This is a genomic window from Nostoc sp. (assembly GCF_036917975.1).
GTDB lineage: Bacteria > Cyanobacteriota > Cyanobacteriia > Cyanobacteriales > Nostocaceae > Nostoc.
The window spans coordinates 1-57,671 of sequence record NZ_JBALEJ010000027.1; the positions used below are offsets into that span (position 1 = coordinate 1).

Annotated in this window: 45 protein-coding genes and 3 pseudogenes; 18 read left to right on the plus strand and 30 right to left on the minus strand. The window is 41.5% G+C overall.

The window, feature by feature from the left end:
• The coding region (locus V7K76_RS12845; RefSeq protein ID WP_335029801.1) for a tetratricopeptide repeat protein at positions 1 to 641 on the minus strand (641 nt) is incomplete at its 3' end.
• Between the two features lie 150 nt (positions 642 to 791).
• Between V7K76_RS12845 and V7K76_RS12850 the strand changes: the two genes are divergently transcribed.
• Complete coding sequence (locus tag V7K76_RS12850) at positions 792 to 1,037, plus strand: hypothetical protein (protein ID WP_335029802.1); 246 nt, start codon at positions 792 to 794, stop codon at positions 1,035 to 1,037.
• A gap of 440 nt (positions 1,038 to 1,477) precedes the next feature.
• On the opposite strand, the gene V7K76_RS12855 is transcribed toward V7K76_RS12850, so the two are convergent.
• The 10 genes from V7K76_RS12855 to V7K76_RS12900 all read right to left on the minus strand — a co-directional run bounded on the left by V7K76_RS12855 (position 1,478) and on the right by V7K76_RS12900 (position 15,872).
• Entirely contained in the window at positions 1,478 to 3,676 is a 2,199-nt protein-coding gene (locus tag V7K76_RS12855; protein ID WP_335029804.1) for a CHASE2 domain-containing serine/threonine-protein kinase, read from the minus strand.
• A gap of 191 nt (positions 3,677 to 3,867) precedes the next feature.
• A complete protein-coding gene (locus V7K76_RS12860; RefSeq protein WP_334777668.1) occupies positions 3,868 to 4,152 on the minus strand; it encodes a hypothetical protein in 285 nt (94 codons plus the stop codon).
• 299 nt (positions 4,153 to 4,451) lie between these two features.
• Positions 4,452 to 5,639 (minus strand): aliphatic sulfonate ABC transporter substrate-binding protein, encoded by a 1,188-nt coding sequence (locus tag V7K76_RS12865; protein ID WP_334953334.1) that lies wholly within the window; start codon positions 5,637 to 5,639, stop codon positions 4,452 to 4,454.
• A 453-nt stretch (positions 5,640 to 6,092) separates the two neighbouring features.
• On the minus strand, positions 6,093 to 6,956 hold the full coding sequence (locus V7K76_RS12870) for a TauD/TfdA dioxygenase family protein (RefSeq protein ID WP_334953331.1): 864 nt from the start codon (positions 6,954 to 6,956) through the stop codon (positions 6,093 to 6,095).
• A gap of 37 nt (positions 6,957 to 6,993) precedes the next feature.
• Complete coding sequence (locus tag V7K76_RS12875; protein WP_334776289.1) at positions 6,994 to 8,097, minus strand: aliphatic sulfonate ABC transporter substrate-binding protein; 1,104 nt, start codon at positions 8,095 to 8,097, stop codon at positions 6,994 to 6,996.
• Between the two features lie 593 nt (positions 8,098 to 8,690).
• Positions 8,691 to 9,719: an aliphatic sulfonate ABC transporter substrate-binding protein gene (locus tag V7K76_RS12880; protein WP_334776288.1), complete on the minus strand. Its 1,029-nt coding sequence runs from the start codon at positions 9,717 to 9,719 to the stop codon at positions 8,691 to 8,693.
• Between the two features lie 557 nt (positions 9,720 to 10,276).
• The gene (locus tag V7K76_RS12885; protein ID WP_334776287.1) at positions 10,277 to 11,098 is read right to left on the minus strand and encodes a class I SAM-dependent methyltransferase; all 822 of its coding nucleotides are present in this window, start codon (positions 11,096 to 11,098) and stop codon (positions 10,277 to 10,279) included.
• 280 nt (positions 11,099 to 11,378) lie between these two features.
• A complete protein-coding gene (locus tag V7K76_RS12890; protein ID WP_334953328.1) occupies positions 11,379 to 12,560 on the minus strand; it encodes an acyl-CoA dehydrogenase family protein in 1,182 nt (393 codons plus the stop codon).
• A gap of 221 nt (positions 12,561 to 12,781) precedes the next feature.
• Positions 12,782 to 14,263: an amidohydrolase family protein gene (locus V7K76_RS12895; protein ID WP_334776285.1), complete on the minus strand. Its 1,482-nt coding sequence runs from the start codon at positions 14,261 to 14,263 to the stop codon at positions 12,782 to 12,784.
• 118 nt (positions 14,264 to 14,381) lie between these two features.
• On the minus strand, positions 14,382 to 15,872 hold the full coding sequence (locus V7K76_RS12900; protein ID WP_334776284.1) for an amidohydrolase family protein: 1,491 nt from the start codon (positions 15,870 to 15,872) through the stop codon (positions 14,382 to 14,384).
• 74 nt (positions 15,873 to 15,946) lie between these two features.
• On the opposite strand from V7K76_RS12900, the gene V7K76_RS12905 reads away from it, so the two are divergent.
• The gene (locus V7K76_RS12905) at positions 15,947 to 16,306 is read left to right on the plus strand and encodes a hypothetical protein (RefSeq protein WP_334776283.1); all 360 of its coding nucleotides are present in this window, start codon (positions 15,947 to 15,949) and stop codon (positions 16,304 to 16,306) included.
• Here V7K76_RS12905 and V7K76_RS12910 read toward each other — a convergent pair.
• From V7K76_RS12910 to V7K76_RS12920, 3 genes are all read right to left on the minus strand, one after another.
• Complete coding sequence (locus V7K76_RS12910) at positions 16,293 to 17,351, minus strand: ABC transporter substrate-binding protein (protein ID WP_334776282.1); 1,059 nt, start codon at positions 17,349 to 17,351, stop codon at positions 16,293 to 16,295. The two genes, V7K76_RS12905 and V7K76_RS12910, sit on opposite strands and share 14 nt — an antisense overlap.
• A gap of 234 nt (positions 17,352 to 17,585) precedes the next feature.
• The gene (locus V7K76_RS12915; RefSeq protein WP_334698234.1) at positions 17,586 to 17,915 is read right to left on the minus strand and encodes a 4Fe-4S binding protein; all 330 of its coding nucleotides are present in this window, start codon (positions 17,913 to 17,915) and stop codon (positions 17,586 to 17,588) included.
• Complete coding sequence (locus V7K76_RS12920) at positions 17,912 to 19,555, minus strand: FAD-binding protein (protein ID WP_334776281.1); 1,644 nt, start codon at positions 19,553 to 19,555, stop codon at positions 17,912 to 17,914. Before V7K76_RS12920 ends, V7K76_RS12915 begins: the two co-directional genes overlap by 4 nt.
• Positions 19,556 to 20,512: 957 nt before the next feature.
• On the opposite strand from V7K76_RS12920, the gene V7K76_RS12925 reads away from it, so the two are divergent.
• On the plus strand, positions 20,513 to 22,282 hold the full coding sequence (locus V7K76_RS12925) for an iron uptake porin (RefSeq protein ID WP_334776280.1): 1,770 nt from the start codon (positions 20,513 to 20,515) through the stop codon (positions 22,280 to 22,282).
• 696 nt (positions 22,283 to 22,978) lie between these two features.
• Here the strand turns inward: V7K76_RS12925 and V7K76_RS12930 are convergent.
• Positions 22,979 to 23,794: pseudogene (locus V7K76_RS12930) on the minus strand (carbohydrate porin); the annotation flags it as partial.
• A 197-nt stretch (positions 23,795 to 23,991) separates the two neighbouring features.
• A pseudogene (locus V7K76_RS12935) lies at positions 23,992 to 25,098 on the minus strand (iron uptake porin); the annotation flags it as partial.
• 1,367 nt (positions 25,099 to 26,465) lie between these two features.
• On the opposite strand from V7K76_RS12935, the gene V7K76_RS12940 reads away from it, so the two are divergent.
• Entirely contained in the window at positions 26,466 to 28,265 is a 1,800-nt protein-coding gene (locus tag V7K76_RS12940; RefSeq protein ID WP_334776278.1) for an iron uptake porin, read from the plus strand.
• A gap of 101 nt (positions 28,266 to 28,366) precedes the next feature.
• Here V7K76_RS12940 and V7K76_RS12945 read toward each other — a convergent pair whose 3' ends face one another.
• The 3 genes from V7K76_RS12945 to V7K76_RS12955 form a co-directional block, all read right to left on the minus strand.
• Positions 28,367 to 29,401, minus strand: a complete 1,035-nt coding sequence (locus V7K76_RS12945; protein ID WP_334776277.1) for a glycosyltransferase family 2 protein — start codon at positions 29,399 to 29,401, stop codon at positions 28,367 to 28,369.
• A gap of 3 nt (positions 29,402 to 29,404) precedes the next feature.
• The gene (locus tag V7K76_RS12950) at positions 29,405 to 30,115 is read right to left on the minus strand and encodes a TVP38/TMEM64 family protein (protein WP_334776276.1); all 711 of its coding nucleotides are present in this window, start codon (positions 30,113 to 30,115) and stop codon (positions 29,405 to 29,407) included.
• Positions 30,116 to 30,345: 230 nt separating this feature from the next.
• Entirely contained in the window at positions 30,346 to 31,917 is a 1,572-nt protein-coding gene (locus V7K76_RS12955; protein ID WP_334776275.1) for a hypothetical protein, read from the minus strand.
• Between the two features lie 430 nt (positions 31,918 to 32,347).
• On the opposite strand from V7K76_RS12955, the gene ssuD reads away from it, so the two are divergent.
• The 6 genes from ssuD (at position 32,348) to V7K76_RS12985 (ending at position 38,162) form a co-directional block, all read left to right on the plus strand.
• Positions 32,348 to 33,496, plus strand: a complete 1,149-nt coding sequence (gene ssuD / locus V7K76_RS12960) for an FMNH2-dependent alkanesulfonate monooxygenase (RefSeq protein WP_334776274.1) — start codon at positions 32,348 to 32,350, stop codon at positions 33,494 to 33,496.
• Positions 33,497 to 33,626: 130 nt separating this feature from the next.
• Positions 33,627 to 34,460, plus strand: a complete 834-nt coding sequence (locus tag V7K76_RS12965; RefSeq protein ID WP_334776273.1) for an ABC transporter permease subunit — start codon at positions 33,627 to 33,629, stop codon at positions 34,458 to 34,460.
• Between the two features lie 47 nt (positions 34,461 to 34,507).
• Positions 34,508 to 35,278 (plus strand): ATP-binding cassette domain-containing protein, encoded by a 771-nt coding sequence (locus V7K76_RS12970; protein WP_334776272.1) that lies wholly within the window; start codon positions 34,508 to 34,510, stop codon positions 35,276 to 35,278.
• A 256-nt stretch (positions 35,279 to 35,534) separates the two neighbouring features.
• Complete coding sequence (locus V7K76_RS12975) at positions 35,535 to 36,032, plus strand: GNAT family N-acetyltransferase (RefSeq protein WP_335029807.1); 498 nt, start codon at positions 35,535 to 35,537, stop codon at positions 36,030 to 36,032.
• Between the two features lie 122 nt (positions 36,033 to 36,154).
• Positions 36,155 to 37,102 carry a D-2-hydroxyacid dehydrogenase gene (locus V7K76_RS12980; RefSeq protein ID WP_334776271.1) on the plus strand — a complete coding sequence of 316 codons (948 nt, stop codon included), beginning with the start codon at positions 36,155 to 36,157 and terminating at the stop codon, positions 37,100 to 37,102.
• A gap of 109 nt (positions 37,103 to 37,211) precedes the next feature.
• Positions 37,212 to 38,162 (plus strand): D-2-hydroxyacid dehydrogenase, encoded by a 951-nt coding sequence (locus V7K76_RS12985; RefSeq protein ID WP_334776270.1) that lies wholly within the window; start codon positions 37,212 to 37,214, stop codon positions 38,160 to 38,162.
• Between the two features lie 113 nt (positions 38,163 to 38,275).
• Here the strand turns inward: V7K76_RS12985 and V7K76_RS12990 are convergent, their stop codons facing one another.
• Both V7K76_RS12990 and V7K76_RS12995 read right to left on the minus strand, forming a co-directional pair.
• On the minus strand, positions 38,276 to 39,475 hold the full coding sequence (locus V7K76_RS12990) for an acyl-CoA dehydrogenase family protein (protein ID WP_334776269.1): 1,200 nt from the start codon (positions 39,473 to 39,475) through the stop codon (positions 38,276 to 38,278).
• A gap of 180 nt (positions 39,476 to 39,655) precedes the next feature.
• A complete protein-coding gene (locus tag V7K76_RS12995; protein WP_334776268.1) occupies positions 39,656 to 39,862 on the minus strand; it encodes a hypothetical protein in 207 nt (68 codons plus the stop codon).
• A gap of 357 nt (positions 39,863 to 40,219) precedes the next feature.
• Here V7K76_RS12995 and V7K76_RS13000 point away from each other — a divergent pair, with 357 nt between their 5' ends.
• Positions 40,220 to 40,387, plus strand: coding sequence for a CopG family transcriptional regulator (locus V7K76_RS13000; protein ID WP_334776267.1), 168 nt, complete (start codon positions 40,220 to 40,222; stop codon positions 40,385 to 40,387).
• A 474-nt stretch (positions 40,388 to 40,861) separates the two neighbouring features.
• Here V7K76_RS13000 and V7K76_RS13005 read toward each other — a convergent pair whose 3' ends face one another.
• Together V7K76_RS13005 and V7K76_RS13010 are read right to left on the minus strand one after the other, a co-directional pair.
• Entirely contained in the window at positions 40,862 to 43,033 is a 2,172-nt protein-coding gene (locus tag V7K76_RS13005; protein WP_334776266.1) for a PAS domain-containing sensor histidine kinase, read from the minus strand.
• Positions 43,034 to 43,100: 67 nt separating this feature from the next.
• Positions 43,101 to 43,334 (minus strand): annotated as a pseudogene (locus tag V7K76_RS13010) (hypothetical protein); the annotation flags it as partial.
• Between the two features lie 463 nt (positions 43,335 to 43,797).
• Between V7K76_RS13010 and V7K76_RS13015 the strand changes: the two are divergent.
• Positions 43,798 to 44,043, plus strand: a complete 246-nt coding sequence (locus V7K76_RS13015) for a hypothetical protein (protein WP_335029806.1) — start codon at positions 43,798 to 43,800, stop codon at positions 44,041 to 44,043.
• 281 nt (positions 44,044 to 44,324) lie between these two features.
• Positions 44,325 to 45,677, plus strand: a complete 1,353-nt coding sequence (locus V7K76_RS13020; protein ID WP_334776263.1) for a pentapeptide repeat-containing protein — start codon at positions 44,325 to 44,327, stop codon at positions 45,675 to 45,677.
• Positions 45,678 to 45,752: 75 nt separating this feature from the next.
• Here the strand turns inward: V7K76_RS13020 and V7K76_RS13025 are convergent, their stop codons facing one another.
• The 3 genes from V7K76_RS13025 to V7K76_RS13035 are packed head-to-tail and all read right to left on the minus strand — an operon-like array spanning position 45,753 to position 47,779.
• On the minus strand, positions 45,753 to 45,941 hold the full coding sequence (locus V7K76_RS13025; protein WP_334776262.1) for a hypothetical protein: 189 nt from the start codon (positions 45,939 to 45,941) through the stop codon (positions 45,753 to 45,755).
• Positions 45,942 to 45,987: 46 nt separating this feature from the next.
• On the minus strand, positions 45,988 to 46,764 hold the full coding sequence (gene map / locus V7K76_RS13030) for a type I methionyl aminopeptidase (RefSeq protein WP_334776261.1): 777 nt from the start codon (positions 46,762 to 46,764) through the stop codon (positions 45,988 to 45,990).
• A gap of 10 nt (positions 46,765 to 46,774) precedes the next feature.
• Entirely contained in the window at positions 46,775 to 47,779 is a 1,005-nt protein-coding gene (locus V7K76_RS13035; RefSeq protein ID WP_334776260.1) for a Gfo/Idh/MocA family protein, read from the minus strand.
• Positions 47,780 to 48,527: 748 nt separating this feature from the next.
• Between V7K76_RS13035 and V7K76_RS13040 the strand changes: the two genes are divergently transcribed.
• Positions 48,528 to 48,827 (plus strand): ferredoxin, encoded by a 300-nt coding sequence (locus V7K76_RS13040; RefSeq protein ID WP_334776259.1) that lies wholly within the window; start codon positions 48,528 to 48,530, stop codon positions 48,825 to 48,827.
• 461 nt (positions 48,828 to 49,288) lie between these two features.
• On the opposite strand, the gene V7K76_RS13045 is transcribed toward V7K76_RS13040, so the two are convergent.
• Positions 49,289 to 50,878, minus strand: a complete 1,590-nt coding sequence (locus V7K76_RS13045) for a SpoIID/LytB domain-containing protein (protein WP_334776291.1) — start codon at positions 50,876 to 50,878, stop codon at positions 49,289 to 49,291.
• Positions 50,879 to 51,149: 271 nt separating this feature from the next.
• Here V7K76_RS13045 and V7K76_RS13050 point away from each other — a divergent pair, with 271 nt between their 5' ends.
• From V7K76_RS13050 to V7K76_RS13065, 4 genes are all read left to right on the plus strand, one after another.
• Positions 51,150 to 51,413: a ParB N-terminal domain-containing protein gene (locus V7K76_RS13050; RefSeq protein ID WP_104907642.1), complete on the plus strand. Its 264-nt coding sequence runs from the start codon at positions 51,150 to 51,152 to the stop codon at positions 51,411 to 51,413.
• Positions 51,414 to 51,545: 132 nt separating this feature from the next.
• Complete coding sequence (locus V7K76_RS13055; RefSeq protein ID WP_334776258.1) at positions 51,546 to 52,037, plus strand: Dps family protein; 492 nt, start codon at positions 51,546 to 51,548, stop codon at positions 52,035 to 52,037.
• A 355-nt stretch (positions 52,038 to 52,392) separates the two neighbouring features.
• Positions 52,393 to 53,037, plus strand: a complete 645-nt coding sequence (gene grpE / locus V7K76_RS13060; protein ID WP_334953307.1) for a nucleotide exchange factor GrpE — start codon at positions 52,393 to 52,395, stop codon at positions 53,035 to 53,037.
• A 989-nt stretch (positions 53,038 to 54,026) separates the two neighbouring features.
• Entirely contained in the window at positions 54,027 to 54,353 is a 327-nt protein-coding gene (locus V7K76_RS13065) for an STAS domain-containing protein (RefSeq protein WP_179065806.1), read from the plus strand.
• Here V7K76_RS13065 and V7K76_RS13070 read toward each other — a convergent pair whose 3' ends face one another.
• The 3 genes from V7K76_RS13070 to V7K76_RS13080 form a co-directional block, all read right to left on the minus strand.
• Positions 54,354 to 55,490: a PP2C family protein-serine/threonine phosphatase gene (locus tag V7K76_RS13070; protein WP_334776256.1), complete on the minus strand. Its 1,137-nt coding sequence runs from the start codon at positions 55,488 to 55,490 to the stop codon at positions 54,354 to 54,356.
• Positions 55,491 to 55,789: 299 nt separating this feature from the next.
• Complete coding sequence (locus tag V7K76_RS13075; RefSeq protein ID WP_334776255.1) at positions 55,790 to 56,557, minus strand: DUF1350 family protein; 768 nt, start codon at positions 56,555 to 56,557, stop codon at positions 55,790 to 55,792.
• 232 nt (positions 56,558 to 56,789) lie between these two features.
• Positions 56,790 to 57,509 (minus strand): hypothetical protein, encoded by a 720-nt coding sequence (locus V7K76_RS13080; RefSeq protein ID WP_334776254.1) that lies wholly within the window; start codon positions 57,507 to 57,509, stop codon positions 56,790 to 56,792.
• Positions 57,510 to 57,671: the final 162 nt, after the last annotated feature.

The following is a 57,671-nucleotide window of genomic DNA, read 5'->3' on the forward strand; positions in this document are numbered from 1 at the left end:
GCTGAGTCGTTGTCGGGTTTGATTTCGATGGCTCTGTCATAAGATGCGATCGCTTCTTCAAATCGCCCTAAATTATCCAGCGTACTACCCCGGTTGTGCCAAGCTAAGTGAAAGTCGGGTTTGATTTCGATGGCTCTGTCATAAGATGCGATCGCACCTATAAAATTTCCTACCATCAATTGTTCATTACCTTGGTTAAACCAGACTTCCGCTTCTCCCTCTTCTCTTTCCTCCGCGTCCTCTGCGCTTTGGCGGTTCGTTTCTCCTCCCTTCAACTGCCTTCCAAAATCATAAGCAACAACACTAACTTCCCCAATGCTCAACTCACCCAGCCGCACCATCCGCCTTGCTAACTCATCATTTGGTGTAGCTGAAGCTAACAATCTTTTGCCAAAGCTCCGTAACCACTCCACCAAATGAGCCTCATTGATGCGCTTTGCAGCTAAAAAACCTTTTACCCCTCCTATACTCAAGCCATCATTGACTTCTGCCAACAACTGGAGAAACAAGGATTCATACTCCGCATCTGTTAGCTGTTGTGGTGGTTCTACTTTCCTATGTTCCCTCAAGGGAGGAGTCTGCTTGTTGCCAAATAAGCGCTGAAAAGACTTCTTTAGCCACCGCCAAAGCCGCTTGAGCATTTGCCGCAACCATGTATTGCTTTTGTAGTGTATTTTAGCAATTTTACGGAAAGCAAAGAGGGGTGCAAAAGTATAGTTTTTTGAAGTGGGGGTTGGGAACTGGAAAAATAAGTTAAAAGTAGGGTGAGTTAATTTTTGTAAGCTGATGCAATGGCATTGTTAAGCAAAACAATTGCATTGTCAGTCAATGCAATGGCATTGTCAGACGAAACAATTGCATTGTTAGGCAAAACAATGGCATTGTCAGACGAAACAATTGCATTGTTAGGCAAAACAATCGTATTGTCAGACGAAACAATCGTATTGTCAGCCTATAGTGTAGATATAGCATTTCCCGACCTAGTAAGGTACACCCGTAGAGGCACGGCACTGCCCATTGGTATCAACTTAACGTGAAACCGCACGTCCGCCAGGGATTGTAAATCCCTGTCTCATAACTAAACTCCTCTGAAGAGGACTAAATAGCGCGAAAATTTTCAGTCTACTTCAGTAGACTTGAGCAATTAGTCAGGGAATTATATTCCCTGGCGGGAGAACAACACCCAATCAGTACGCTATTTATAGCTTAAGTTGACACCAATGGGCACTGCCGTGCCCCTACACCTCGCGGTATGATTTTTTACCTCATCTGAATGGAAACCGCTATAAACAAAAATATTTACTGTCATTGCGATTGCTTCGCTTCGCTCGCAATGACATTAGACATCTCCAGAAATTAAATATGCTTTACCCATAACCCTTGTAGAGACCTAGCACTGCTACGTCTCTACATTGTTTTTCGGAGATGTCTATTGTGTAATTAGTTATAGTTCAGCCGCGATTTCTAATCGCCAGGGCTACATCTGTTTCAAATCTTGTAAAACTTCGGTGGCTGATTGATAGCGATCGCTAAAATGATAGCAAACCATCTTATCTAAAATTGCCGCTAATCCTTCACTGACTTGCACCGTTTGCCGCCACATCACATTCCCCGTTTCTATATCTGGGTGGAGTTCTTGCGGTGGTATCCCAGTTATGGCTTGAATAGCAATCATTCCTAAAGCGTAAATGTCACTGCACAAGCGGGGATGACCGGCAAATTGTTCTGGAGGTGCATAACCCCGCGTCCCGATGGCTACTGTAGCTAATTCTGTTTGCTCACTAATCGATGGTTGCATCAATTTCACAGCACCAAAGTCAATCAATACCAGCCGATTATCTTCAGCGCATCTAATAATATTAGTCGGTTTGATATCACGATGAATCACTCGATGCTGATGAACAAATTCTAGAACTTCTAAAACTTCTTTGAGCATCTCCATCACAAATGATTCATTTTGCACATTCTGTACAGGTGGTAATTCTTCGCTTAGGGTATGTCCCTCGATATATTGTTGAATTAAATAGAATTCTTGGTCATCTTCAAAATAAGCAAGTAATTCGGGAATTTGATGATGTTTACCCAAAGATTCTAAAATTTCAGCTTCACTATTAAACAACCTGCGAGCAACCTGCAAAAATCTTGTATCTTGACGGGCTGGCATTAACTTTTTAACTACACAAATCGGATTACCCGGTCGTTGAGTATCCTGTGCTAAATAAGTCCGACCAAATCCACCAGCACCAAGAGTTTGAGAGATTTTGTAGCGTCCACTCAAAAGCAAATCACCTGATTTTATTTCTGGTGAATCAACTGGGGGAGGAAAGTCAAGATAGGAATCGGGAACTGCTGTTTTGTCTTCTAAGAGGACATTTAATTGGGCGATCGCTTCTTGTTGTTTTTCAACTTGCAGAATAATTACTTGAGTTTGTTGCTGATTTTGGTAGTTAGTATAAGCAATCACGCAGATACTACTAATTACGAAGGCAAGAGCAGAGGGAATTAACGGTATCCATCCGGCTTGCAAAAACAAAGCAACGCAGATTACTACTAAGCCAAATAGAGTTATCGTTCCCACTACAAGCAACAGTAGCGGATTTTGCCACCGCCATGCTAAAAAACTACCTAAAAGCGACCAACCCCATATCCAAACAAGTTCCGCCCAATTTGGCCAATACCAAATTAGCGATCGCCCATCCAACACTGTACTGATCAGTTGACTTGCTATCTGTGCATGAATAAACAGAGCAGGCATTCTGGCTGGTTGGTCTGGTAAAGCGCTGTAGGGTGTATAAAAACCACCTGGAGGCATATTAGCTGCTGTGCTGCCAATAATTACCAGACGGTCTTTAATTAAGCTGGGATTTACTCGACCACTAAGAACATCTCTAAGGGTTACTTGGTCGGCGAGGCTATTAGGGTGACGGTAATTTAATAATATTTGATAGCCATTTGCATCCAAATGTTGGTAGCCACCAGAATTAGCTTGTAAACGTGGAAACAGGGTTTTACCTAACTGAAAATCTCCTTTCTCAGTGAACTTGTATTTAATACCTTGTTTGTCCAGATAATTAATTGCAACTAGGGCACCAAATGCAAATGATGTTGTACATTTTTTGTCTGTAGAGTTGGCAAATAACAAACTGCGGCGCAGAGTTTGGTCATTTTCACTATCAGGAACTACATCGCTAAAACCAACATTATCTATAGGAAAGTTGGGTGGTGGTGGAATTTCATCTCTACCCAAGCTGCTGAACAAACAAGTGCTGATCATGCGATCTTGATTTTGCTCCTTAGCCACCAAATTATTGTTTTCTGGTTGGAAAAGATATAAACCAACAATTCGCGGTTGATAAGATTCTATTTTGTTTAATAGCTGATTGATTGTCCGACCTGATAGAGTCCATTTCTCTCGTTTGAGATCCTCATCAGTGATTTTTACTAGCAAGATCCGCCGATCGGGTGCTTCTGCTTTCCGCGATCGCAACATCTGGTCATAAACTCTCAACTCCCAAGGCTGTAACCATTTGAGTTGCCGAACTCCCCAGATCAAGGCAGTAATTCCTACACTGGTAACAAAAATAATTTGCAACCAGCTTTTGCTCTTGGAAGTTTCACGAGAATCCTGAACTTTGACAAGGGGGACACGGAGTTTTTCTAATAGTCCACTAATCACGGCATTGGGGCGGTACCCTGAATTGGATAAATGTTGCAGGCGCAGAAGTTAATTTTCGGAATCTAGGTTAAAAACTAGTTAACCTAAGCTTTCTATTAATGTAGCAATTTACTCGTTGGTTAGAGACTTTGGTGTATTCCTACTTTTAAAGCAAGCTTACGCGCAGTGTCAACTATAAAATAAAAGAAGCGCTAATCATCTGTTTGAGATGTTTGAGCATCTTCAACAGAACTAGCAATTGGAAAAGAAATCGGATTAGTAGATGAAGTTAATGAATCTAATTGAGGTTGTTCTAGTGATGCTTCAATGCTTGAATCAGCAAAATAGGAGCCTATTATTTTATCATAGTTAGAAGCAACAGCTAAAAAAGCGCCACCCAAAATATAGATAGGTAATGGCAGATTAAATTTTTGCAACCAGTCAAACAGTTCCGCCAAGGCAAACAGCACCAAAAAGCAGGCAAGCCAAACCCTCATATTCTCATTCCCTGGATTGAAACAACTCTATTACTAGCTTAAATAGCTTGCATGATAATTGATATAGTACAAAAATACTACGTCATAACCCTAGATAGATGCAGTCAAAATTACAGCATCTGCTATAGCAATCCTATCTGATTTGTGAAAATCGCAAGGCTAAGATCCCCGACTTCTTAGAGAAGTCGGGGATCTCATTCATTGTCACCAATGATTTAGGATTAACACCAAGCAAGTACTTTCACCCGGACTTGGCAAGCATCTTGCTAAACCAGTAAAACTAAGGTTATTACAATTATTTATTTCTTAGATTTTATAGAATCAGGTGTGAATGCTGCATATTCTTCTGGAGTGAGTACTCCATCTTTGACATTAACTTTTTTGGGTAGAAGTCCTTGTGCGTACCATAAATCAGCTATTTGTTGTTGTTTTTTAACAACTTCATCAGTGATTGGTAGTAGACCATATACTGCTTTACTATGAATTGTTTTGAGGGTAGGTACATCAATCCCAACGTCACCTGTCTCCAGTTCTGCTAACTTATCAATATTTTTCTGCGACCAGTCTTCAGCTTTGATAAACTCCTCTAGAAAAATTTTGATAATTTCAGGATGCTCTTTTGCAAATTTACGTGAGGTAGTATAAAATCCACCAAGATCCTGGAGTCCTTGTCCATCTATCAACACACGACCAAGATTTTTTTGGACATTTCTGGTAATGTAAGGTTCCCAAATTACCCAAACATCAATTCCTCCCTGACTAAAAGCCACATTTGCATCTGGAGGTGGGAGGAAAAGAGATTTTATATCACTGAGCTTTAGTCCCTCTTTTTGTAATGCTTTTAGTAAAACATAGTGGGCAATAGAGGCTTTTTGAAAGGAAATTTTTTTGCCCTTAAAATCAGCGACACTTTTAATCGGAGAGTTTTTTGGTACTAAAAAAGAAACTGCTTTACCATTAAATGGGGTCGTTGCAACATACACAAGAGGTATACCTGCGGCTTGAGCAAATATAGGTGGTGATTCAGCTGTGGCTGCGATATCAAGAGAACCAGCATTTAAGGCTTCTAAAGCTTGGGGGCCAGCAGCAAACTCTAGCCACTTTACAGTAAAATTCTTTGCTGCCAAACTTTTTTCTAGAGTTCCTTGTTTTCTCATCACTGCAAGAGAACCAAGTTTAGAATAAACAACTCGTAGCTCTTGTTTTTGTGGAGTATTAGAAACTGTTTGACTCTGAGATTGTGTACTAATTGAAGATGCTTCGTTTTGAGTAGTTTTAATTTCTTGGCTGCAACCAAATATAGCCATTGGCATTGTGAATGAGCAAGCAGCTATCAATAAAGATAATTTGCGCTCAATTTTATATTTCGCTTCTACAGATTTAGTATTTAGGCTATACTCATCTACCGTCTTTGTCTTTTCAAATTTTGATTGTATCGGCTTATTGCTAGATAACTTTAGGCTCTGCAAAGATTTGAAAAATGCCATACTACCGTCTATTTAAATTTAATAATTATTGTTGTTTCTCATGACTGCAAACAACTATCAATTTCAGTATAAATTTTACCTAATCTGTTCTGGAAATAAAGTATTCATCAACACTAGTTTTCAATAAAAAAGTAATATTTTTATATATTTATCTTTATAAGCATATAGTCTGACACTTAAAAAATTTTATTTATTTATTTATTTATTTATTTATATCAAAGTCACTCTATCAATCCTATTTGATTGCTAAGAATTGCAGCCCACATATCCCCGACTTCTTTAAGAAGTCGGGGATCTTGTTTGTTGAACAGAATACATGCGTCATTCATCAGAATTCAGTTGGGTATTCTGATCGAAAAAGCGCATGAATAATCGGCGTTTAATGACTCTTGATTACCCTAAGAAAATGCAGAATTTAAAGGCGCATTAGCTTAATTTTTTGAGGTATAAAGCCTAAAAAGGACGACTACCTGCAAGGCTAACCCGCTTCAATACTCGTCGCTCATTCGGATCAAATGCTTGACGGTAATGCAAAGTAGCTTGATTATCCCAGTAGACAATATCACCTACTGACCATTTGTGTTGGTAGTAGAACTTGGGTTGATTTAGATGTTGCCTTAACTGTTCAATCAGTTTAGATCCTTCTTCTGGCTCTAACCCAACAATTTCCACTTCTGTAGCAGCATCTAAGTAAAGATGTTTTTTACCACTGTCTGGATGTGTCCTAACTAAAGGATGGGGAAAGACCGGACTGATTAAAGGAATATTCTTATCTAAACGATACAAAGAGCGGGGTGCATTCCGGTCTCGCAAAAATGGGTTGTAGGTAATTAACTGCAAATCTACAATCCGTTTTTTGGTAGCTTCATCTAATGCTTCATAGGCCAAATTGGTATTTAACCAATAAGTATCTCCACCATGAGTTGGTATTTCTAAAGCATAAAGAAGCGAACCACTAGATGGGGTAGGAGTCCATTTGTGGTCAGAATGGAAAGTTAATTCTCCAGTACCGGTATAGCCACCATCGACGTTAGAAATTGGAATCACTACCGGAGTTTCTCCTGGTTTAGAAGCCAATACTGGAGTTTCATCAGATGGTACAAAGAGTGCGCCAAAGTATAGAGAAAAGTTCAAAAGTTGTTGGTCGGAGAGCTTTTGGTCTTTGAAGATTAAGATGTGGCGATCGCGCAAAGCTTCCTTAAGTTGTAGGATAACTTCAGGTGCGATCGCTTGACTAGCGTCAAGATCGGTAACGATAGCTCCCAAAGGGGCATCAATAGACCTAATTTTAACTTCCGTCAAAGTCGAAGTAGACATAATATTCTCCTGTGTTTTAGTTTCTTCTTGAGGATAACTACTTAGTCGCTAACACATCTGAAGGAGTAATTTTGGCGTACTCTTCAGGTGTCAGAAACCCTTCCTTAACATTCACCTTCTTGGGGATAAGTCCTAAGCTGTACCATTTATCTGCAACTTCCTGTTGCTTGGTAATAGTTTTATCAGTAATTGGTAGCAACCCATAGTCATATTTATCATGCATTATTTCTAGAGTCGCTGGATCTAGCTGAGTTACAGGAGCAAGTAGTTGTGCAACTTCTTTCGGATGATCCTTAGTCCAGATTTCTGTCTTTTGTAGCTCCTCTAGAAACACTTTAATCACGTCAGGATGAGCCTGATAAAATTGGCGTGAGGTTGAGTAAAAGTTGCCAGTATCCCGCAACTTACCACCATCTGCTAAAACACGAGCTATTTTCTTTTCTACATTTCTGGTAACGAATGGCTCCCAAATATACCAAGCATCCACCTTATTCTGACTGAATGCCGCATTTGCATCTGGCGGTGTGAGAAAAACTGATTGGACATCGCTCAGTTTTAGTCCGGCATCTTCTAATGCTTTAACTAATAAGTAGTGACCGATGGAGGCTTTCTGGAAAGCTACTTTTTTACCTTTCAAATCGGCAACACTTTTAATCGGAGAGTTCACCGGAACTAAAAGTGAAATAGCTTTACCACTGGGGCGTGTAGTAGATAGATAAACAAGAGGCGCTCCTGCTGCTTGCGAAAATACAGGAGGCGATTCGGCTGTAGATGCGATATCTAGTCCATTAGCATTCAGAGCTTCTAGCTGTTGTGGACCAGCCGCAAATTCGGGCCACTGTACTTTAAAACCCAGAGGCTCTAATCGCTTTTCCAAGGAACCCTGTTTTTCTAGAACTGCTAAAGCGGAAAGTTGTTTGGAACGTACAATCCGCACTACTTGCTTCTCTGTTGACTTCTCTGTAGTGGATGAAGCTACAGACTCAGGGGAAGCTGCTGACTGCTGAGTGTTATTTTTGGCTTCACCACAACTCGATAAGACTGTCGATAGCATTAAGCAGTAGCCCAAAGCAAACAACAAGGAACGACGTGTTGTTCTCTGACTTTTCCTGAATTCAAACTTTCCTTTTAAAGCTGGCATGGGTTGTTTTATTTATTCCTTTATCCGTGGTCAGAACGATTATGATTAATTGCGATCTAAATAGCCAAAAAAACTCTTGCTTATTAATATAGTTGAAAATTAGACCAATTAAATATTTTTTTTATAATTAAAAATATCTATCAATAAATCACGATATTTATTCATATCAAGCTATTAGGATTATTGCCATAAAACTTATGTCAAGCTATCAAAGGTAAATAGAAAAGCTGTACAGCACTGTTGATCGTAAAAAGTGTTGTACAGCCTCCAAGAATTATGACTTCTCTTTTACAGCTATTTTCAGGTAAATAGACCAAGCGGTAGGGGCACAGCAATGCTCATTGGTGTCAACTTAACGTGAAATCAAGTCTAGAACCAGCTTTTAGATAGCCTCGTTCCCAGTCTCCGACTGGGAATGCTCGTCGTTGAGGCTCCGCCTCGCTTGCTGGCGGCAGAGCCACTTTTGAGTTGCATTTCCAGCCGGAGGCTGGAAACGAGGTTTTAAAGGAGTTTCAGCTTAAGTTGACACCCATAAGCAATGCTGTGCCCCTACGACAGATGTGGTTCAAATACATGAAAACTGCTGTAATAAATCAACTTTTAGGTTTCCATACTGCATCTTTGATTTGAAAAGTTTTAGGAATCAGCTTTTGACTGTAGAAAAGGTCAACTACTTGCTGTTGTTCAGCGATAATTTCATCAGTTATATCAAACACACCCAAGATAGGCCGTCTCTCTAAAGCCCATTTCCAGACTCCTGGTTCTTCTTTAGTTTGCGCTGCCAATAAATTAGCAACTTGATTGGGGTTAGCTTTAGCCCATTCTTCTGCTTTTCTTTGTTCTTCCAAGATTATCTTCACTAAGTCGGGGTGATTTTCAGCAAAATTGCGTGTAGCGATATAGTAGGCTCTTTGGGGAGCGACATCAGAACCTTTGGCTAAAACTCGTATTTCATTTGCTCGCTCTTTCCGAGCATAAAACGGATCGCTAGTGGGTAACACATCAACCTTGGCACCTTCAAAAGCAACCTGACTTTCTGGAATAGTTAGGTAAGCAGGTTGAATATCATTGAGAGTTAATCCGGCACTTGCTATAGCTTTCAAAATCAAATATTGCAGGGCTGTTCCTTTTTGGATCGCAACTTTCTTACCCTTGAGTTCCGCAAGAGTTTTGATTGGTGAATCCTTACGGACAATAACTGCTTGAGCGCCTGCGTTGGAACCAGTTGCAGCAACATAAACAATGGGATTATCACCAGCTTGAGCAAAAATTGGTGGTAGATTTCCAACGTTACCAATATCAATACTATTTGCGGCCATTGCTTCCATCATTGGCGGGCCGCCGCGAAATTGTATCCACTTGATAGCAATGCCATCAGCAGCAAAGCGCTTTTCCAAATAGCCCTGAGCTTTAAGTAGGTTCAGACCTGGTGTACCACTCTGATGACCGATGTTGATAACTTCTAGTTTTTTTGAGCTTGCAGTAGTTGGCTCAACTTGGGGAGTATTGCTTTGAGTACTTGGAGAGCTACATCCTGTAACTAACAGAAAAGTCGTAAACGCCAGCAAAAAATAACGAGCTATACTCGCAGGCAACCATGACTTTCTGTAGCTTCTGAACATGATTCAATGTAATTTCTTGGGGTAAGTGGATATTTTTAGTTTTTATTTTTGTTGGACTGAATTTTATTGATAATTCAGATTCAAAAAGTGGTCAGAGTATCTATGACTACTTTCATGAAATCTACTTTTATCATGGTTACGGGTCATCGGGGACAATTTTTTAATAAATAAAAATAATTTTTTTTATCTGAAGTTAGAAAAGAGAGTGGGTATGACCCACTCTATAACGACTCGAGGAACTGAGAATTTAAGAGTTAAGCTGTTTCATATTTAAATTGCATAACCTGGGCGGGCAAGATGCCCACCCCACAAGAGTTATGTTTAATTCCATTATGCAATTTAGATGTTTTTTAGCTTAAGAGGAAAAATTTAGGAAGTGGAGTGAGAAAGACCCACTCCAGAGTGGTGCTAGTGGAAGATTGAAATTTATGAATGAAACTCTGTTTTATTCGTGTTCAATTTTGCTAGTACAACACGGCGGAAATAAACCACCCATTCAAAATCAATGAAATGTTTGCACTGTATTAATTTTGAATTTTGAATTCCGCCTTGCGGTACTAGTGCTTCCAAGCGACTAGAATTGTAGCTTCGAGTTCTTCTGTAAAATGTCCAGACGGCTCAACTGCTAGTAGCGCTTCTCTAAGATCCTTTTCAAATTCTGGAGCGTTATCACCATAGAAAATTTTGAGTGAGAAGGCTGTAGTGTATAAGTAGCCAAGATAGCTATCGACAGTCCAAGATTTTTCAAATGGCACTTCATAGGTTTCTTGACGAGCAAAAGCCGAATTGCCAATTACAACTTCATGGGGAGGATCGACTGGCTTACGAATACCTTGTCCTCGTTGTCCAGTCCGTCGCTCATCACCTAACCATTTTTTCACTACTCCAACAGCAGCTTGTTTCCAAGGTAGATTGCTTTCCCAAGGATTATCACCAGTGTTAAGCAGTGCTAATGCACCATCATCAGTTAGCAATTCATAAAGGCGTTCAAGGACTAGTTCGCGTTCCATCCAGTGGAAGGCTCTACCAATTGTAGTTAACTTAAATTTCCCTAAACTAGAGTCGATTAACTCTGCTCCTTGCTCTAACCAAGTAATATTATTTGCTCCAACTGCTGCTGCTTGACGTTTGGCTTCTGCAATCATTTCTGGGTCGGGATCGATCGCCACAACTTCTTCAAATTTGGTTCGCAGAGGAATTGAAATTAATCCTGGGCCAGTACCTAAATCAAGGAGTCGTCCTTGACCATTGAGATTAAATATTTCGGTTAGTTTGTCGAATACAACCGATGGGTATTTGGTTCTATATTGAGCGTAGCCTTCAGCAGCTCCCTCAAATAAACTTGGGTCGTAGGTGGGAAGTGTTTTTAGTTGAGTCATATCAATTTTGGATTTTGGATTTTAGATTTTGGATTTAGGTAAGTAAGGTGGAAATTAAGAAAGTCCACCTTACAAGACAGCGAGTAGACACCTAAAACGCCTCAGTAAGTCGGTGCAATTAAAGTTAACTAGTGGGGCTTTATCATTTGTCATTGATAAGGGTTTTAAGCCTATTTTACGTTTCGTAATATAATTTGGTTTGTTTCCACCGACTTACTTAGCACGTGAATGGGAAAATAGGGAGGAAATAACCAATGCCCAATGCCCCATTCCCAATAGCCTAAGAATATTGAGTGATGACGGGTAGCTGATCGTTGAGTACCCAATCACCGATCGCACGCAATTTGTAATCTACAGGATCGTGGAGGGTAAAGGTTCGCAAATCTCGCCAGTAACGATCAAATCCATATTTGGTTGCTGTGGCGCGAGTTCCCGTAACTTCAAAGATGCGGTTGGTAATATCTATACCTACACGGGTTGCTAATGCCTTGGCTGCGGAAACTGCGATCGCAACTTCTCCCCTCTCTTGATGACTTAGCTCTACATCCTTGCCCCAGGCTGCTTGTACTTTCTCCGCTGCTTGGTCAGCTAGTGCGATCGCAGCTTGAATTTCAAGCCAAAAGTCTCCGTAATGATGCAGAATATAAGGGTCTTGAGTGGCACTATCTACCCCCGATGTAATCCACGGTTGAGTAGTAGTTTTAGTATATTCACGAGCAGCTGCAAAGGCTCCTTTAGTAATTCCTAGATAAACGTTGGTTTTTGTTAGCTGGGCGATAATCCCAAGAAAAGTTGAGAAGGCACTATCAGGAGGATTTGGTGGCCCCAAAATCTCATCTTTCTCTACTAAGACATTGTTAAATGTATAACTACCGCTATCAGTACGACGTTGCCCGATATTGTCCCAATCGTGATTAGAAACTAACCCTTCTCTGTTTTTGGGAATTATGAATATGAAGGGCAATTCTACGCCATCTTCTAAAGCGGAAAATACCCGATAATCGGCAACGGAAATACCTGTACCAAAGCTTTTAACACCATTAACCCGAAAATTCTCACCTTCTGGATTAATTTTCAGCCTAGTATCCTTTGTATTAATGGCATTTGCCCAAAATAAGTTATTCTTGGCAGTTTCTCTATAATATTTTTCCTTTTGGGCTGGTGTGCCGGAAACGTGACCCAAGGCTGTCAAATTGAGATGATTACCATATAATTGACCAATTGAACCATCTGCTTTTGATAACTTTCTGACAATTTTTAAGGCATCAATCCAAGTTGCGCCAATGCCACCATATTGCTTGGGTACAACCAGTGATAGCAGTCCACTCTCACGTAGTTTATTAATTTCCGGTTCTGGAATTCCGGCTTGGGCATCTCTTTCAACTGCGGATTGAGCAAGTTCCTTGGATAGAGAAGTTGCTAGGTCGATGTAATCCTTTGGTCTTGTAATATCTAACACCATAATCAAATCATCCTTTTAGGGATTTCTAATCAATAAATTGTCCAAATAAACGTTATTTAAGAGAAATGTAGAGTGGGCAAGGCCCACGCTACAAGTGAACAGAGGAAATGGAACATGGAACGTTGTAAAGATGGGCATTGGGGACTGGGTATTGGGGATTGGTGACTGGGCATGGATTATTCTCTTTGTCCCCCTAGTCGCCAGTCCCTAGTCCCCAGTCCCTAATCCCTAACCGCTAAATATTCATTTGCGGCTTTCTCGACACCTGTACCCTTGAAGAAGTCTTGATTGAGACTGGTGTACAACTCCAAGGGATGGATTGAGAGGAAGTAGCGGAGGTCTTCTTCGGTAATGATTTCGTGTTCTGCCATTGAGTAGGCGTTGGCAGTAACGGCGGTAATATCAGGCACATCCCAGTGACCGGAATCGGAACCCAAGAAGGCTTTAACGCGATCGCCAAAGGGATTAGCTGCACGGTTAAAGGCTTGAGATACACGGGTATCGTCTGATTCTGTACCGAAGTAGAAATGATTCAAGAAGCGATCGCGCACATCTTCTGGCTTCTCTATTCCTGCGAGTTCAAATTCGTCGAGTTCGCCTGGATCTTCTGGTGCCAATAATTGATGGTGGAATCCTAAACCGTCACCAATTTTATCTAAGCGTCCATCTACTAGTTCGCCACCGTAGCGGGTGTACAACTCTACAAGTGCTTCCTTGTCGATAATAGCAGGATTGTTATTTGACAACAAATGTTGTTTGTTGCGGGTTTCCCAATGCCAAATAATATCAGCGTAGAGACTAGCACCCCAAGCTGAACCACCTTCTAAGAAGGCAAACTTTAATTGCGGGAAGCGGCGAGTAACTCCACCAAAGAACAGCGATTTACATAATGCTTCGGCTGCAAAGGCAAAGTGATTAATGTGATTGTACTGGGCGTTGGTGACAGAACGCTGTGTTGTCCAACCTTGGCTAGAAGCGTGAGTTGTAGGTACAACTTTCAGTTCTACGCACTTAGCCCAGAATGGATCGTAATCATACTGGCTATCTAAGCCAAAGTTATCAATCCAAACCACTTCGTTAGCGACTTCTTTGCCATACTTCTCAAAGGCAGGAATTGGACGACGGACGTAACCGGGGATTTGAATTGCTTTGAGTCCGAGAACATTCACTGCATATTCCAATTCTTCAATCCCTTCTTCGGGAGTGTGCAGGGGAATGGCGGCGATGGGTGTTAAGCGATCGCGATAAGGGCGGAAAATATCAGCATGGTAGGTGTTAACAGCCCGACAAACAGCCCGCCGCATTTCTTCGTTACCGATATTCGGGGCCATTGTTGCCAAGTTGGGGTACACAACGGCAAAGTCTGTACCTGCTTCTTGTAAGCGTTCGTGCAGCAACTTGGGTAAGCTAATGGTAGCCAAATTCAAAGTATTTTTTGTGGGACGACCCCACCAGTTAGGGCGATTGGTGCGATAAGCAAAACGTTCTTCCCAACTTTGCTTGTACCACTTAAAGCGAGAAGATCCTGGTAAATTTTCTTTGAAACGTTCTACAAGTGCAGTTCCACCAACTTGTTCTAAATAATCCAAGACTGCTGGTTCAAATTCTTGGGTATGTACATCGGTGTCAATGATCGGATAACCAAGTTTTTCACGAATTTGAGCAGACCTGGTTTTTTGTGGACGGTCTAGAGCAATCGTCATGATAGTTTACCTTATATTGGGTACTGGGGATTGGGGATTGGGTACTGGGGATTGGGTATTAGGTATTAGGGATTGGGATTGAAAAACTTTTTCCTACCCAGTCCCTAGTCCCCAGTCCCTAGTCCCTAATCCCTTTGCTAGCCAAAAATTCATCTGCTGTTTTCTCAACAGCCGTACCTTTGAAGAAGTCACGATTCAGGCTGGTGTACAACTCCAAAGGATGAATCGATAGAAAATATTGCAAATCTTCTTCGGTGATAATCTTGCGTTCTACCATTGAATAGGTATTAGCAGCGATCGCAGTAATATCAGGTACATCCCAATGACCAGAATCGGAACCCAAGAAGGCTTTAACGCGATCGCCATAAGGATTAGCTTTCCGGTTAAAAGCTTGAGCTACACGGGTATCATCTGATTCTGTCCCGAAGTAGAAGTGATTCAAGAAGCGATCGCGAATATCCTCTGGCTTGGTAACTCCTGCAACGGCGAATTCATCCAAATCACCTGGTTCTAGGGGAGATACTAAGTCAGCGTGGAAACCTAAACCGCTACCTAGTTGATCCAACCGACCATGTACTAGTTCACCACCATAGCGGGTATAGAATTCTAGCAGTTCTTCATAATTAACATTGCCAGGATTATTATTTTCCACCATATGGTCTTTATTGCGGGTATCCCAGTGCCAAATCAAATCGGTGTACAAACTAGCACCCCAAGCTGCACCTCCTTCCAAGAAAGCAAACTTGAGTGTGGGGAAGCGGTGAGTTACGCCACCAAAGAATAAAGATTTACATAGTGCTTCCGCAGCCGATGCAAAGTGACCAATATGGTTGTATTGGTAATTGCTAATGGAACGCCGATTGATCCACCCCATACCGGAGGAGTGGGTGGTGGGGACAACTTTCAGTTCTACGCACTTCGCCCAGAAGGGATCGTAATTATATTTACTATCCAAGCCAAAGGTATCTATCCAGATGGCTTCGTTGGCTACTTCTTCGCCATACTTCTCGAAAGCGGGAATCGGGCGACGGATATGGCCGGGGATTTGAATTGCTTTGAGTCCCAGCACTTTCACCGCATATTCCAACTCTTTGATCGCTTCTTCGGGCGTATGCATGGGGATGGAAGCAATGGGTGTTAAGCGATCGCTATAAGGACGGAAAATCTCAGCATGGTAGGTGTTAGCTGCCCGACAAACAGCCCGCCGCATTTCTTCATTGCCGATGTGTGGGGCCATCGTTGCCAAGTTGGGGTACACAACGGCAAAGTCTGTACCTGCTTCTTGTAAGCGTTCGTGTAACAACTTGGGCAAACTAACGGTAGCTAAATTTAAAGCATCGTTAGTGGGACGAGTCCAGAAAGGAGGGCGGGCGGTGCGGTTAGCGCGGCGTTCATCCCAAGATTGCTTGAACCATTTAGAGCGAGATGCACCGGGTAAGTGTTCTTGGAAACGCTCTGCGATCGCAGTTCCAGCAACTTGCTCTAAATAGTCCAAGAATGCTGGGGGAAATTCTTGGGTATGTACATCGGTATCGATGATCGGATAACCCAGTTTTTCCCGAATTTGAGCAGACTTGGTTTTTTGTGGACGGTCTAGTGCAATAGTCATAGCATTTTACCTGAATTTGTAGATGGATTGCTCAAAAGGCAAAAGCCAGGAGGGAAGCAAAAAGCTTTTGAAATATGACAGTTGAGCCTTTGAGCCTGAAAGTTGAGCCTTTGAGCCTGGGAGTTGCACCTTTTAACTTGGAAGTTGCACCTTTTAACTTGGAAGTTGCACCTTTTAACTTGAAAGTTGCACCTTTTAGCCTGGGAGTTGCACCTTTTAGCCTGGGAGTTGCACCTTTTAGCTTGGAAGTTGCACCTTTTAGCCTGGGAGTTGCACCTTTTAGCCTGGGAGTTGCACCTTTTAGCCTGGGAGTTGCACCTTTTAGCTTGGGAGTTGCATCTTTAAAAGACTTAATTACAAAAATTTGTTTTTCTTGCTCAGAAAAGTTACTGATTTCTGCCTCCTCATCTCTCCCACTCTTTATTTTTCTTTAATAGCCCAATCTGTTAATTGAAAGTTTGACTTTGCTAAACCCTGCGAAACTAAAAAATTCTTTGTCCCTTCTAAAAGTTTCACGCCCTCGGCTGGTAATGCTTCTTCTGATATCTGTTTGAGTGGCAACGATACTTTGATGATATCGATGGGATATTTAGTAATTTGGGCGTGGTACTGATAGTATTCTTCAGAATTAGCTTTTAAATCCTTGGCTGCTTCTGTCAGGATTCCATTAAATTTCTGGGGGAAATCAGGTTGTTTTGCCAGAAAGCTTTCGGTTGCAACAACTAATGATGTCCCTGACAAACCCTGATGATTAGCCGAAGAATCAATCACTGGAAACCCTTGTGATTTCAGAAAAGGCCCTAGTTCGCTTGAGGTTGCATAAGCTGCGACATCACCACGTTCTAAAACTGCTTTTGCCTCAGTAGTCATTAAGTGGACAATTTTTACATCCTTGGCAATTTTACCTTCAGCTAATAGTCCCAGTAGGTATCGATGCATATAAGAGCCTTTTTGGGTAGCTATTTTTTGACCCTTAAGTTCAGCAAGCGATCGCGGGCCATTCTTTTTCGCCACTAACCAGGCGGTTGTATTAAACTGAGTAATCCTTAGCAGTCGTGTTTGCTGACCCCTCGCTCTCAAAACTATGGCTGGTGTATCGCCTAAAGAGCCAACATCTAATTGTCCTGCTACCAGCGCCTCATTTAGATCCGGCCCGTTAGGAAATCTTGCAAAAGTAATGTTTTTAAATCCTGCTTGTTGCAACTCACGATCTAAAATTCTTTTTTTCTTTGCCCAACCAAGTGGCCCTGTAGGTTCTGAAGTACCTACATAACCTATACGCAGGGTAGAAACGCTATTAGATGCAGCTACAGTGCTAGCACTTTTGGTATTAATAACCTCAACAGATTGAGCAGATTTAGTTTCCCCTTGGCTACATCCTGTAGTTAGTAGCAGCAGGACACAAGCCATCGAGGTTGATAATTTGGAAGTAAATTTATTTTTACTGATAGAATCTGTTCCTATTGGAAACGACAGCATCACTTTTTTCTCCGCTGTACTATAGCCGTGTGCAACTTTCTCAAGAGACCTAACCCCCAACCCCGTTTTACCCCACCCTAACCCTCCCCTGATAAAGGGGAGGGAACTGGATTTCTTGTTTCCCCGCTTTATAAGGGGGGATTAAGGGGGGTAATTTAACTTGTGTGTACACCGTAGCCCTGTGGGGGAGAGGAATGGAAGTGGGGTTCTAAGGATAAGTTGCACATTGCGTTACTATTTCATCTGCTTCAAAATTTGGAATGTTTCATCAGCTTTTGCTGTTGAGGTGCGTTTATGTCCCCAACCAACGTTTTCACGATAACTACCCAATAACCCAATTTCTATTAATTCTGCCTCGTTGACTGAAGTTTTCATATCGCTTTCTGGTGCAACATAAAGGGCATCAACTGGACAATACAATTCGCACATATAACAGGTTTGACAGTCACTCTGTCGGGCAATGGTTGGCGGTGCATCTGGCACTCTGTCAAACACGTTAGTTGGACAAATGTTCACGCAGATATTACATTCTATGCACCGCGACTCGCTGACCAACTCAATCACACTGCCACCCCTATTTTAGATTTTGGATTTTCGATTTTGGATTGGAAAATATTTTCTGCATTCAGTAAAGGCTGACTCTTCACCCAGACTTGATCTAATCCGCCACTTATCAGGTAATGTTGCTGGTTAGCATCTTGTTCTGGATAGTCTAGATGTCTGTGCATCCCACGAGTTTCTTTACGTTCAATGGCACTGCTGTACATCCACCGTGCTGTGGCTACCATTGCCGCAGCTTCTCGCGCCCTGGGAAGCTCTTTCTCTGATGTTACCTGGCTACTGCGGAGTTCTTGCCAAAGATGATTTAATCTACCCAAAGACTCGGTTAAGCCTTGTTCTGTACGGAAATAGTTCTTTTCATAGGGGAATACTTCAGCTTGGACTGCCTGAATAATTTCATCAGTCGCTAAGGTGCGATCGCTCCCACTATGTAATACTACTTCTCCAACTCCCTTAACTTCTCGTTGAGTTTTATTTTCCCCTAAACTACGGGTATATTCAGCAGCCGATTTCCCTGACCAATAACCAGAAGATATTGCCCAAGCCGCATTATGACTACCACCGCCAGTAAATCCGCCACAAATTAGTTCGCGTGTAGCGGCATCTCCAGCCGCGTAGAGTCCCCGTACAGAACTAGCACAACTCTCATCAACAATCCGAATTCCCCCCGTTCCGCGCACAGTTCCCTCTAAACGCAGAGTCACAGGGAAACGTTGGGTAAATGGATCAATACCTGCACGGTCAAAGGGTAAAAAGAAGTTGGGCTGTGCTAAACGCATAGATGCCCGCATTGATTCCGCCGCTTTGTCTATGATGGCGTAAACTGGCTGTTTTAGTAAGGTTTCAGCAATTACTGACCGTCTATGAGAACTTGCACCCGGAATTACAGTACCGTCTTCGTAGGTAAAAGTTGCCCAATTATAAAACAGGGTTTTGGTGACTGAAGAAAAGGCGGGGGAGATGCCGTAAGCGTTGGAAAATTCCATACCCGACATCTCGGCTCCTGCTTCTGCCGCCATCAGATAACCATCCCCTGTCAGGACGTTGCATCCTAACGCTTTACTGAGAAACGCACAGCCACCTGTCGCAATGATCGTGGCTGGCGATCGCACCGCCCATTTCTCACCAGTCTGACGGTTCACACCTGTTGCACCAGCAACAGCACCATCCTCATCTACCAGGAGTTCTAAGGCGGGGCTGTTGTCTAAAATCTTGACTCCAGCGCGTTGAATTTGCCGCCGCATCAGCCGCATATATTCTGGCCCTTGCAGCGATCGCCGATAGGGTTTGCCTTCATCGTCCGTAGGGAAGGGATAACCCCACTCTGCTAACTGATTGACGTTTACATAAGTCTGATTCAGTACCCGATCCATCCAATTGCGATCGGCTAAAAACCCACCCAAGGATTCTCGACTCGCCTTGGCTGTTTCCCGTGCTTCTGGATCGGGTGGCACATACCAGACACCATTTCCAGATGCAGCAGCGCATCCAGTTGTGCCACAATATCCTTTATCTACGAGGATTACCCTAGCTCCACTTGATGCAGCACTCCATGCCGCCCAAGTCCCAGATGGGCCACCTCCAATCACAAGCACATCTGCTTCTAAGTCGAGTTCCAAATCAGTTGTTAACGTCTTGATCATTTACCATTTCCCCCCATCGATAAAGTCTTAAGCATCAAGTCTTCACCCCATCGATGCTGCAAAATAAATTAAATATACTTAGAAATCTAGCTAGCAGCCTGAGATTATGGACACTTAAAGACAAGTTGTCACTAGATTAGCATTATAACTACTTTATCTTGATCGATAAACCGTAGTTTCTAACATAACAAAGCTTTTCATAGTTTTCGACAAAAAGCAAGCATTTTAACAAACAACTTTAAATATAAAGTTATGTAAAATAAATTTTATTATCTATCTCAAGGGGCTTGCTTTTTATAGTCTTTTGTGCAAATATCCAATGTTAGTACAGAAAGTACTTAATTTCGATAGACTTACCGTTGTTTAATAAATTTTTCCAAACAAGAGCCAGGAATCCTATTCCGGCTCCAAGTATCTACCTACCAATGTTTTTCAGAATTTGAGCTTAGTGAAAGTAGCTAAAAGCTAATAAGCTGTTTAGCGTCTAAAGTTTATAAATTCTGAAACCCTAGCTATTACTCAGTCAATAAATAATTGATGGCTAAATCTCTTGTAGAGACGGCGATTTATCGCGTCTCTCTAGTTGGTTACGCCCAACTGGGTTTTTAGTGTTTCAGCGCTAAATTTTTGCAACAAATGAATCGGTCGTAGGGGCGTACAAATGTACGTCCCTACTTGTAAACCGAAGAAATTCCAAGAATTATATATCTGACTTTTCACGTTATGTGGAAAAGTCCACCAAAAACCTAACCCCCTAACCCCCTTCCCGTGTCGGGAAGGGGGAAAATTCAAAGTCTCTCTCCTTTTAGGAGACAGAAATAGAAGAGAGGTTTTCCAGATGACCTGAATTGTCAGGAATTATATATACGGATGTTCGCTCTTCCACAAGGTCTTGTAGCTACCGAAAAAGATTGAGCAGCGGAATTTAGTTGATATTGTGTGAGGAACAAACAACCCATGTCTAAAGTTTTGTGGAATTATTTGCTAGTGATTCCAGCTTTGTTTGGTGGACTTGTTGGACTTGTAGTCCTGTGTTCAGCAACAAATGCAGCTGAAGTAGAAAAGACAGCACAGCCGACACAGCAAGTAACATCAGAGATTACCCCAACCGGCATTACTCAGAAGACTTCATCGAATGCAGAACCATTGGGTGACACAGTAAAATTGCCAGTTTTAGGTGTTTCTAGCGATCGCACAGAGCAAGTTACATCTGTTTCACAACTCTCTGATGTTCAACCTACAGATTGGGCCTTTCAAGCATTGCAGTCTTTAGTTGAACGCTACGGAGTGATTGCAGGATATCCAGATGGCACATTTAAAGGTAATCGGGCGCTGACTCGTTATGAATTTGCCGCAGGCTTGAATGCAGCCCTCGATCGCCTCAACGAACTGATTGCTACTAGCACCGGAGATTTAGTACGAAAGGAAGACTTAGCTACTCTGCAAAAACTGCAAGAACAGTTTGCCGCCGAACTCACCACATTGCGGGGACGGGTAGATGCCTTAGAAACACGTACTGCTAAGTTAGAAGCAACTCAGTTTTCTACAACTACCAAACTGCAAGGTCTTGCACAATTCTTTATCGGTGATACTTTTGGTCATGGTGTCAATAGTAACAGGAATAACACCAACGTCTTTTTTAGCTACCGTGCTACACTTGCCCTGCAAACTAGCTTTACTGGTAAAGACCAGTTGACCACTAGTTTAACAGCAGTTAACGTTCCAGTTTTGTCAGGCGCAGTTTTTCCTGGAGGAACAACACCTCTGACAGGAACTTCACAGACCCGGTTTAATGTTGAAAGAAATACTTTTTATACAGATGGTTCTGTTTACCTTGACAGATTATTCTACCGCTTCCCACTTGGAGCTAAAACCACTGTTTGGATAGGCCCAAGGGCACTGGCACCGGCGGTTTTTACCCCGACACTAAATCCCTTGATCGGTAATGCCCAAACTGGTACTCTCTCTAGATTTGCGCTTTTCAACCCTGTAATTTACCGACCTGGCTTTGACGGTGCCGGTCTAGCTTTTGCCCATAAATTTAATAATCAATTCCAACTCAACGCAGGTTATGTAGTAGATGACGGACTAGCTAATAACCCTGGAGGCAATGCAACCAATAAAGGAGGACTCTTTGGTAACTCCTATGAGGCACTTGGTCAACTAACCTTTACACCCAGTCGCAGTCTAGATATTAGTTTTGCCTACGCCCGCAAATACTTTCCTGCCCCTGTCCCCGTTGGTACTGGCTCAACTGCTGCTTTTGGATCTGGTTATAACATCACTGGTGGTACAGGTACTAGTTTCGCTATTCTTCCTTTTGCGGCCAATCCCACTTCATCCGATAACTTTGGATTGCAGGTCAACTGGAAAGCCAGTAGTGTAGTTAATGTAGGTGGTTGGTTTGGTTATACTCTTGCTCATCAAGAAGGTACTACTAACGATGCAACCATAATTAATGGTGCGCTTACCTTGGCTTTTCCAGACCTATTTAAAAAAGCGAATCTAGGTGGGTTAGTCTTTGGTGTACCCCCGAAAGTCACTAGCAATGATGTTACAGCTCGCGTTAACAAAGATACTTCCTTGCATTTAGAAGGTTTTTATACTTATCGGGTGAATGACAACATTAGTATTACTCCAACTGTGTTTGTAATTCTCAACCCCCAAGGAGATTCTGGCAACGATCCAATTTGGGTAGGTGCTATACGTAGTACATTTAATTTCTAAATGCTAGACTTTTTCTGTACCTATAAAAACCCAATTTATCAACTAAATCCACTCCCAAATTCTGAGTACTGGCTTCTGGCACTCAGAGTTTTCTCTATGCAGACTCACCGAAACAGTCCTGAGTGGTGAGTAAAACCCGTAGGCAAGTGAAACCCAACAGACCTTGAAATATGTTGGGTTTCTTTCCGAATGGCACTAAGTTAACACACAGCCCTTGGACTGAATGGTTCCCAGCCTGGAGGCTGGGAACCGATTTTGGGAGGCTCCGCCTCCAGTGAACTCAGCCAGAGGCAAAGCCTGTGGGAATAAGTTCCTAGTCTTCAGACTGGGAACGAGGTGACACAAGACTTTCGGCTTTTCTTGATGCCATTCGATCTTGGACGAATGCCACTAAGTTAAGATACAGCCCTTGCGCTGACTGGTTCCTAGCCTCCAGGCTGGGAACCCATTCTGGGAGGCTCCGCCTCCTCTTTCTTGACCAGAGGCGGAGCCTCTCGGAATACATTCACAAGCCTCCAGGCTGGGAACGAGGCTACACAGGCTTTTGGGCTTTTCTTAGTGCCATTCGATCTTGGACTTTGTTTGGTTCCTAGATCCCCGACTTCTTCAAGAAGTCGGGGATCTGAATACCACTAACCTCTCAAAACTTTTGGGATAGGCTATGAATACATTGAGCCTGGGGACTTCCGCGAAACGTTAAAACCTAAAGACTGTACGAAACCAAGCAAATAAACTATCAGGATTGCTGCTATCAGAGTCCGGTGCAGTAATCCAGATCAAGCCAGGCGTCATCTCAATATTATCTCCGATTTTATATTGATAGAATGCCTCAACGTGTAGGGAAGTATCTTTGTCCGCTTGTCCCGCACCTGCTCCCAAATTTACATTTGGACTGAGCCTGGTGATTTTCGGCTCCATACCAACTAAAAACCCTCCTAAAGCGCCTCGACTAAAAAGATCTGGGAATGCCAGCCCTACTGCCCAATCCATAGCATTACCATCTCCGTATCCCAAATAGCGATGTGCTGCATAACTTACCCATCCATTGATTGCCAACTTGGGACTAACTTGATAGAACGCCTGTAGACCATAAAGATTGCCTACAGTTCCGGCTCCAGGTACCGTGCTGTTTACCAGATTACTCCCAACTGCTGGGCCAAAATTTGTTCCACTAAAACCGATGGTATTTGCTGGGCTATAGGTGAATGGCACTAAGAAAAGATACAGCCCTTGCTCTGACTGCTTCCCAGCCTCCATCTGGGAACGAGGTGACACAAGCCTTTGGGCTTTTCTTAGTGCCATTAGGCTATAGGTATTAACGTAAGTTGCAGCCACCCGAAAATTCCGATCATAAGAGTAGTATATTAACTGTGCTAAAGCTAAATACCTGCCTTTAAATAAGCCATTATTAGCTGTAGGATTATTACCATTTGGTGCGCTGTACGCTATTCCGAATTGAACCTGTTTCCCTAATCCCTGGAGTATGGCAATACCGGGGCCGCTATCTCCATAGTTATAGACCGAATGGCACTAAGTTAAGATACAGCCCTTACCATGACTGGTTCCTAGCCTGGAGGCTAGGAACCCATTCTGGGAGGCTCTGCCTCCTCTTTCTTGACCAGAGGCGGAGCCTCTCGGAATACGTTCCCAGCCTGGAGGCTGGGAACGAGGCTACACAAGCTTTTGGGCTTTTCTTAGTGCCATTCGTTATAGACCAAAGACCGTCGTGAAAATCGGGAAATCCCATTAGCACCGGTTGCAGAAGACGATTCAAAATATGGGTTAATGGGGCCAGAAAGGCCGATCTCACTAGCTCCATCAGACAAGGCATAAATATTGACTTGGGTATTTGGATAAGGTAGAAACCGATAGCGGACACCACCGAGAGTAATAGTGTTGCGTGCAAAAGTAATACTGGAGTTATCAGCAGTTCTCCCCTCATAAGTTCCTAATAATCCGGCTCTTGTTTGTCCTATTGATTCAATATTTCCGCCTCCCAGTGTTATACCTAGTGAATCTGTACCGGTAAAACTGGTGTTTAACCGTAAAGAAGTTGAGCCTTGAAGTGTGACATTGTGAGCTGCTGGTGTCTTGGTGAAGACGTTATTACCCGCAAAAACTGAGCCAACAACAATCTGAGCCCGACCTACAAGTTTAGTTGTAGTTGTAAACTGAGTTGATTCTAACTTCGCAGTTCGCGTTTCCAAGCTATCTACGCGTCCCCGAAGTTGAGCGAGTTCTGGAGAAAATTGTTCTTGTAGTTTTTTGATGGTATCCAAGTCTTCGCGTTTGACTAAATCTGTCGTTGAAGTTGCTATTAGTTCATTGAGGCGATCTAATGCTGCATTCAACCCAGCTGCAAACTCATAGCGCGTTAGGGAGCGATCGCCTCTAAATGTACCATCTGTATATCCGGCAATTACACCGTAGCGCTCAACTAGAGACTGTAATGCTTGAAATGCCCAATCTGTAGGCTTAATATCTGACAGCTGCGAGACAGATGTCACTTGTCCTGCAGAATTATTTGGAGCTTTCTTGTTAGTTGGCGGTGCAGCTTGCAATAATTGCGAGACAGGTGTAACTCGATCTCGAAGATCATTTGGAGCTTTTTTGTTTGTTGGTGGTGCAATTGAAGTGTCTACTGTTTGATTGACAACTGCTTCTGGAGCTTTGTTCTTTTCTACTTCAGTAGTCGATACATCTGATTTAGGTACTTCAGCCTGGCTTTTCGCTGGATAAAAAACCAGGATAGCGAGAATATCTAGCAACAAAAGCAGAAACACGATGGATCTATAATTCCAGCGAAAATTAGACATGAATCCTTAACTCCTCAACCTTAAAGATGAATAAACTAGCTCTCAATTTGACAAAAAACCATGATAAATCCTTGCTCTAATGTTTCTGATAAACTGTTAGAGCATAGACTTAGTAAAGGTTTTACTGCTGAGAAAACTACAAATTTCTGAGAAATATTGAAGCCAGTACTAAACAGTTGAATGTCCAATCCAAAACTTGCAGTCAACTAGCAATTCTGACGCTTGAAAGAATACTAAAAACGTCTTAGATGAGACAATCACTGCCTTAGCAAAGACTTCTCTATTTTTAAGGGAAACTCAACCACACACTATGTAAACTCATACTTCTGAGACATCCTGATGCCGTTTTTTTGGTTATACTTTACAAAATTAATCAATGGCTACTGACATTGACTAAAGCTTGATTTAGATGCAAGTGATTATTTGCCAATCAACACTAATTTGTAATCAGCTATATTTTGACAGCATCAATTCTTAGTCAAATACGGTATTTCTATCGATTTGCCGTACTTTAGTAGAATTATCTTTGCATATAGCCTGGTACAATGCAAGACCCAGTACAAACCTTAGAGGATGTTTGAAAAGTCCTTTTCTTGGTAGCAAAATATTTTACATCCCCCTAAATCCACGCCAAGGGCGATGGGGGAAACCCCATCGCCCTTGGCGTCTCCCCTTGGGAGAAGACCGCACTGGCTCCCTTTAGAAAGGGGGACTTTGATTTCGGTTCCCCCCTTAAAAGCCTATGAGCGTGGAGGGAAAAGCAGTATGATTCATCTGGTGAGCGCTTGGGCAGCAGAGGAGAGACTTATATGATAAGTTCTTTCCCCTCTACCATCCTCAACCCAGCAATTTTGGGTTAGTGAACTACTAGAGTCGCGATACTTGCATTTTACAAATCTCTATGCAAAGATAAATTTGCATAAAATACTGTAAATCGATGTGTCTACTGTATTTAAATAAATGTTAATAGTATTTCTAGTTATTTGAGTGCAAGTTTCAACCAATATGCGATACAAGGATTTTATCTCTGACGATACGCTAGCGCGAACGCGCCACTTGCGGGCGAGGGTTTAAACCTAAATCGAGGGCTAATTTTTTTTCCCCTACTCCCTACTCCCGCCCCGAAGGGCTAATAAACAAGATGTTTCAAGTATTCTTGAATGAGTTGAGAAATCAGAGTTGATACGATTTTATGGATTATATCAATGTATTGTTGGTTTGATAACCTGATATTTCAGATATTTAGCCACTAAAATCCTTGCTATTAATATCCTCTGGAATTTTATCAGAACTATTGTAATAAATATTTCTGCTGCTTTCTGTGTTCAATTTCTAGTCAGTTCTTTCGCTTTTAAGGTTGAGGAGTCATGTCAATTGTTCGCTGGGATTCTAGATTTGCATTCTGCTTACTTTTTTTGCTAGATATCTCAATTCTCTTAGTTATAAATCCGGCAAAAAGTCAGGCTAATATACCTGCATCTACTGCATCTCGCGTGAGTAATAGTAACGTTGTTCCTGCTTCTATGCAGTTGCCTGTATTTTATGCCGATCGCAACAATACTGTAGTTGAGCAAGTTACACCTGTTTCCCAACTACTCTCACCAGCACCGAAAGGATCACCTACTCGTAAGAGTAGCGATCGCACAGTCAGCAATCCAGCAATGGAGCAGGTAACTTCTGTTTCGCAGTTATCAGATATCAAACCTACCGATTGGGCATTTCAAGCCTTGCAATCTTTAGTGGAACGGTATGGGGTGATTGCAGGCTACCCCAACCAAACCTTTCAGGGGAATCGGGCAATGACTCGTTACGAGTTTGCAGCCGGATTAAATGCAGCCCTAGCTCGAATCAATGAACTGGTGAGTGCGGGAACTAGCGATCTAGTCCGAAAAGAAGATTTAGAAACATTACAAAAACTCCAAAATCAATTTGCGCCAGAACTAGCCCAACTGCGGGGGAGGGTGGATTCCTTGGAGACACGAACAGCAACTCTTCAAGCACAGCAGTTTTCCACCACAACCAAACTCGTTGGTCAAGTTGAGACTGTGATTGGAGGTGTTGTGGCAGGCAATAACGTCGTCACCAAGCAACCCGCACCTCACAACTTCACATTTCAGGACGCGGTTACTTTAAAGTTAAACACCAGTTTCAACGGTACAGATCAACTGCGAGTAACCTTGGGGGCAGGAAATATTACCTCTTTAGGGGGAACAAGAAGTGGATTACTTGGAACCAGTGATGGCAAAACTTCTGATAATGCCAGTCCATCATTCCCCAACAATCAACTTTATGTTAGTGGCGTCCGCTATCGTTATTTACTTGGTAGTGATACTGCAATTAACGTTTTTGCTCAGTCTGATGGAGCCTTTGAACTAGGTTTGAGTGGAACCATCAACCCATATTTTGAAGGGTCAGCAGCTAATGGGATCTCACGATATTCGCGGCGAAATATGGTCTATGACTATGGAGATACCGGAGCCGGTATCGCCATCCTCCATAACTTTGGTAAACAGCTGGAATTAGGGTTGGAGTACACCTCGATTAACGGTAACAATCCGACGGCTAATAATGGCTTATTTGATGGCAGGTATGTAGCTCTAGGACAATTACTATACAGCAGCCCCAAGAGTAATTTCCGACTGGCTTTGACTTACGCCAATACTTATAGTCCACCAAACACTACAGGTCTGAGTGGCACCAACTTTGGCCCAGTTATCGGCAGTAACTTAGCAAACAGCACCGTGGCTGGAGCCGGAACTTTAGCGAATCTATATGGTGCAGAAGCGTTTTATCGGATTACTCCATCTCTGGCAATAAATGGATGGGTCGGTTATTCCGCGCACCGTTACTTGGGGAACGGTGATGCAGAAGCCTGGGACTGGGGTGCTGGACTATCATTTCCCGATTTATTCCAAAAAGGTAGTTTGGGAGGTATTTTTGTGGGGATGGAGCCAAAGTTAACTAGTCTGAGTCCGAATGTGAATTTAGGTAATGGCAATGGTGTCGCAGACAAAGATACTTCCTTACACATTGAGGGCTTTTATCAATATCAAGTCAATGACAATATTGCAATTACGCCCGGTGTCATCTGGATTACTGCACCTGACTTTAATGCTAGTAATCCTGATAGTGTAGTTGTTTGGCTCCGCACTACCTTCAGGTTTTAACCAACGAGAGAAAAATTCATTGAAAGCGGCGGGAAACTCCATCCCTTGAGTGGGTGAAGAGTATTGCCGCCCCGCCGCTTTAGTCATTTTTGAGGGAAGATTCAAGCCCCACCCATTGTGGGTGGCTCCCCCTCCTGCCTCCTGCCTCCTGCCTCCTGCCTCCTGCCTCCGTCAAAATTATTAGTTGAGTTGGAGGACTTCTCATAAAAACCACCTACCTCTGCCAAAGTATAGAGGGGTCTGGCTTTAACTTCTTCGTAGATGCGCCCGATATATTCACCCAAGATGCCAACACTAACCAACTGGACAGATCCGAGAAAGAAAATTGCCATCAAAATAATCGTAAACCCGGTTAAAGGCGAATGGGGCACAAAAACACGCCAATACAAGACTAATAGAGCCATTAAGATGGCCGCCGCCGCCGCTACTAACCCTAAGTAGGTTGATAATCGCAGTGGCACTATTGAAAAAGACACTAGACCATTAATAGCAAGGGCTAAGGATTTGCTAAAAGTATATTTAACTTCCCCAGCAAAACGGGGATCGCGCTCGAACCTAATTGCTGTTTGCTGAAAGCCCACCCAAGAACGTAGACCACGAATATAACGGGTGCGTTCTGGCATAGAATTAAGAATATTTACGATCTGCCGATCCATTAAACAAAAATCACCAGTATCAGTAGGAATCTCTACATCTGCCAGCTTCTTAAGGAGGCGATAAAAAGAATAGGCAGTAAAACGCTTAAACCATCCTTCCTTGAGACGTTGAGTACGTTGAGCATAGACGACCTGATAGCCCTGTCGCCATTTTTCAACCATGTCGGGGATAAGTTCTGGTGGGTCTTGTAGGTCAGCATCCAGGATGACGATAACTTGACCCCGAACAAAATTAAGACCAGCTGTAACTGCAATTTGATGACCAAAGTTACGAGCAAAACTCAAGTAGCAAATGCGCGGGTCTTGTTGATGGAGGTCTCGCAGTAATTGTAGGGAGCGATCGCGGCTACCATCATTGATTAAAATTAATTCGACAAGACCATCCATTCGGTTCATTACCGCACTCAGCCTGCGGTACAATTCCGGAATAATTTCTTCTTCGTTATAAATGGGAATAACAAATGAATACTTTGGTAGCATAGTTTATTTCTTATCCGGGTTAATGTGATCTGACGAGTCTGCTTTTTTAAGGCTTTCTATAGCTTTTTTAGGAAAAGTACGACGATGCCGATACCAAGTAGACCCCGCTACCAATATTCCAGTTAAGCCCAAGGCGAGTACTAGCGGCAGCAAATCACCTGTCTTAACTGCTTTCAAACCAGAACTACCTAATAGTACAAAAGGTAAGACACTAGGAACAGTACCAATTGTTGTACCAAGAACATAATCTTTAAAGCTGATAGACGTTAGTCCAGCGACGAAATTGACCAATCCATAGGGCATGATCGGTACTAATCGGATGGCAAACATATAAAAAAGTCCTCCACGACGCACCTCAGCATCCATAGCTTGCCAGCGTCCTGCTAGTCGTTTTGCAACTGTTTGCCGTCCAATAGTACGAGTAAAAACAAAGGCAATTATTGCTGCAATGACAGCTCCAACACTAGTCCAGACAGTGCCCAGCCAAGGCCCAAAAATTGCACCTCCAGTCAAATTGAGCACTGTTGAGGGTAAAACTAACATAGTTGCCACAACATACAAAGCAACATAAATAACAGGTGCCCAGATACCAGAAGATTTCAGCAAAGCTTGAATTTGTGCTGGTTCAACGCCACCAAGAAGATATACTGCTATACCGGTCGCAATAATGCAACCCAATGTGAGTAATAAAATACCAGTTTTTAAGTTCCACACTAGAACTCTACTCCTACTTTTTTTCTAACACAACCTAACTTCTTTCCGTTTGCCCTTTCATTAATTCTTGAAAATCTTGATTCTGGAAGGCAGAGTAAATTAATGACTTAAAGCATAAGTGAACTTATTTGCTACTTTAGGAAGTTAAATAATACAGCCTTCAGACTAATCTTCAAAACCATCTTTTATCTCTTTTTTTTATCTCTTTATTTAAGGTGATAAATTTATAATTACAATTTTAAAATCTCAAACTTCTTAGACAAGCTAGATGGTTCAATATCAATCTTCCTAGCATCTTTATCTAAGATATTTAATACAAGATAGCCTCGATCATATTCGTCTGTTTCTGTGAAAAATCTCTTGATTTCGTTTATTTTTGCTTTCCAACCTTGGAAATAACATATAAACTTATTTTTTTGATTTTCTACAACTATTACATATATGTATGTAGGTTTAGGTTTAAAAACAGATTTTTCTTGAGCTTCAATATCCTCATCTGTAAGAATATTCGTTTTTTTATACACAACTGTTGTATCTTTTGACAGAAGTTGCATTTGAACCACTGCCGGAATCGTATCGCCAATTACAAAAATTGGCTGATCTTTCGGCTCTAATTGTTGTAATTCGTTACCAAGTTGTCTCACTGTGTAAGAGTATTTCTTTGACATTGGCGCAGAATAGGAATATTGATAGCTTATGAAAACAGAAATTATTAAAATTACTGCGAGCGTTACTCCTGTGTTTCTATTGTTTTTTACAAAGGATTTTACTGTGGGAAAAATATTTACTAAGAATATTGCAATACTAATTGCTACAACAGGAGATAAATATATAAAATGACGGGCTGGAGTAGGATTTGGTAGCCAAAATATGTAATTTAATAAGACTGTTGGTAAGATAAAAAAGAGATATGAATAACTATGTTTCTTATACACTAAATATATGCAGGAGAGCAAAAATATCAAACAAAGTAAAGGATTCAAGCCCCAAATTACCCGTAGAGTACCCGACAAAGAATTATCAACGTATCTAACAGGGTTATTCCATAATAAAAGTTGGTCAAATATTCCATTACTATTTTCAATATATGGAAGTTGAGATTGCATTACTTTAAAAACAATTACTGGTAAAAAACTATATAAAATAGAAAAAGAAACAATCTTTTTAAAATTAAAAGGATAATTTTCGAGAAAAAGACAGGCTGGAATCAGAGGAAACATTAGTATTGCATCCATCCTGAACATTAAACATAAAGCAAAATTACCAATAATTAATACGTCTAATAATATTAATTTCTTCCATCCTAACCTCATTGATTTTAGGATGGAACGATAACCAATTAAGGCTAATCCTATGAACATGAATAATATCGCCCCAGTCATGGGATGTCCATATTGACCAGTTACCCTCCAAACTGGGATAAACATTAGTAATATATTTGCTAATAAGGCTACGGATGTTCCCCAATATCTCCTAACTAAAAAGAAGAAAGGTATAACCATAAAAATAGCACTCAAGGCATTTATATAGTTCATAAAAGGAATTATCAGAGCCAAATTTGTTTTAAAAATTGGCCTAAAAAAATCTAACAATACAAAGTATGCAAAAGAGATATCACGACCATAAAGCATACTGCTTCCTAATGGTTTATTAGATGTGATTGAGTCAATAATACCCATTGCCATCCGGAAGCTATCTCTCTCTCCTAATGTATCTTTATATACGATGTTTAAGTAAAAAAGACTAGCCATTCCTACTAACATAACTAAAACTAATACAATTTTATTGTTTTGTTGTTTCATAACTGTTCAGTAGAGAGCCTCAGTGTAACTCTACCATAAAGAGTAGGACGACTTACGCATTGACAAAAACATCATCTACATCATCTATGGATGCTAGATAATAACACCAGCCCTTAAACGAGGGGCAAGGAGAAAAACTGTATTGCATAATAGCCAGAAGCGCTGTATCTTTTATTCAAGCACAGACCTTGTGGAGCGAACTTTATAAACTTCTAGACAAAACTTGTATTCTTCACGACAGCCATTGTTGCAACAAAAGTGTCATGATTATCAGAACTGCCTGTGAAAAAGTCAATTTTGTGGGCAGTTATTCTTTATGAATCGTTAATCTATACTGGCGTTTTAAATAATTTCCTGTAGAATACTGACTATAAACTACGGTAATTCGGTCGAGCTACCGTAGACTTTACCCTTACCCTGCCTGACACAGATGCAAATTCTTTGGTTTATTCCTACTGGATCTCATGATGGACGCTATTTAGGCACAGATATTGGCTCTCGTGTTGCGACACCTGATTATTTGCAGCAAATTGCCCAAGCTGTTGATAGTTTAGGTTACACGGGCGCATTGTTACCCACAGGAAGTTCTTGTGAAGATGCTTGGATAACTGCTGCTGCTTTTATATCTGTCACTAAGCAGATGAAATTTCTGGTGGCAATTCGTCCAGGCATTACTTCCCCTGGTGCTGCTGCAAGAATGGCAGCAACATTTGACCGGATTTCTAAAGGAAGATTGTTGATTAATGTGGTGACAGGTGGAGATCCTGTACAACTGGCTGGGGATGGCCTGCATCTTAGTCATGATGATCGCTATGATTTAACTGACGAATTTCTAACAGTTTGGCGGGGTATCGTCAGCGGGGAGACAATCGATTTTCAGGGAAAATACCTGGATATCAAAGGCGGTAAACTCTTATTCCCACCAGTGCAAAAACCCTATCCACCTTTATGGTTTGGTGGTTCATCTGCTGCTGCCAAGCAGGTTGCTGCTAAACATATTGATGTTTACCTGACTTGGGGCGAACCTCCGCAGCAAGTGGCTCAAAAGATTGCCGAAGTCCGCAAATTAGCGGCTCAACAAGGTAGAACAGTCAGTTTTGGGATTCGCCTGCATGTAATTGTGCGAGAAACCGAGTCAGCTGCTTGGGATGCGGCTAATGAGCTAATTAAGTATGTGGATGAGGATGCGATCGCTAAAGCTCAAAAAGACCTTGCTAGTTCTGATTCTGAAGGACAGCGGCGCATGAGTCAACTACATAGCGGTAGTCGAAAAACCTTAGAGATTAGCCCCAACCTGTGGACAGGAATTGGATTGGTGCGGGGTGGTGCTGGTACTGCCCTAGTTGGAGATCCCGACACCGTTGCCGCGAGGATGCTGGAATATCGCAATTTGGGGATAGAAACATTCGTTTTCTCTGGATATCCCCATTTAGAAGAAGCGTATCGCACTGCTGAATTATTATTTCCACGTCTACCTTTGCAGAACGAACCTGCACCTTTAACACCACCAGTTTTGAGTCCTGTTGGCGATATCATCGCCAATGAAAAATTTACAAAACAACTAACGAGTGCTTCATGATGCCAATTTTAGATTTTGGATTTGGAACTTTGGATTAAGTAAAAACGCCAAATTTAAAGTCTAAAATCCGAAATTTACTGCTTCTAGATTCATCCTTGTGGAAAATCTAAAATCTAAAATCCCAAATTCCATGACTATTACCCTTAAACGCACCAAAAGCAATAACAACAATCCAATATTCCTGAACGAATTGTGGGAAAATCAACAATTCCAGCAGATAGTTCCTTGGATTGTGCCTATTACCACATTAGTTCTTTGGGAACTTGCTTCCAGAACTGGTTTACTTTCAACCAGAATTTTACCAGCACCAAGTGGTGTAATCGCTACTGCAATTAAACTAGGATCAACTGGAGAACTGTTCCAAAATATAGGAATTAGTGCTGGGCGGGCGATATCTGGTTTTATCGTTGGTGGCAGTATTGGCTTTGGTTTGGGATTACTCAATGGCTTTTCCCGCGTAGCAGAAAAGTTATTGGATAGTTCCTTGCAAATGCTCCGTACTATCCCCAATTTGGCATTAATTCCCCTAGTAATTCTCTGGTTTGGTATTGGCGATCAAGCTAGATTATTTCTAGTGTCTATGGGGGTATTTTTCCCGTTGTATCTCAATACATTTCATGGCATCCGTAGTGTTGACCCTGGACTGATTGAAATGGGAAAAGTTTATGGATTAAAAACACCACAACTTCTGTGGCAAATCATTTTTCCAGGAGCGTTATCTTCAATTCTTGTTGGTGTCCGTTTTTCCTTGGGGATTATGTGGCTGACACTAATTGTGGCAGAAACGATTGCGGCAGATTCCGGCCTTGGTTATATGGCAATGAATGCCCGTGAGTTTATGCAAACCGATGTTGTGGTTTTGAGTATTGTAATTTATGCACTGCTGGGTAAATTAGCAGATGCCGTTGCCAGAGGATTAGAAACAAAATTCTTGGCTTGGAACCCCAACTATCAAAAGTCATAAATGTAAGTAGTTAAATTCCAATTGTTGTAAACAAGGAGGTTTTGCAAGTGAGTTCAAATGTACAGGGTACACAACTAAGCATTTTGGATTTGACGAAAGCTTTTAGCAAAAAAACTGTTTTAAACTCGTTGAATTTAGAAGTTGAAGCAGGTGAGTTTGTCGCTATTGTCGGACGAAGTGGTTGTGGTAAGAGTACCTTATTGCGTCTTGTGTCAGGATTAGATAAAGCAACTTCCGGCGGAATACTACTAGATGGAGAACCACTGCGTAGACTCAGCGGTTCTGTAAGAGTGATGTTTCAAGACCCCCGTTTGTTACCGTGGAAGCGCGTTATCCAAAACGTAGGGTTAGGCTTGCAAGGTGATTGGCGTGAACAAGCTTTGTGGGCACTCGATAAAGTCGGACTCAAAGATCGGGCTGATGAGTGGCCTTATGTTTTGTCTGGTGGACAACGGCAACGGGTATCATTAGCAAGAGCATTAGTTAGTCAACCCCGTTTGTTATTGTTAGATGAACCTTTGGGAGCATTGGATGCTCTAACTCGCTTAGAGATGCAGGGTTTGATTGAAAATTTGTGGCAAGAGCGGAGATTTACTGCCTTTTTGGTTACTCATGATGTGGAAGAGGCTGTGGCGTTGGCAGACCGCGTGATAGTAATTGATGAAGGACAGATTTCTGTCGATTTACCTGTGAGACTTTCACGCCCACGAGATCGAAGTAGCGAAGTATTTATCAATATCAGAGAAGCCGTTTTAGAGCGAGTCATGAGCAATGAAAGTTCTCAGTCAAATAGTCAATTGTTGCAGTTGAGTACTTGAGATTTAGCTTTCGTTAGTTGATTAATAGAATGCTTGAGGTAGCTGCGGTAAATAGGCTACTTCGAGATTAAAACTTTATCTTGAAAAGCAGCTATAGGAATCGAAAATTATTTATGAATACTTAAAATAACTTTCAACTCTCCTCTATGAGGTTCTGGGTACAAACTAGACAAAGTAAAAGATAATAATTATTAACTTATATAGATTTATTGAAAATAAACATCAATATCTATTATTTATATTTAATCTAACGATAATCAGAAATTTAACAAAGTATGATGCAGAAGATTATAGACAGATCAGATTAGAAGCTTTATATAAAAATCCAGATTCATTTGGTACATCGTATCATGAAGAAAAAATTAAGACGATAGAACAATTTCGGGATAGAATACCAGTAAATAATAATAACTTTATTTTGGGCTGTTTTGAGGATAAAAAGTTAATTGGAATAGTCGCATTTCACCAAGAATCAAGAATAAAACTCAGGCATAAAGCATATATTAGTGGTATGTATGTTAAACAAGAATATCGAGGAAAAGGCATAGGTAAATTATTACTAAATGAATTAATTGAAAAAGCAAAAGCTATTAATGAGTTAGAAATATTATTACTTGATATTGTTAGAAATAATTTTTTAGCAAAACAACTTTATTTATCATTGGGTTTTCAAATATATGGAATAGAGGAAATGGCATATAAATCTAATCATCAATATTTTGATCTGGAGCTTATGCGTTTACAGATTAAATAAAAATAAAATATCTTAATTCTTCCTAAATATCATAATTTAGACTAAGAAAAAAAGGTATTTTTTAATTAAACAGAGACAATTTCTAAAGATAGCTCTGTAAATAAATTAAGAGGTAATCTACAATGAAGCTGATTTTACCGCTCGATCTCGTTGCTGACATTGAGCCTCATCTACCCCCTAATACAGAGGTTGTCACGGTAGATGTTGAAGGAAATTTAGACGGCGATGCAAGCGATGCTGAAGTTTATTTCAGTTGGTTTTTATCCAGAAGTCCGACGCTGCATAAAATAATAGAAGCAGCACCGGCATTACGTTGGCATCATGCACCAAATGCAGGGGTGAATCACATCCTGACACCAACTTATTTGAAGAGAGATATTATTCTCACAAATGGGGCAGGAGTGCATGGAATTCCGATCGCAGAATTTGTAATTACTTATATACTGGCTCATGCCAAACACCTGCCAGAATTATATGCTTTACAGGCGGAACGTCACTGGAAAAGAGGCTTTGCTATCCAAGAGTTGACAGATGCAACCTTGCTAATTCTTGGCGCTGGTGGTATCGGCCAAGAAATCGCCGCCCGTGCTAAACCCTTCGGCTTAAGAATTATTGGCAGTCGCCGTCATCCCCAAGAGTTACCCAATTTTGATAAAGTAGTGGGTGCTGATGAATGGCGATCGCTCCTACCAGAGGTTGATTATCTAGTTATTGCAACACCCCTAACTCCCGAAACCAAAGAATTTATTGATGAATCTGTATTGCGATCGCTACCAAATCATGCTTACCTAATTAATATTGCTCGTGGTGGCGTAGTTGATGAATCGGCATTAATCAAAGCGCTTACAGAAGGTTGGATTGCAGGTGCAGCATTAGACACAGTTAACTCTGAACCGTTACCACCAGAAAGTCCTTTGTGGTCACTTCCTAACATCTTCATCACACCCCATACTTCCGGTCATTCCCCAAAAAGTAAACAGCGTTCAATCGCGCTATTTATCGATAATCTCAAGCGTTACCAAGCTGGTCAACCATTACGAAATGTAGTAGACAAAGAAGCAGGATACTAAACAATTCAAAATTCAAAATTCAAAATTCAAAATGAAGAGGTGTTGCCGATTGGGTTGCACAATCCAAAATCCAAAATCCAAAATCCAAAATGAAATCAGGGAGTAGCAAATGGTGAAACTAATCTTACCAGATCATCTAATTGCAGATATTGAGCCACACCTACCATCTAATGTAGATGTTGTGGAGGTGGATAGTGAAGGTAATCTTGATGGTGATGCCAGTGATGCCGAAGTTTATGTCAACGGATTTTACCTAAAAACTTCTACCCTTGACAAAGTACTGACAGCAGCACCCGCGCTACGTTGGCAACAGTCACCAAGCGCTGGCGTGAATCATATCCTCACACCAACTTTTTTGCAAAAGGATATTATCCTCACTAATGGCGCAGGAGTTCACGCAATTCCAATTGCAGAATTTGTATTGGCATTCATGCTGTATCACGCCAAGAATCTGCGAAAATTGCAAACTTTGCAAGATGAACACACTTGGGTAAGGGGAGTATTTCTCGAAGAGTTGGCAGACGCGACTTTATTAATTCTCGGCACTGGGAATATTGGTCAAGCGATCGCATCTCGTGCTAAAGCTTTTGGAGTCACAGTTTGGGGTAGTCGCCGCCATCCCGAACCCCTACCGAATTTTGATAAGGTTGTGGGTGCTGATGAGTGGCGATCGCTCCTCCCCACAGCAGACTATGTGGTTCTTGCTACACCATTAACTCCAGAAACTAAAGGTTTGATTGATGAAGCTGCATTGCGCTCTATGCGTCAGTCTGCTTACCTAATTAATATTGCTCGTGGTGCGATCGTAGATGAAGCTGCATTAATCACCGCATTACGTGAAGGATGGATTGCTGGCGCTGGATTAGACACAGTTGCAACCGAACCTCTGCCACCGGAAAGTCCCTTATGGTCGCTACCAAATGCCTTTATCACACCCCATTGTTCAGCCTTATCGCCACGTCTAAGAGAACGCATAGCACAACTGTTTATCGACAATCTCAAACGCTACCAAACCGGTCAGCCTTTGCGGAATGTCGTAGATAAGCAAGCTGGATACTAAATATTGGGCATTGGGAAGAGGCAGAGGGGCAGGGTGCGGGGAGCGGAGGGGAAAATTCTTCTCCCCTGCTCCCTGCTCCCTGCTCCCTGCCCTTACGCCTCTCCAGTCCCCGATCACTTAACTTTCAGCACCGACTTCCCTAAAGATTGGCAAATAACATCATTTTGCGGTGTATGGATACGGCTGCACAAAACGTCACGGTAGTGTCGCTCTAAAGGATTCCTCTTTAATAGACCAGGATTACCAGTTAGTTCTAAGGCAATCTCCACAGCACGAATTGAGTTAGTTGTGGTGAGATATTTAACAGCTTGTGCTTGTAATCCGATATTTGGCTCATACTCGCCCTTGTCAATATCTTCAGCCAAGCTATAAATCAATCTATTGTTAGCAAACAAGAGTGCTTCTATTTCACCTACAGCAGTTTGGAAGCGGGGCAAAGTTGCCAGTGGCTCTTTAAGATTAGAAGGCGATCGCTCCCAAAGATATTTAGTGAGCCAGTCTCGCGCACTAGTAGCCACACCGAGATATAAGGCACTCACTGTCAAACTACCCCAAGTGGAAATTAGCGGATCAAAGGATGGTGCAGCAGATATAGGACTGATACTGAGAGCATACTCTGAGGGAATTAATACATTCTCTAAAATGAGATCGTGGCTACCTGTAGCCCTCATTCCCAAGTGATCCCAGGTTTCGACAATTTGCAAACCTGGCAGATCGCGCGGAACCAGAAAACTTCCAACTTGTGGTTCATCCTCAGTTGTCCGTGCCCAAACAACAAAGTAACTGAGAATGGGACTGCCTGTGGTGTACTGCTTATGTCCTGTTAAACGCCAGCCTTCTGTTGTTGGTTCGGCAATTGTCGCAGGCAATCCGCCTCTAGCTGGGGTTCCTAACTCTGGTTCAACACGGGCAGCATTCAGCAGGGCAATACCTTCGATTGATTCACGACACAGCCGCTTATATACTTCTGGATGCCAGCGACGGCTACGGGACGCATGGGCATGTTGAAGGTAGTGCATTGTCAGTACTAATGCGGTGGAAGCATCGCCACGCGCTATCCCTTCAATCACTCGGCAGATAGCTGGCAGCCCCAAATCCTGACCACCCAATTCACGCGGGATGGTCAGGCTAAGTAGCCCTGCTTCATGCAAAGCAGTAAAATTCTCGAAGGGAAAGGAACCATCTTTGTCATGTACCCCTGCACGGGTGGCAAAATCCTTGGCTAGAGCCTCAACTCGCTCAAAAATATTGGGGAGAGTTTCTAAGCCTTTGGCTACAAAGGTGTTTGGCACTGCTTGCTTCAACTGTGACATAAATTCTCCTTTAAAACTCACTTTACTACTACTGAATCTCATCCCGCGAAAAATTGATTTTTCTGCAAACTTGTAGATGCTTCCATCGAAGTTAAGCGATCGCAACTACTTGTAGTCTAAATCCTGCTTTCTTTTGTTCATCTCGATCTCAGGTCTTTTGGCGATCGTTAACAATACTACTTAAAATCGATCGGATTTTAGTAGATGCAAGCTTCGTAAGTATGACATAAACGGTTTCCACAGAGCAAGCCAACTAGAAGATTCTGCGATCGCTCCATATCTGAACAAATCATTGTGTTGCTGAATCAAGGTATGAATTTGGATGTAGAGACGTTGCAATGCAACGTCTCTACAAGGATTTTGAAATAACGCAAAATTATTTTTCATACCGCAATCAGCAACGCCCTCCTACCTCTCTTGTTCAAAGCAACCTCTATGATGAATTTGGGCTGATGGGTTAGATCGCCGATCAATTTGCTAACAGTTTCGTTAAAGGTTATGTGATAATACTTATTTTTACTTGATATATATTAATATTTTTTACATTTAATTTATAATTACTGCCTGGAAAGTAGCTAAACTTTATACTTTACAAGATAATAGACCTCTTCACTAATTGCTGAGGAAAACATCCTATCCAACTTCACAATTACTTGAATGAAATGTCGTTAGTTATACCATTGTAGTAGCAGTCTACATGATTGATATTAGAGAAGTAGTTTAAAAACATAGCTTGTCTAATACATGAATAAAAAATGGGCTGCTAAACGACTTACCATCAACCTTACCTCAACCGAGGCACAGAAGCTTGAACAATACTGTTCAATAACGGGAAGACCTGCGACTGATGTAATTCGGGAGCTAATTCGCTCTCTTTCTTCTAAAGAGGAAAAAGCTTCTGAACTCTCGTAAATCACGCTGTACAAAAAATAAAACCAGGGTAAGTACATCTATCTCAATTTGTGAATGAAATATAGTGCTTAACAGTTATCAGCTAACAGTGAATCCTCATAGCTAAAGTTAGGGGATTTAAATAAAAACACTCTCTTACAAAGTTCAGAGCGGAGAAAGTCTCCACTCTGACTTTTGCCTATTCGACGTGGCGATCGCGGTTTTTTGGAGTCTGCCCTGGCGACTAAAATTCGCGGCTATGGGAACTCCAAGAAATAAATTATCTAATTTTGTGGGGTGGGCAACATGAGCGCCCAGTCTATAGGGCGGGCGAGACGCCCACCCCACAAGAGTTAATTGGATATTTTTTTATTTGGAAGTCCCTATACAAACAAAAGCTACCGATCCTGGGTTTCAAATTCTTTGAGTTTGTGTAGCCGCGATTTCTAATCGCCTGGTATATTTGCTTTCGTTGAGATAGTCCCTCTGGAATCTCTAGTGCCGAATTGGAATTGCAATCACAAACTCTGTTCCCTGTCCTAGTTTTGAGTAACATTCCAATTTACCAGCATGTTTTTCGGTAATGATTTGATAACTAATAGACATTCCCATACCTGTTCCCTTACCCACAGGTTTGGTGGTAAAAAATGGATTAAAAACCTGTTTTTCAACTTTTTCTGGCATCCCTAAACCATTGTCAGCGATGGCAATTTTTACCCAATTAGAATCAATTAATGCGGTCTGAATGGTAATTGTGGGTAGAGAAATTTCATTGTCTGTTCTTTCTTCTAAGGCATCAATAGCATTTGTCAAAATATTCATAAACACCTGATTTAGTTGTCCGGCGTAGCATTCTATTAAAGGTAAGTATGTGTAGTTTTTGCTCACATGAATTTCCGGAAAATCTGGCTTTTCTTTAAGACGATGTTGCAAAATCATTAAAGTACTATCTATGCTTTCGTGAATGTCCACTGCTTTAAATTCGGCTTCATCCATGCGCGAGAAGGTACGCAGCGACAGGACAATCTGACGGATGCGTTGAGTGCCGACTTTCATTGAATTTAAGATTTTGGGTAAATCTGCTTGGATGAACTCTAAGTCAATTTCCTCACATAAAGATGCTCTTAACGTTCCCGCAGGGTAGCAACTGCCGTTGTGAAATTCAGCAACGTTACTGGATTGATAGAGGTGAACTAGTCGTAATAAATCTTGGGTATGTTCTTCAAGATGGCTGAGATTACCGTGGATAAAATTGACAGGGTTGTTGATTTCATGGGCAACTCCGGCAACGAGTTGGCCTAGACTAGACATTTTTTCTGCCTGAATCATTTGTGCTTGGGTGTGTTGGAGTTCTTGAAGAGTTTGGGCTAAATCTTCTGCTTGTTGTCTAAGTTGGGCTTCGATTTGTTGGCGATCGCGGATGTCACGGGCTATGGTTGAGAAGAATTCGACTTCGCCCTGTTGATTTTTATGGGCGATCAGTACTTGGGAAACTGGAAACTCTTCACCATTGCGACAGCGAAATATACATTCTCCAGACCAAATTCCTTCTCGAATTAGGGTAGGTATAATCTGATTCTGGAATTCCTCTAATATCGATAGTCCTACAACCTCGCTAATATGAAACTTGTTAGTTTCTGAGGCGGGAATATCTAAAATCTTTTGCCCTGCTTTGTTTAGGTAGCAATTATTTCCGGCTGCATCAGCCATAACCACAATGTCAGTTGTGGCTTCTAAAATAGTTAGTAGTCTTCTTTGCTCTTGTTCTGCTTGTTTACGCTCGCTAATATCTCGCACTACAGAAAGAGCATGGGGTTTGCCATTGTAGTTCAAAAGTTTGCCTGTAACTTCTATATCAAGGTAAGTACCATCTTTGCGGATGTCTACAGCCTGAGTGTGAAATTCATCTCCTTTTTGAATTGATTTGATAAATTTCCCGAATATATGCAAATAATCGGGATGGATGAAATCTGTAGGAATTAATTGCAAAAATTCTGCTTGAGAATAACCATGCATTTGATAAAAAGCCGGATTAGCAGCAACAACTTTACCAGTATCTAAATCAATAACACTGATGCCATCATTCACAGTCTCAAAAATGTTGCGATAGCGAGCTTCTTGTTGAATTAGGGCTGCTTCCGCTGCTTTGCGTAAGAGAAGCTCATTGTAGACATCGCTAATATCTCTCGCTACACAAACAACAGTGTCCTCGCTCATTGGCGAAATACTCGCCTCAAACCAAACTTCGCGATCGCCAATGGGCAAACTATATTCGATTTTGACAGCTTTCTTGGTTTTTAGTGCCTGTTGAATACAGCCGAGAAAAGAGTCTGCAAAAGCAGAAGGAAAAACTTCGTGGATGGTTTTGCCTAGTAGTTCTGCTGGTGGTTGGTACATTAAAGGCGCGCCGCTAGGAGCAATTTTTAGATAGCGTCCTTCGGCATCAAGGATAAGAATTACATCTTGTATGGCGTTAAACAATGCCAGTAATTCGGCTAATTCTGCTTGGCGATCGCTTTGTAATAGTTGTTTTGATTCTTCGAGTTTTTGTTCTAGTTGAGTGATTCTTGCACTGAATTCACTGGTGGATTTTGCTAATTGCTTCTGTAATTCAGCATTTTGCTGACGAAGAAAGAGTATTTCATGTTCTAGTTCTTCAGTATACATGACTTGTTTCTCCCTCTTACTGTCGAACTGGAATTAAGATTACATGCAGCTTCACAAAAAAATGGTATAAGGTATGAGATAGTGCGATCGCTATTTGTAAAAACTCTTGTAAACACCCGATGCCCCGTGTTTGGTTGCGATCGAAATAATCTTTTAGAGAAATTCCACCAAAATCTTTCATTACCATCGCTACAGGTAATGAGTCAGTTTCTCGATACCCTTGATAAACTATGGTTCTCGAACCATTGTAGATTTCTTCACTGACCTGGTATCCAGGAATAGTCACACGAGTACTGAACATACTGCTAAATTCTAGTGATTTCTAAATTTATTGTTCCCAAATCAGTAACGGCAGTTTAATGTTAATTGGTAAATATTACTGTGGTTTAACTTTAGATTAGTCATTAGCACCAATGACTAATAGACATCTCCGAAAAAGAATGTAGAGACGTAGCAGTGCTACGTCTCTACAAGGTTTCTGGGTAACGCATATTTAATTTCTGGAGATGACTAATGACTAATGACTAATGACTAAATCGGCGGGCGGCTCCCGGCATAGGTGTCAACTTAAGCTGGAAACAGCTGATCTGTTAGCTTCCATGCCCGCCAGGGAATAAATTTCCGGGCTTTTAGCTTAAGTCTACTTCAGTAGACTGGAGATTTTTAGCCATATTTAGTCATCTTCAGATGACTTTAGCTATGAGATGGGAATTTCAATTCTCGGCGGAAAAGCGGTTTCACGTTAAGTTGACACCAATGGCAAGATGCCCACCCCACAAAATTGGATAATTATTTCTTGGAGTTCCTTAATGCAAGCCAATGCATTCACAATGCAAGCTGACGCATTCACAATGCAAGCCGATGCATTCACAATGCAAGCCGATGCATTCACAATGCAAGCTAACGCATTCACAATGCAAGCCGATGCATTCACAATGCAAGCCGACGCATTCACATTGTCGGGTATTGCTAAATTTAATTCGCTACGAATTAATCAAATGCTGTACTAAATATATAGGAATCATATTTGATTTTTGAACAAAACTCAGTACACTTTTATTCCTTCTTCCCAGTCCCCAGTCCCCAGTCCCTTACCTCTATGAGTGATTCAGAAATCAAAGACGCTCGATAGCGCAGCGTTAGCGACGCAGGAGCGTCTGACTCGCTACCGCTTCGCTATCGGATTGCTATAGCTTTGCGTTTTTAGTCTTATGGAATACAGGTCTTTAGTTGAGCGCAATTTCTGATAAAACAGATGTTGTTCTTAATCTACTGGGGCAAAATAGAAAACATGACGATTGAATCCAATTCCTCTAATCTACCAACCCCAGAACCAAGACCCGAAAACGATTCGCAACCAAATGACTTTGACGGTAGTGCAACTGAGAAGAACCTTAATTCAGAAGTATTAGCGTCACAACAAGCACTAGCGGCGATCGCGTCTTTAAAATCTCCCCAATATACAACTGCATTACAACAAGCTCGTTCAGAAGTCAAGCACCCTACTACCAAACAATTCATAGTTAAGCCCAGGGCATTGCTGATTACTCTAATTGCGATCGCCATCACCTTTATTGGAATTATCCTGAATAACTGGATCGTCGGCATTATCGGAACGCTGATGGCTTTGCTGTTATCCCTGGCGATATTATTACCTTGGTTCCAAGAAGTTTTAGACGAGTGGTTTTCACCCCAAGAACGCACCCTGTTTGTAGCCTTTTTGGGACTAATAGTAGCCATCATCGGCTTGATCAGATTCACAGGTGTAGGCGATCGCTTGCTTGTTTTAGGCCGCCAAATTAACTGGGATATTTCTGGAACCCTAGCAGAATGGTTTGGCGCTTTGGGACAAATTCTCATCGCCATCATTGCCGTTTACGTGGCGTGGCGACAATATGTCATTTCTAAAGATTTGACAATTCAGCAAAACCTGCTGACAGTTCAGCAAAATATTATCACCCAGCAACAGACCATTGATTCCTATTTCCAAGGCGTTTCCGACTTAGTATTAGACGAAGAAGGATTATTAGAAGATTGGCCCCAAGAAAGAGCGATCGCGGAAGGGCGCACTGCGGCAATTTTGAGTAGTGTCGATGGTAGTGGGAAAGCGAAAATTCTCCGGTTTCTCTCACGTTCCAAGTTGCTTTCACCCCTACAACGCGATGGCCGATTAGGCCGAGCCATTCTTGATGGGAGTGGCGGATATGCAGAAGACCGCCTTGAAGGTGTGCGAGTCATTGATTTAGGCGTAATGCTAGCCGCCGCAGACCTTTCTGGCACTGATTTGCGTTGGACTGATTTGAGCGAAGCTAATCTTGTCCGCGCTAATCTGGCCGGTTGTGACTTAGTAAAAGCCAATCTCTCCCGCACAATTTTATATAATGCTAATCTTAGTGGTGCTGACCTGAACGGGATTCGCCTATTCTACGGTGTACTGGAAAAAGCATCACCCCGCAGTCGCACTGAACCACCAGATTATGAAACCGGCGAACACACTGGCGCTGTAGTGGAAAATGCCGATTTGACGAATGTGCAACGGATGTCTGAATCTGCACGTTGCTACTGTTGCACTTGGGGTGGCGAAAAAACTAGAGGTACTATTCCTGGTGGTTGTGAAGGTATTCCTAATAAGTTGGGAAGATAATTATACCAAGTTCAATACAGTTCAGAATGAGCAACAAAACACTTGTAGAGACGGCGATTTATCGCGTCTCGAAAACTATTCTAATAAAGGCGGATAGTTTCGCAAATTTATGTAACCTGCCTTTATTTGATCCAATAGCTGCTTTTCTAAACTTGTCAGTTCTGGTAGGTCATCTTGCCACTCTCGAAAGAATTCTTCCGAATCAACTAACTCTAATCCATAGAGCAATATTAGTTGCTCAAGTGTGACGTTTTCCGCAAGCAAGAGTTTGAACCATAATGTTAATCAAGGAGTAGAAAAATCTACCAGTTTAGTAATTCTCGCCTTCAGGTAGGGTGAGAATTTCAACGCCGTCTTCAGTTACAGCTAAGGTATGCTCACATTGAGCAGAAAGTTTGCGATCGCGCGTTACCGCAGTCCACTTATCGCTGAGAACTTCGACTTCGTAAGTACCTTCATTAATCATTGGCTCAATGGTAAAAACCATCCCCGGTCTGAGGCGCTTGCCCTTCCCGCGTGTGCCATAGTGGGGAACATCGGGTGCAGTATGGAAAATGTTACTGATGCCATGTCCAACGAAATCTCGCACCACAGAAAAGCCTTCTGCTTCAGCATACTCTTGAATAGCTGCACCAATATCGCCAATGCGTGCCCCTGGTTTAACTTCAGCAATACCCAGACGCAGACACTCCTCTGTCACCTCTACCAACTTCCTCGTTTTTGGAGAAGGAGTACCAACAAAAAATGTCTTAGATGTATCGCCGTGATAACCCTCAACGATTGGCGTGACATCGATATTAATGATGTCACCTTCTTTCAGAATTTGCTTGGCATTGGGAATGCCATGACAAATTACCTCATTTACACTAGTGCAAATCGATTTCGGATAACCTTTATAACCAAGGGGAGCGCTTTTTGCTCCATGCGCTTGAGTCCAGCGTTCGGCCTCATCATTTAGTTCAAGAGTGCTAACCCCTGGCTTCACGAACGGTTCTAGATGCTGGAGAAGTTTAGCAGCTAAACGCCCAGCTTGCCGCATTTTCTCTATTTCTCGTTGGGATAAAATAACAATTAGTTCGGTTTTCATTAACTTTTATCTAGAAATCTTTCATAAACATAGTTAACCCTGTCTGTGCAGCTCTTTGGGCAGCATCAGCAACCTTTAGAGTATATAAGCTCTCCTCTGGGGTAACGTACAAAGGAGTGGCATCAAAAAGATGGTCTAACACCATACTCGTGTCTTTGGCAAACAAACCCCGGCGAGGGCCAACCTCTATAGGTGTTGTTTCCCCTGGCTGGATGAAAATTCCGGTGTCGCCATCAAAAATCAAACCACCTTTTTCGCCGTGAACTTCAAACTTGCGTTCTGATTGCCAAAGACTTTCACCTTTGCCATACACTACTTGGGCTAAAAGTCCACTGTTAAAGCACAGTTCACTAGTGCAGAAACAGGTTTGGTAGTATTCCGGTTCTATTTCCCAATATCGCTGGTGACAGTTAACTGTAAATACTTTACCAAATAAATCTGTGAGACGATGTAGGCGAGACAAAGCACCAATTAAGGGAAAGCCGAAAAACTCGTGGTTATAAGTCCATTTGCGGGGTGCAGGATTTTGGGGATTGATGGTGCTGTAGCGAACATAAAACACTTCGCCAATTTTGTCTAAGTTTTGCTTCAAGGCTTGATGCAAACCACCCAAAAGTTCCAGATGTTCCACATGCAGAAGTTTTTGTTTTGCTTTGGCTAAAGCAATCAGTTCCTCAGCCTCAACTACATCTAACGAAAGAGGATACTCTACAATCACATGTTTGTCGTTGGTAAGTGCTGCATGTGCGATCGCACCATGATCTCGATTAATCGTAGAGATCGCCACTAGGTCTATATCTTCACGTTCTACTAGCTCTTGCCAAGAACTCAATGTTTCAATTTGGTACTCTTTAGCAAAGGCTTCGGTTTTTTCCTTTGTATGACCAACAACTGCGACTAAGTGCGATCGCTCATCGTGGAGCAATGCCTCAGCCCGAAACTTTGCCGCATACCCAGTACCGATCAAACCTACACGCACTTTTGCTTTTTCCGAAGCAGCTTTTGAATTATACATGATCCTCACTAGTTCTGTTTTTGATCGTCTCACGCTTCTAGTGGTAAGATTCTCTCTTTATGGGGTTCACCAGTCTAGACTCTACAACATTCGTCCGAACCCCTCAAGCACGTATGAGACTTTATTTTCAAAAGAAAGCCCCCTTTTGAGGGCAGAGCTAACGTGATGCACAATATACAAAATTTGTCAAGACAATGAACAGAAAAATTTTGGAAAAAGTTACCGCGTTAGCTTGCTTTCGTCGGGGTATGCGATCGCTATGGGACTGACAAATAAAAAAATATTCAATTAACTCTTGTGGGGTGGGCGTCTCGCCCGCCCTATAGACTGGGCGGGCAAGATGCCCACCCCACAATATTGGATAATTTATTTCTTGGAGTTCCCTATGATAATTGTCTAATCAGATTAGAAAATGAAACAGCCCCGCTTTTTAGAGGAGTTGGAGGATCTGTTCTGCGTAAGTCCTACAAGATCCAGGTAACATTAATATTGCTCATGTCTTTTATATATAAAATAAATTTTTCTTATTGCAACCTGACTAAGGTCGAAAATAACATAAATAAAACTTATCGGGATTAAGTAACTAAATTTCATTACTAATCGGGTTCAATTTCCAGTCACATCGTTTAATTTTTCTCGTAGTATCAGAATTGAAGCAAATTTAAACCAACGGCTAATCCCACAGAACAGCCGTGACCTTTGCCTTAAGATAACTTATACTGCCGTTTACAAAAGAGAGGATTACTCAATGCCAAGTTATAAAGTGACACTAATCAACGAAGCCGAAGGGCTGAACCAAACACTTGACGTTGATGATGATGTCTATATTCTAGACGCGGCTGAAGAAGCTGGTCTTGACCTGCCCTACTCTTGCCGCGCTGGTGCTTGCTCTACCTGTGCAGGTAAAATCATCAAGGGTACTGTCGATCAAGGCGATCAGTCATTCTTAGACGATGAGCAAATCGAAAAAGGATATGTACTGACTTGTGTCGCTTACCCAACCTCTGACGTAACAATCGAAACTCACAAAGAAGAAGACCTTTACTAAGAACTAAGCAACTCAACCATAAACCTCTTGCAAGAGTTACCAATGTTGAAAAAATATAAGTATGGCATCTAGGGCCAACACACTTGCAATGCTGTGTGTATCTCTAAAAGCGACTTTGATAAAAAGCCTAGTTCTGTCTTGGGCAGGAACACAGTAAATGTTGTGTTCCTGCTTAATTTTTTACAGTAATTTTGAGGTATTTAGATCGCGATTGAGACGGGGAGTTATACCAATTCTGTATGAAGATGCGCTAAACCATGTTGAAGTACAAGAAAGGAAAACGAACCGCAAAGGACGCATTCGCGCAGCGTCTCGTCAGAGAAGGACACAAAGTAAAGAAAGAAGTTAAAAGGGTTTGGCGCAGCCTCACAAAGAAATGGTATTAGGGTAATTCAATTACTTGAAAATCAGTATACTATGGAATTCCCTCGTACTTAGTGCTTAAACTCGGTGCGGATAGTTTAAAGCTTAATTTCTTTACTGAGAATTTTAATCTGAGTACCAGGATAGTAGAATTGGAGAATTTTTGGACTTGACCAACCTAGTTTTGCTAAATTTTGAGCGCCAGTTTGACTCAAGCCGACTCCATGTCCTAACCCACCACCAATAAAAGCATATCCCCAAAGTTCTGCCTTGCCTTTGTTTAGGGGTTCTATGTAAAAAAGCGTACTTACGGGAGCGGCAAAGGCACTGCGAACTTCATCTTTATGCAGAACAAAGGTGCTGCGATCGGTTTTAACCGCAAGTTCAAGGATACGTCCACTCTGGCTTCGCTTCACAACTGCCATAGCCTGAATGGTCTTAAATTTTGCATAAGGACTGTTTTTCACCTGCCAAAATTTCTGCAAGTCTTTGATAATATCCTGTAAAGGGGTTTCCTTATGCCAACGAAACATATCCCACTTGCTTTCATTAAATCCTTGTTGCATATTGATAAATTTTTGGAAGTTCTTTTCATCTGCTAAACTCTGCTTAGATAAGTTCCAAAAATTAGTCGGAGCATCCAGTATAGGGCGGAGATAGGGACGATCGTCACCATTCCAGATATCGCTGAAGGAGGCGGTGACACCACCAGTGGTGGAAGAATACAGAGCGTCTACTAGTTCATTTTTATAAGTTAATACTTTACCCCTGGTTGAGGCGATCGCTTGGTCTGTTTTGGCAGCCGCTCCCTTCAGCCCATAATAAACTTGGCAGTGAGTATCAGCACACAACTGATAATTATCTGCGGCAAACCTGCGTAAATTTCTCAAGGCATAAGTCCGGGCGAGAATTGCTTGGGCTTCTAGGGCTGCTGTTGGTGCTTCCGTACCTATTTCATAAGGTACAACCCCACGCAAATAAGTTTCTAAGGGTACTTGATTAACTAGAGTGTATGTGCCATAAGCATTTGGCTGCAAATTCAATCGACCAGCATAAAGACGAGCAAACTCTGGTTTTTCGCTTTTATTCACCCGAATCAAGTTTTGATCGGTGCTAATTTCCAAGTCATTTGGGCTATAGCGATTACCATCCACTACCCAACTGACTCGCGGCACTTGTTTTAAAACTTTAGTGTCAAGATATACTTTATCTTTAGTAGAAGCTTGGATGTTCTGCAATAACAAGCGTCGCAATAAAGGAGTGCTGTAAACATCTCGTTTCGCCCAAACCTGCCAGCGTTCTGGCTGGGCTATTTCCACTTCCATTCCCAGAGAACGCCATTTATTAGCACTATCTTCCGCATTTTCAAAAGTGCGGTATGTGCCTAAAACTACCACTTCTTCGACTGCTGACTGGGGCAAAGCTTCCATGACTGTTTCCAGCTTTACAGGGTTTTTAGTAAACAGGATTTGCTGCTTGTTGCCCACTTGGAATTTTAGCTTTAAGCGATCGCCTTTTATGGGTTCCAGTTGCAGCTTGGCTGTGGCTTCGGCGCCAAATCGCTGCACAATCCCAATTTTCAGTTCTATATCCTGGATATTGCTCTCTGGTCCTGATGCCGCAGTCAGTCCCAATAGACAAAATGTTGTCAGCAAAGTGTAGGGAAAACACCAAAATGAAAATTTCATGACCACCTGATAGCATTCGCGCAGTGTCTCCAAGAGTTGCGATCGCGAGTAATCTTTCGCGTTGGCGGAGCCTCTCGTAGAGAGCGTTTTCTGCCCCTTAATGTGTCGTTGGAGCTTATTTTCCAATTGCTTTGTAGCGCGGTTTTTTTGTCGCATGAATGCTCCAATGATACCATTACCAATTTTGCCCCAGATATTAGTTGCAAAACGAAGTCATAATGACTATGATTTATTTAGAGACAAAAAACAGAACTAGTTGGATAAACTCTTTATGGTTAAAGTCCAAGAAATTCCATTAAATCAGATAAAACGGCCATTGCCTCGTACAAACGATCCAAATAAAGTGCAAGCCTTAATGGAATCGATTGCGGAGATTGGGCAGCAAGAACCTATTGATGTCCTAGAAGTAGATGGACAATATTATGGCTTTTCTGGTTGCCATCGGTATGAAGCTTGCCAGCGTTTAGGCAAAGAAACCGTTTTAGCCAGAGTTCGTAAAGCACCCCGTAGCGTTTTGAAAATGCACTTAGCATAGACAATGGGGATTGGGGACTGGGGACTGGGGACTGGGGACTGGGGACTAGGAATTAAGGGCTTAATTTTCTTGCCAATCCCCAATGCCCAATTCCCAACCCCAAATTACATATAACCTAATTAGGAGAAAATTATGTCATCGAAAGTAACAGTTAAAAATGTAAATATCGGCATTGACGAGGCGAGTAGGGCTAAAATTGCTGACGGTTTATCTCATCTGTTGGCTGACACTTATACACTGTATCTGAAAACTCATAATTTTCATTGGAATGTAACGGGGCCGATGTTTCAAACGTTGCATCTGATGTTTGAGACTCAGTATACAGAATTAGCTTTAGCAGTGGATTTAATAGCCGAGAGAATTAGAGCGCTTGGCTATCCCGCACCAGGAACCTACAGCGAATACGCCAAACTAAGTTCGATTCCAGAAACTCTTGGAGTTCCTAAAGCTGTGGAAATGATCCGCTTGCTAGTGGAAGGACAAGAAGCCGTAGTCAGAACTGCACGGTCTATTTTCCCTGTGCTAGAAGAAGTTAACGACGAACCTACCGCCGATTTATTGACTCAGAGGATGCAGGTACACGAAAAGACAGCTTGGATGTTGAGAAGTTTACTGGAAGAATAGGAATTAGGGACTGGGGAGTGGGGACTAGGGACTAGGGACTAGGGACTGGGTACTAAGAACTAGGTACTGGGTACGAATGGCACTAAGTTAAGATATAGCCCTTGCGCTGACTGGTTCCTAGCCTCCAGGCTGGGAACCCATTCTGGGAGGCTCCGCCTCCTCTTTCTTGACCAGAGGCGGAGCCTCTCGGAATACATTCACAAGCCTCCAGGCTGGGAACGAGGCTACACAAGCTTTTGGGCTTTTATTAGTGCCATTCGTACTAGGTACTAACAAATAAAGACTTAATTTTTTTGCCAGTCACCAGTCCCCAATCCCCAGTCACCAGTCACCAATCCCCAATCCCCAATCCCCAATGCCCCATTCCCAAAAGTTGCAAGATTTAATGCAACAGGTAGGTATTTCTAGTTTTAAAGCGCTGAGTCGCGCTGCTGGTGTCTCAGAGCGTCAAATTTTGCGATTACGTCAGGGAAAGCTAGAGCAGATGCGGGTAGATGTGCTGCTCAAGCTGTCGTCAGTGCTACAGATGTCATTAAGTGAATTAATCGCAACTTTTTCAACCGTAGATTTATTACAAGAGAAAACAGCACCTATCCAGGAATTGTTACAAGAAATTACAGATTTAAGAAGAGAGTACGATCGCTCTCAACTTCAATTAGAACAACAGCGAGAAATATTACTACAAGAACTCCAGCAGTCAACCTTGCAACTGCTGGAGTCTTTATTATTGCAATGGCCAACAGCAGCACAGAAAGCGCAGGAGAATCCACAGCTAGCAGCAATCAAAATAGTCCCATTGGTACAGAAACCCCTGGAAAAGCTTTTGCAAGCGTGGGGAGTGGAAGCGATCGCACCCGTGGGAGCAGAATTACCTTATGACCCTCAACTTCACCAATTGATGGAGGGAACAGCACAACCTGGAGAAATAGTCAAGGTACGTTACACTGGCTACCTTCAAGGTGAGAAGTTGCTTTACAGAGCGAAAGTGAGTCCTGTTTGAGGTAGTTAGAGACGCGATTAATCACGTCTGTACAGGATTTGTGTTGTCTGTTGAGAAATATATAGATATTGGGAATACTAAAAATAGCAGGGGCGATCGCCTTAGAGAACTTCTGTTAGACAGGTGGTGTAGATTCAAGCTTGCTTGGCGCTGTTGAAATCAAAGCTGTTGGCTCTAGAGGGGTAATCCAGAGGTAAATTATTTCAATAATGTAAGTAATTGGACATAAATAAACGTAGATCCTAGTTACTATCATAAATACTCAGTAGTCAACAAAGGATTATATCTACTAAATGATTATGATGTGAAACCTCGATATTTGAGTATTTTTGCTTGTAGTTTTAATTGAGCGGTAGGGACTGGGAAAATTTTGTGGGTGATGCAGATCCGCTTACCCAAGCAAAGAAACGCCTTTGCTAGACTCGGTTTAACTGCGCGTAGGCGTAGCCCAACCTAGACATCGCTCTAACTGATTGAATTTTGAATCGTTTAATGACGGCTATCATGATGAAATTTATTGGAGAATCTTAGGTTTGGCAAAAATATTTGGTAAATAATCCGAAAAGCAGCAACCTCAGCTTGAAGAACAGTATATATTTACATCCATGATATGCAGGTAAGTTGGTGTTAAAAATTAACAGAGTATGCCATAGCATGCCGAAATCTAAAATTACCGAACAGCTTATAAATCTGTGGCCGCAACCTTTTTACAAAACTAAACATACATGAGTTTTACTATGCTGACTTACTTGCATGGTTTATTTATAATTGCTATCTTCCTAGTAAGAAAACAATATTTAATGTAAAACAAGATGGCTTTTAGTATTACATAAAAGTAGATCAAAATACTTATATTAATCTTGATCTATACTGATTAATAACCAATGATTACTCTATATTTAATTTTAGATTTTATTTTACAAGCATTTTTAAATGTTCTATAATGGCGAAATCAGAGAATTATTTACACAAATCAGAGTGACATAATTATGAGAGAACAAGTAAAAGTTATTAAGCTCAGTGGTAATTTGAACGCCACAACTTCACAAGAATTTCGACAAAATATCACTGATATTCTAGAGAAGGGTGCGAAAATCGTGTTAGTTGATTTTAAAGATGTAACATTTATGGATAGTTCCGGTTTGGGAGCTTTAGTATTAGCTTTTAAAACCTTGCGTGCAGCAGATACTAAACTTGTTCTCTGCTCAATTAATGAGCAAGTCAGGATATTATTTGAACTGACTAATATGGATAAAGTATTTGAAATATTCCCTAGTCAAGATGCATTTAATCAAGTTTTAGTTTCCAATACTTAATTAATCAAACTTCATTTGCAAAATAGATAAATCATCATCAAAAGCATCTTTGGAGTTCAGAGCAATTAAATAACTCAGTACGCGCTCGAGTTGGTTATCAACTGAATCTTGTAAGCTAACTAATAGCTGAATAAAAGCATCCAAACTCCAAAGTGTGCCATCTGATTTAGTGATTTCATAAGCACCATCACTAAAAATATAAAGGCTACTAAATTTTTCAATATTCCAAGATGCATCAACATATTTTGCCTCTGGAAACATCCCAACTGGCATACCGGGAGTTTTCAAGAGTTTAACTTCAGATATTCTTGGAGATGTGCCGGTTACTAAAACTGCTGGTGGATGGCCTGCGCTAGCATAAATTAACTGGCGGTTGATTCGGTTGTAAACTCCATACCAAATCGTAAAATATTTATCATTTTGATAATTCATTTGAAAAGTATCATTCAAAGCCCTCAATACATCACTAGGTTGATAGTAATTCAGACCTTTGAGCGCACGGGAACGCAGCAAATTCAGCACTGAAACAGAGGGAAGAGTAGCTTTCAATCCATGTCCGGCGGTATCGAGTAAGTAAATTGCGAGATAATGATCATCGAGCCAATAGTAATCGAAACAGTCACCGCCGAGTTGTCGTGAGGGAATGAACCGGAAATTTATCTTAAAGGGTTCGGTCATGGAAAGAGGTAGCAGCGATCGCACATAGTCTGCTGCTTCTGACATTTCTGATTCTAAAAGCAACTTTTGATCCTGCAAATCTCTACTCAACTGATGCAGGCGTAATCCTGCTCTTACCCGTGCTTGTAATTCATTATGCTCAATAGGTTTGGAGATAAAATCATCAGCACCAGCATCTAGACCTTTGACGCAATCAGCAACGGAATCTAAGGATGTTAATAAAATAAAGAATGTGGTGGAAAATTTGGGGTCTGTCTTAATGCGCTGACAAACTTCTAGTCCAGTCAAACCTGGCATGATCCAATCACAAATAATTAGTGCTGGACGATAAGCTAGTGCTTTTTCTATTCCTTCATCGCCGCTACTGGCAGTCACTACCTCATAACCTTGTTTTTCCAAAATCCTTTTTAGGAGTATTTTTATTGAATAGTCGTCATCAATTATTAGTATTTGAAACATATAAAGTTGTGGGAAAAACTCATTAATAATTTGCTATCAAAATAGAAAATAAAAAAATGCTATGAGCTAATAAGCTAGTAATATCAATATGGGAATGCTACTATAGCACTTATTGTTTGTATGCAATAGACTTTAACCTCACTTCCATTCCTCTCTCTTAAAAGCATAGAGGCTTTGAATCTTTATCCCCAACCCTAGTAAGGAGTTGGGGGTTATGTTTCTATTAGACTCAACCCAGAAGCATTAGAAATCGTTTTTATTTACCTATAGAATTTATAACTGTCAAACAGTCATAAATTCTATGGTGCTGCCAAAGGATTTAGCCATAAGAGGATGTTGCTTTTTAGCTGGTTTAAGTCGCGGTATGCTTCTTGCTTAAACCATTGCCCTAAAGCGTCAAAAGGGGTAAAAGACGTTCCAGTTTGCCATTTAATATCTTGACCTAGAGGTGTTGTATGAGTTCCTGGTAACGTTTGTGCTGTCACCATCTCATCAAAACGTTCTTGTAAGATTTTGGTTAAAGCTGCCGATTGATCAATGTTGTCATTACTAAATTTTATTAATAAATTGCGCCGGACATTGTAACGTTCTTGGACAAGCTTGTTAGTTTCCAACGGTGAGGGAGTAAACTCGATGGCAAAAGTAGACTTGAATTGTTCTACTAGGGGGATCGCTTCGTTAGCGGCGTAGTTGTTGAAGGATATTAAAATATTGCCTGCGCGTTCTACTTTAAAGAGGCTACCAATCAGCAAGTGAAGTTTACAGCCCATGCTATGTCCAACGCCATAGATGGGGAAATAAAGCTTGCGTAATGCCCCAGAATCCTGTAAGCGTTCGAGGGTGCGGTCAAAGTTTAACAGTACGGATTTGGCGATCGCAGTATGATCCAATGTATTAACGAAAGGCGTAGCAATTACAACATAACCTTTACTTGCCAATTGTTCGAGTAACCAGCGATAAGTAATGTGCGGTGCAGTGGCGACAAATGCACCTCCTAAAAAATGAACGATACCTATGGGATTTCGGGGAATAATTACCCAGTTCCCTCTAATTTCTTTCCAGTCCATGTAGATAAGCGATCGCTTTATGAATATTCTTTATGTTAGATCGGTGATTGCAACCCTGGGAAGGATTCTGGCAAAAACCATTGATAATGTCTGTGAGTAGGTTGGAAACCAACCCACCTGAGTGCTTTTTAAATTCCCATTACAAAACCTAATTACGTTAGCGAGTATTCGTACCCCTACGGGGAAGCAAGTTACGCACAGCGTCTCTTAGAGAGCCTGATTACGAATTATCTTAACGCTGAGTCTGTAATCTTTTCATTTCGTGTTGCACATCTAATGCAATTTGTAATGCTTCATTGAGTAACCTTCCATGTTCAGTAGCTTGTTCAGTTACTTGCATAGCTGTTAAAGTTGCTAAATTGTTGACGAATAGTTCTGTATTGCTCAGAATAAAGTTCTTATTTTCCCTCAAAATTCTTTCTGTCTTCAAAGCGCGAACTAAATCAGCTTTGGTGAGTTTAAGCGCTTCAATCACACTTTCTCTTTCCTTTATAACCACTTCTGGATTACCAGCTTCTTCGATTTGGTCATTGATATCTATTACTCTAATAACAGTATTATATTTATTAACATCATTTAATAGGATGTGAAGAGATTTTGTCATATTATTTTTGACAACTTTACTTCTACTTTTCCAGATTAAATATAAGATAGTTTGTGTAAATCCGCTAACCCAAAGACCTAAGATAATTAATAATATCCAAGATGGAATTGTTATCCACGTCACAAAAATTTTAACAATTAAATCAAATAGAATATATACAAAAACAAATGTAGAAAATCCGATAAAAACTACAGTTGCCCCTTCAGAACTTTTCAGCTTTTGTATATATATCCTTGCGAATCTATTGAGAGTATTTGTAATGATTAAAAGTTCCTCATTAACAGGTAAATTAGTCAGTTTTTGCAAATCATCTTGACTAATTTCCAAGCCCTTTAAATCATCCTGCACAGCTTTTTAACCTTTGCCAGAATAGTTATTTAGTCTAATATAGCAATCAAATTTCTAGAATGCTGGCATTTTGTCCGAACTTTTTCACGCGAGTTAATACTGGTAGGCAATATCAAGATTTTTTGTACAATATGATACTCTTTTACTAAGACAACTATTTAT

Coding starts and splice junctions, on each gene's coding strand:
- V7K76_RS12850 (WP_335029802.1), top strand. CDS start 792: ATGGCATTGTTAAGCAAAACAATTGCATTGTCAGTCAATGCAATGGCA.
- V7K76_RS12860 (WP_334777668.1), bottom strand. CDS start 4,152: ATGAGGGTTTGGCTTGCCTGCTTTTTGGTGCTGTTTGCCTTGGCGGAA.
- V7K76_RS12865 (WP_334953334.1), bottom strand. CDS start 5,639: ATGGCATTTTTCAAATCTTTGCAGAGCCTAAAGTTATCTAGCAATAAG.
- V7K76_RS12870 (WP_334953331.1), bottom strand. CDS start 6,956: ATGTCTACTTCGACTTTGACGGAAGTTAAAATTAGGTCTATTGATGCC.
- V7K76_RS12875 (WP_334776289.1), bottom strand. CDS start 8,097: ATGCCAGCTTTAAAAGGAAAGTTTGAATTCAGGAAAAGTCAGAGAACA.
- V7K76_RS12880 (WP_334776288.1), bottom strand. CDS start 9,719: ATGTTCAGAAGCTACAGAAAGTCATGGTTGCCTGCGAGTATAGCTCGT.
- V7K76_RS12885 (WP_334776287.1), bottom strand. CDS start 11,098: ATGACTCAACTAAAAACACTTCCCACCTACGACCCAAGTTTATTTGAG.
- V7K76_RS12890 (WP_334953328.1), bottom strand. CDS start 12,560: ATGGTGTTAGATATTACAAGACCAAAGGATTACATCGACCTAGCAACT.
- V7K76_RS12895 (WP_334776285.1), bottom strand. CDS start 14,263: ATGACGATTGCTCTAGACCGTCCACAAAAAACCAGGTCTGCTCAAATT.
- V7K76_RS12900 (WP_334776284.1), bottom strand. CDS start 15,872: ATGACTATTGCACTAGACCGTCCACAAAAAACCAAGTCTGCTCAAATT.
- V7K76_RS12905 (WP_334776283.1), top strand. CDS start 15,947: ATGACAGTTGAGCCTTTGAGCCTGAAAGTTGAGCCTTTGAGCCTGGGA.
- V7K76_RS12910 (WP_334776282.1), bottom strand. CDS start 17,351: ATGCTGTCGTTTCCAATAGGAACAGATTCTATCAGTAAAAATAAATTT.
- V7K76_RS12920 (WP_334776281.1), bottom strand. CDS start 19,555: ATGATCAAGACGTTAACAACTGATTTGGAACTCGACTTAGAAGCAGAT.
- V7K76_RS12925 (WP_334776280.1), top strand. CDS start 20,513: ATGTCTAAAGTTTTGTGGAATTATTTGCTAGTGATTCCAGCTTTGTTT.
- V7K76_RS12940 (WP_334776278.1), top strand. CDS start 26,466: ATGTCAATTGTTCGCTGGGATTCTAGATTTGCATTCTGCTTACTTTTT.
- V7K76_RS12945 (WP_334776277.1), bottom strand. CDS start 29,401: ATGCTACCAAAGTATTCATTTGTTATTCCCATTTATAACGAAGAAGAA.
- V7K76_RS12955 (WP_334776275.1), bottom strand. CDS start 31,917: ATGAAACAACAAAACAATAAAATTGTATTAGTTTTAGTTATGTTAGTA.
- ssuD (WP_334776274.1), top strand. CDS start 32,348: ATGCAAATTCTTTGGTTTATTCCTACTGGATCTCATGATGGACGCTAT.
- V7K76_RS12965 (WP_334776273.1), top strand. CDS start 33,627: ATGACTATTACCCTTAAACGCACCAAAAGCAATAACAACAATCCAATA.
- V7K76_RS12980 (WP_334776271.1), top strand. CDS start 36,155: ATGAAGCTGATTTTACCGCTCGATCTCGTTGCTGACATTGAGCCTCAT.
- V7K76_RS12985 (WP_334776270.1), top strand. CDS start 37,212: ATGGTGAAACTAATCTTACCAGATCATCTAATTGCAGATATTGAGCCA.
- V7K76_RS12990 (WP_334776269.1), bottom strand. CDS start 39,475: ATGTCACAGTTGAAGCAAGCAGTGCCAAACACCTTTGTAGCCAAAGGC.
- V7K76_RS12995 (WP_334776268.1), bottom strand. CDS start 39,862: ATGAAAAATAATTTTGCGTTATTTCAAAATCCTTGTAGAGACGTTGCA.
- V7K76_RS13000 (WP_334776267.1), top strand. CDS start 40,220: ATGAATAAAAAATGGGCTGCTAAACGACTTACCATCAACCTTACCTCA.
- V7K76_RS13005 (WP_334776266.1), bottom strand. CDS start 43,033: ATGTATACTGAAGAACTAGAACATGAAATACTCTTTCTTCGTCAGCAA.
- V7K76_RS13015 (WP_335029806.1), top strand. CDS start 43,798: ATGCCCACCCCACAAAATTGGATAATTATTTCTTGGAGTTCCTTAATG.
- V7K76_RS13020 (WP_334776263.1), top strand. CDS start 44,325: ATGACGATTGAATCCAATTCCTCTAATCTACCAACCCCAGAACCAAGA.
- map (WP_334776261.1), bottom strand. CDS start 46,764: ATGAAAACCGAACTAATTGTTATTTTATCCCAACGAGAAATAGAGAAA.
- V7K76_RS13035 (WP_334776260.1), bottom strand. CDS start 47,779: ATGTATAATTCAAAAGCTGCTTCGGAAAAAGCAAAAGTGCGTGTAGGT.
- V7K76_RS13040 (WP_334776259.1), top strand. CDS start 48,528: ATGCCAAGTTATAAAGTGACACTAATCAACGAAGCCGAAGGGCTGAAC.
- V7K76_RS13045 (WP_334776291.1), bottom strand. CDS start 50,878: ATGAAATTTTCATTTTGGTGTTTTCCCTACACTTTGCTGACAACATTT.
- V7K76_RS13050 (WP_104907642.1), top strand. CDS start 51,150: ATGGTTAAAGTCCAAGAAATTCCATTAAATCAGATAAAACGGCCATTG.
- V7K76_RS13055 (WP_334776258.1), top strand. CDS start 51,546: ATGTCATCGAAAGTAACAGTTAAAAATGTAAATATCGGCATTGACGAG.
- grpE (WP_334953307.1), top strand. CDS start 52,393: ATGCCCCATTCCCAAAAGTTGCAAGATTTAATGCAACAGGTAGGTATT.
- V7K76_RS13065 (WP_179065806.1), top strand. CDS start 54,027: ATGAGAGAACAAGTAAAAGTTATTAAGCTCAGTGGTAATTTGAACGCC.
- V7K76_RS13070 (WP_334776256.1), bottom strand. CDS start 55,490: ATGTTTCAAATACTAATAATTGATGACGACTATTCAATAAAAATACTC.
- V7K76_RS13075 (WP_334776255.1), bottom strand. CDS start 56,557: ATGGACTGGAAAGAAATTAGAGGGAACTGGGTAATTATTCCCCGAAAT.